This window comes from Rhizobium sp. 18065 (genome assembly GCF_902706095.1).
Taxonomy (GTDB): Bacteria; Pseudomonadota; Alphaproteobacteria; order Rhizobiales; family Rhizobiaceae; genus Allorhizobium.
The window spans coordinates 1-56,237 of record NZ_CACSJP010000005.1 but is presented as its reverse complement, the minus strand read 5'-3'; the positions used below and the strand labels follow the sequence as shown (position 1 = coordinate 56,237).

At 60.5% G+C, this 56,237-nt stretch carries 55 protein-coding genes (1 of these 55 running past the window's edge); 26 read left to right on the top strand and 29 right to left on the bottom strand.

Annotated features, from left to right (window positions below; genetic code table 11):
- Positions 1-949, bottom strand: partial view of a glutathione S-transferase family protein gene (locus GVK95_RS13380; protein ID WP_159950409.1) — the 5' portion only. 35 nt of this gene lie to the left of the window's left edge; only the first 949 of its 984 coding nucleotides appear in the window; its start codon is at positions 947-949; its stop codon lies beyond the left edge, outside the window.
- A gap of 251 nt (positions 950-1,200) precedes the next feature.
- On the opposite strand from GVK95_RS13380, the gene GVK95_RS13375 reads away from it, so the two are divergent.
- Both GVK95_RS13375 and GVK95_RS13370 read left to right on the top strand, forming a co-directional pair.
- Positions 1,201-1,791 (top strand): N-acetyltransferase, encoded by a 591-nt coding sequence (locus tag GVK95_RS13375; protein ID WP_244618762.1) that lies wholly within the window; start codon positions 1,201-1,203, stop codon positions 1,789-1,791.
- 104 nt (positions 1,792-1,895) lie between these two features.
- Positions 1,896-2,780, top strand: a complete 885-nt coding sequence (locus GVK95_RS13370; protein ID WP_159950407.1) for a glycosyltransferase family 8 protein — start codon at positions 1,896-1,898, stop codon at positions 2,778-2,780.
- Positions 2,781-2,788: 8 nt separating this feature from the next.
- Here the strand turns inward: GVK95_RS13370 and GVK95_RS13365 are convergent, their stop codons facing one another.
- The 5 genes from GVK95_RS13365 to GVK95_RS13345 are packed head-to-tail and all read right to left on the bottom strand — an operon-like array spanning position 2,789 to position 10,042.
- A complete protein-coding gene (locus tag GVK95_RS13365; RefSeq protein WP_244618761.1) occupies positions 2,789-3,151 on the bottom strand; it encodes a GNAT family N-acetyltransferase in 363 nt (120 codons plus the stop codon).
- A 57-nt stretch (positions 3,152-3,208) separates the two neighbouring features.
- The gene (locus GVK95_RS13360; RefSeq protein ID WP_159950405.1) at positions 3,209-5,278 is read right to left on the bottom strand and encodes a hypothetical protein; all 2,070 of its coding nucleotides are present in this window, start codon (positions 5,276-5,278) and stop codon (positions 3,209-3,211) included.
- A gap of 1 nt (position 5,279) precedes the next feature.
- On the bottom strand, positions 5,280-8,096 hold the full coding sequence (locus GVK95_RS13355; RefSeq protein ID WP_159950403.1) for a DUF4159 domain-containing protein: 2,817 nt from the start codon (positions 8,094-8,096) through the stop codon (positions 5,280-5,282).
- On the bottom strand, positions 8,093-9,013 hold the full coding sequence (locus GVK95_RS13350) for a DUF58 domain-containing protein (RefSeq protein ID WP_159950401.1): 921 nt from the start codon (positions 9,011-9,013) through the stop codon (positions 8,093-8,095). Before GVK95_RS13350 ends, GVK95_RS13355 begins: the two co-directional genes overlap by 4 nt.
- 15 nt (positions 9,014-9,028) lie before the next feature.
- The gene (locus GVK95_RS13345; protein WP_159950399.1) at positions 9,029-10,042 is read right to left on the bottom strand and encodes a MoxR family ATPase; all 1,014 of its coding nucleotides are present in this window, start codon (positions 10,040-10,042) and stop codon (positions 9,029-9,031) included.
- 158 nt (positions 10,043-10,200) lie between these two features.
- On the opposite strand from GVK95_RS13345, the gene GVK95_RS13340 reads away from it, so the two are divergent.
- From GVK95_RS13340 to GVK95_RS13330, 3 genes are read left to right on the top strand one after another with little or no spacing between them, the layout of a single operon-like run.
- A complete protein-coding gene (locus GVK95_RS13340) occupies positions 10,201-10,824 on the top strand; it encodes a DUF1285 domain-containing protein (protein ID WP_159950397.1) in 624 nt (207 codons plus the stop codon).
- Positions 10,821-11,453 (top strand): CoA pyrophosphatase, encoded by a 633-nt coding sequence (locus GVK95_RS13335; protein ID WP_159950395.1) that lies wholly within the window; start codon positions 10,821-10,823, stop codon positions 11,451-11,453. Before GVK95_RS13340 ends, GVK95_RS13335 begins: the two co-directional genes overlap by 4 nt.
- Positions 11,450-12,706, top strand: coding sequence for a CCA tRNA nucleotidyltransferase (locus GVK95_RS13330; protein ID WP_159950393.1), 1,257 nt, complete (start codon positions 11,450-11,452; stop codon positions 12,704-12,706). Before GVK95_RS13335 ends, GVK95_RS13330 begins: the two co-directional genes overlap by 4 nt.
- Before the next feature lie 41 nt (positions 12,707-12,747).
- On the opposite strand, the gene GVK95_RS13325 is transcribed toward GVK95_RS13330, so the two are convergent.
- The 3 genes from GVK95_RS13325 to hemF all read right to left on the bottom strand — a co-directional run bounded on the left by GVK95_RS13325 (position 12,748) and on the right by hemF (position 14,498).
- Complete coding sequence (locus GVK95_RS13325; protein ID WP_159950391.1) at positions 12,748-12,936, bottom strand: DUF1059 domain-containing protein; 189 nt, start codon at positions 12,934-12,936, stop codon at positions 12,748-12,750.
- Positions 12,937-13,123: 187 nt separating this feature from the next.
- On the bottom strand, positions 13,124-13,399 hold the full coding sequence (locus GVK95_RS13320; RefSeq protein WP_159950389.1) for a hypothetical protein: 276 nt from the start codon (positions 13,397-13,399) through the stop codon (positions 13,124-13,126).
- Between the two features lie 184 nt (positions 13,400-13,583).
- Positions 13,584-14,498: an oxygen-dependent coproporphyrinogen oxidase gene (gene hemF, locus GVK95_RS13315; protein ID WP_159950387.1), complete on the bottom strand. Its 915-nt coding sequence runs from the start codon at positions 14,496-14,498 to the stop codon at positions 13,584-13,586.
- A 137-nt stretch (positions 14,499-14,635) separates the two neighbouring features.
- On the opposite strand from hemF, the gene GVK95_RS13310 reads away from it, so the two are divergent.
- Complete coding sequence (locus GVK95_RS13310) at positions 14,636-14,896, top strand: hypothetical protein (RefSeq protein ID WP_159950385.1); 261 nt, start codon at positions 14,636-14,638, stop codon at positions 14,894-14,896.
- 151 nt (positions 14,897-15,047) lie between these two features.
- A complete protein-coding gene (locus GVK95_RS13305) occupies positions 15,048-16,010 on the top strand; it encodes a flagellin (protein WP_159950383.1) in 963 nt (320 codons plus the stop codon).
- Positions 16,011-16,076: 66 nt separating this feature from the next.
- On the opposite strand, the gene GVK95_RS13300 is transcribed toward GVK95_RS13305, so the two are convergent.
- Complete coding sequence (locus GVK95_RS13300; RefSeq protein WP_159950381.1) at positions 16,077-17,378, bottom strand: cell envelope biogenesis protein OmpA; 1,302 nt, start codon at positions 17,376-17,378, stop codon at positions 16,077-16,079.
- Between the two features lie 149 nt (positions 17,379-17,527).
- On the bottom strand, positions 17,528-17,986 hold the full coding sequence (locus GVK95_RS13295; RefSeq protein WP_159950379.1) for a tRNA (cytidine(34)-2'-O)-methyltransferase: 459 nt from the start codon (positions 17,984-17,986) through the stop codon (positions 17,528-17,530).
- A 378-nt stretch (positions 17,987-18,364) separates the two neighbouring features.
- Here GVK95_RS13295 and GVK95_RS13290 point away from each other — a divergent pair, with 378 nt between their 5' ends.
- From GVK95_RS13290 to GVK95_RS13270, 5 genes are all read left to right on the top strand, one after another.
- The gene (locus GVK95_RS13290) at positions 18,365-20,224 is read left to right on the top strand and encodes an ABC transporter ATP-binding protein (RefSeq protein ID WP_159950377.1); all 1,860 of its coding nucleotides are present in this window, start codon (positions 18,365-18,367) and stop codon (positions 20,222-20,224) included.
- 125 nt (positions 20,225-20,349) lie between these two features.
- The gene (locus GVK95_RS13285; RefSeq protein WP_244618760.1) at positions 20,350-20,850 is read left to right on the top strand and encodes a DMT family transporter; all 501 of its coding nucleotides are present in this window, start codon (positions 20,350-20,352) and stop codon (positions 20,848-20,850) included.
- Positions 20,850-21,272, top strand: coding sequence for a DMT family transporter (locus GVK95_RS13280; RefSeq protein ID WP_159950375.1), 423 nt, complete (start codon positions 20,850-20,852; stop codon positions 21,270-21,272). Before GVK95_RS13285 ends, GVK95_RS13280 begins: the two co-directional genes overlap by 1 nt.
- Before the next feature lie 188 nt (positions 21,273-21,460).
- A complete protein-coding gene (locus GVK95_RS13275; protein ID WP_159950373.1) occupies positions 21,461-23,362 on the top strand; it encodes a methyl-accepting chemotaxis protein in 1,902 nt (633 codons plus the stop codon).
- Between the two features lie 147 nt (positions 23,363-23,509).
- On the top strand, positions 23,510-25,381 hold the full coding sequence (locus GVK95_RS13270) for an ABC transporter ATP-binding protein (RefSeq protein WP_159950371.1): 1,872 nt from the start codon (positions 23,510-23,512) through the stop codon (positions 25,379-25,381).
- A gap of 70 nt (positions 25,382-25,451) precedes the next feature.
- Here the strand turns inward: GVK95_RS13270 and GVK95_RS13265 are convergent, their stop codons facing one another.
- Positions 25,452-26,399: an endonuclease/exonuclease/phosphatase family protein gene (locus GVK95_RS13265; RefSeq protein WP_159950369.1), complete on the bottom strand. Its 948-nt coding sequence runs from the start codon at positions 26,397-26,399 to the stop codon at positions 25,452-25,454.
- A gap of 288 nt (positions 26,400-26,687) precedes the next feature.
- Between GVK95_RS13265 and petA the strand changes: the two genes are divergently transcribed.
- From petA to GVK95_RS13245, 4 genes are all read left to right on the top strand, one after another.
- Positions 26,688-27,266, top strand: a complete 579-nt coding sequence (gene petA, locus GVK95_RS13260) for a ubiquinol-cytochrome c reductase iron-sulfur subunit (RefSeq protein ID WP_159950367.1) — start codon at positions 26,688-26,690, stop codon at positions 27,264-27,266.
- Between the two features lie 14 nt (positions 27,267-27,280).
- On the top strand, positions 27,281-28,549 hold the full coding sequence (locus GVK95_RS13255; RefSeq protein ID WP_159950365.1) for a cytochrome b N-terminal domain-containing protein: 1,269 nt from the start codon (positions 27,281-27,283) through the stop codon (positions 28,547-28,549).
- Positions 28,550-28,575: 26 nt separating this feature from the next.
- Positions 28,576-29,460, top strand: coding sequence for a cytochrome c1 (locus tag GVK95_RS13250; protein WP_159950363.1), 885 nt, complete (start codon positions 28,576-28,578; stop codon positions 29,458-29,460).
- Between the two features lie 188 nt (positions 29,461-29,648).
- Positions 29,649-30,194: an adenine phosphoribosyltransferase gene (locus GVK95_RS13245; protein WP_007608340.1), complete on the top strand. Its 546-nt coding sequence runs from the start codon at positions 29,649-29,651 to the stop codon at positions 30,192-30,194.
- 71 nt (positions 30,195-30,265) lie between these two features.
- Here the strand turns inward: GVK95_RS13245 and GVK95_RS13240 are convergent, their stop codons facing one another.
- The 4 genes from GVK95_RS13240 to ychF all read right to left on the bottom strand — a co-directional run bounded on the left by GVK95_RS13240 (position 30,266) and on the right by ychF (position 32,914).
- Positions 30,266-30,745 carry a glutathione peroxidase gene (locus tag GVK95_RS13240; RefSeq protein ID WP_159950361.1) on the bottom strand — a complete coding sequence of 160 codons (480 nt, stop codon included), beginning with the start codon at positions 30,743-30,745 and terminating at the stop codon, positions 30,266-30,268.
- Positions 30,742-31,224, bottom strand: coding sequence for a MaoC family dehydratase (locus tag GVK95_RS13235; RefSeq protein ID WP_159950986.1), 483 nt, complete (start codon positions 31,222-31,224; stop codon positions 30,742-30,744). The genes GVK95_RS13240 and GVK95_RS13235 overlap by 4 nt, the downstream gene beginning before the upstream one ends.
- Before the next feature lie 2 nt (positions 31,225-31,226).
- Complete coding sequence (locus GVK95_RS13230) at positions 31,227-31,700, bottom strand: MaoC family dehydratase (protein WP_159950359.1); 474 nt, start codon at positions 31,698-31,700, stop codon at positions 31,227-31,229.
- A 110-nt stretch (positions 31,701-31,810) separates the two neighbouring features.
- Complete coding sequence (gene ychF, locus GVK95_RS13225) at positions 31,811-32,914, bottom strand: redox-regulated ATPase YchF (RefSeq protein ID WP_159950357.1); 1,104 nt, start codon at positions 32,912-32,914, stop codon at positions 31,811-31,813.
- 203 nt (positions 32,915-33,117) lie between these two features.
- Here ychF and clpS point away from each other — a divergent pair, with 203 nt between their 5' ends.
- Both clpS and aqpZ read left to right on the top strand, forming a co-directional pair.
- A complete protein-coding gene (gene clpS, locus GVK95_RS13220; protein WP_159950984.1) occupies positions 33,118-33,429 on the top strand; it encodes an ATP-dependent Clp protease adapter ClpS in 312 nt (103 codons plus the stop codon).
- Between the two features lie 250 nt (positions 33,430-33,679).
- Positions 33,680-34,369, top strand: coding sequence for an aquaporin Z (gene aqpZ, locus GVK95_RS13215; protein ID WP_159950355.1), 690 nt, complete (start codon positions 33,680-33,682; stop codon positions 34,367-34,369).
- 12 nt (positions 34,370-34,381) lie between these two features.
- On the opposite strand, the gene pth is transcribed toward aqpZ, so the two are convergent.
- From pth to GVK95_RS13195, 4 genes are all read right to left on the bottom strand, one after another.
- Positions 34,382-35,107 carry an aminoacyl-tRNA hydrolase gene (gene pth, locus GVK95_RS13210; protein WP_159950353.1) on the bottom strand — a complete coding sequence of 242 codons (726 nt, stop codon included), beginning with the start codon at positions 35,105-35,107 and terminating at the stop codon, positions 34,382-34,384.
- An 82-nt stretch (positions 35,108-35,189) separates the two neighbouring features.
- A complete protein-coding gene (locus GVK95_RS13205) occupies positions 35,190-35,966 on the bottom strand; it encodes a transporter substrate-binding domain-containing protein (protein WP_159950351.1) in 777 nt (258 codons plus the stop codon).
- 27 nt (positions 35,967-35,993) lie between these two features.
- Positions 35,994-38,369 (bottom strand): EAL domain-containing protein, encoded by a 2,376-nt coding sequence (locus GVK95_RS13200; protein WP_159950349.1) that lies wholly within the window; start codon positions 38,367-38,369, stop codon positions 35,994-35,996.
- 219 nt (positions 38,370-38,588) lie between these two features.
- Positions 38,589-39,182, bottom strand: coding sequence for a 50S ribosomal protein L25/general stress protein Ctc (locus GVK95_RS13195; RefSeq protein WP_159950346.1), 594 nt, complete (start codon positions 39,180-39,182; stop codon positions 38,589-38,591).
- A gap of 320 nt (positions 39,183-39,502) precedes the next feature.
- Between GVK95_RS13195 and GVK95_RS13190 the strand changes: the two genes are divergently transcribed.
- The 4 genes from GVK95_RS13190 (at position 39,503) to GVK95_RS13175 (ending at position 44,878) form a co-directional block, all read left to right on the top strand.
- Positions 39,503-41,587, top strand: a complete 2,085-nt coding sequence (locus GVK95_RS13190; RefSeq protein WP_159950344.1) for a bifunctional diguanylate cyclase/phosphodiesterase — start codon at positions 39,503-39,505, stop codon at positions 41,585-41,587.
- Positions 41,588-41,733: 146 nt separating this feature from the next.
- On the top strand, positions 41,734-42,690 hold the full coding sequence (locus tag GVK95_RS13185) for a helix-turn-helix domain-containing protein (protein WP_159950342.1): 957 nt from the start codon (positions 41,734-41,736) through the stop codon (positions 42,688-42,690).
- Between the two features lie 142 nt (positions 42,691-42,832).
- On the top strand, positions 42,833-44,341 hold the full coding sequence (gene adh, locus GVK95_RS13180) for an aldehyde dehydrogenase (protein WP_159950982.1): 1,509 nt from the start codon (positions 42,833-42,835) through the stop codon (positions 44,339-44,341).
- A 156-nt stretch (positions 44,342-44,497) separates the two neighbouring features.
- Positions 44,498-44,878 (top strand): DUF779 domain-containing protein, encoded by a 381-nt coding sequence (locus GVK95_RS13175; protein ID WP_159950339.1) that lies wholly within the window; start codon positions 44,498-44,500, stop codon positions 44,876-44,878.
- A gap of 33 nt (positions 44,879-44,911) precedes the next feature.
- Here the strand turns inward: GVK95_RS13175 and GVK95_RS13170 are convergent, their stop codons facing one another.
- The 7 genes from GVK95_RS13170 to lgt form a co-directional block, all read right to left on the bottom strand.
- Positions 44,912-45,766, bottom strand: a complete 855-nt coding sequence (locus tag GVK95_RS13170; RefSeq protein WP_159950336.1) for a hypothetical protein — start codon at positions 45,764-45,766, stop codon at positions 44,912-44,914.
- A gap of 189 nt (positions 45,767-45,955) precedes the next feature.
- Positions 45,956-46,888: a ribose-phosphate pyrophosphokinase gene (locus tag GVK95_RS13165; protein WP_007608394.1), complete on the bottom strand. Its 933-nt coding sequence runs from the start codon at positions 46,886-46,888 to the stop codon at positions 45,956-45,958.
- Positions 46,889-47,048: 160 nt separating this feature from the next.
- Positions 47,049-47,852 (bottom strand): hypothetical protein, encoded by an 804-nt coding sequence (locus tag GVK95_RS13160; protein WP_159950334.1) that lies wholly within the window; start codon positions 47,850-47,852, stop codon positions 47,049-47,051.
- 92 nt (positions 47,853-47,944) lie between these two features.
- Positions 47,945-49,096 (bottom strand): Xaa-Pro peptidase family protein, encoded by a 1,152-nt coding sequence (locus tag GVK95_RS13155; protein ID WP_159950332.1) that lies wholly within the window; start codon positions 49,094-49,096, stop codon positions 47,945-47,947.
- Position 49,097: 1 nt separating this feature from the next.
- Positions 49,098-49,892 carry a peptidoglycan editing factor PgeF gene (gene pgeF, locus GVK95_RS13150; protein ID WP_159950329.1) on the bottom strand — a complete coding sequence of 265 codons (795 nt, stop codon included), beginning with the start codon at positions 49,890-49,892 and terminating at the stop codon, positions 49,098-49,100.
- Positions 49,893-50,026: 134 nt separating this feature from the next.
- Positions 50,027-51,127: a class I SAM-dependent methyltransferase gene (locus tag GVK95_RS13145; protein WP_159950326.1), complete on the bottom strand. Its 1,101-nt coding sequence runs from the start codon at positions 51,125-51,127 to the stop codon at positions 50,027-50,029.
- A gap of 13 nt (positions 51,128-51,140) precedes the next feature.
- Entirely contained in the window at positions 51,141-51,998 is an 858-nt protein-coding gene (gene lgt / locus GVK95_RS13140) for a prolipoprotein diacylglyceryl transferase (RefSeq protein WP_200844283.1), read from the bottom strand.
- A gap of 191 nt (positions 51,999-52,189) precedes the next feature.
- On the opposite strand from lgt, the gene GVK95_RS13135 reads away from it, so the two are divergent.
- From GVK95_RS13135 to GVK95_RS13120, 4 genes are all read left to right on the top strand, one after another.
- Positions 52,190-52,462 (top strand): accessory factor UbiK family protein, encoded by a 273-nt coding sequence (locus GVK95_RS13135; protein WP_159950322.1) that lies wholly within the window; start codon positions 52,190-52,192, stop codon positions 52,460-52,462.
- Positions 52,463-52,891: 429 nt separating this feature from the next.
- Positions 52,892-53,392: a YbjN domain-containing protein gene (locus GVK95_RS13130; protein ID WP_007608410.1), complete on the top strand. Its 501-nt coding sequence runs from the start codon at positions 52,892-52,894 to the stop codon at positions 53,390-53,392.
- 2 nt (positions 53,393-53,394) lie between these two features.
- Positions 53,395-54,213: a pyrroline-5-carboxylate reductase gene (gene proC / locus GVK95_RS13125; protein WP_159950319.1), complete on the top strand. Its 819-nt coding sequence runs from the start codon at positions 53,395-53,397 to the stop codon at positions 54,211-54,213.
- Positions 54,210-54,563 carry a tRNA-binding protein gene (locus GVK95_RS13120; RefSeq protein WP_200844282.1) on the top strand — a complete coding sequence of 118 codons (354 nt, stop codon included), beginning with the start codon at positions 54,210-54,212 and terminating at the stop codon, positions 54,561-54,563. The genes proC and GVK95_RS13120 overlap by 4 nt, the downstream gene beginning before the upstream one ends.
- 27 nt (positions 54,564-54,590) lie before the next feature.
- On the opposite strand, the gene GVK95_RS13115 is transcribed toward GVK95_RS13120, so the two are convergent.
- Together GVK95_RS13115 and GVK95_RS13110 are read right to left on the bottom strand one after the other, a co-directional pair.
- A complete protein-coding gene (locus tag GVK95_RS13115) occupies positions 54,591-55,199 on the bottom strand; it encodes a DUF1349 domain-containing protein (protein ID WP_159950316.1) in 609 nt (202 codons plus the stop codon).
- An 18-nt stretch (positions 55,200-55,217) separates the two neighbouring features.
- Positions 55,218-56,237, bottom strand: a 1,020-nt coding sequence (locus GVK95_RS13110) for an ATP-binding protein (protein WP_159950314.1), incomplete at its 5' end; no start/stop codon positions are given.

Genomic DNA, 56,237 nt, shown 5'->3' with positions numbered 1-56,237 from the left:
CGAGATCAAGCTCCGGACCAACCGGTACGACGCCTGTCGGGTTTATCATCAGGTGACTACGATAGTAGTGATGCTTGATATGGCGCATCTCGACCGTCTCGGAGACACCCGGCGTCTGATAGAGGTCGCGCAGATAGGCATGGAGCGCCGGATAGTCGGCGATGCGGCGGATATTGCATTTGAAATGGCCGACATAGACCGGGTCGAAGCGGACCAGCGTGGTGAACAGGCGCCAGTCTGCCTCGGTCATGCGTTTGCCGAACAGATAGCGCTGGCCGGTCAGGCGCTGCTCCAGCCAGTCCAGCGTTTCGAACAGCGGATTGACGGCGCTTTCGTAAGCTTCCTGTGTTGTGGCAAAGCCCGACTTGTAGACGCCGTTGTTGACGTTGTCGTAGACGCTGGCATTGACGGCATCGATCTCGTCGTGGAGGTCGGCCGGATGCAGGTCGAGCGTCGAGCCGGTCAGGTGGTCGAATGCCGTATTGAACATGCGGATGATGTCGGCGGATTCGTTCGAGACGATGGTGTTGGTCTGCTTGTCCCAGAGGACCGGGACCGTGACGCGGCCGCTGAACTTGGGGTCGGCGCGGGTATAGACCTGCCAAAGGAAGTCGGCGCCAAACAGGTGGTCGGCGGTTGCGCCGTCGCGGTCGTGGAACTCCCAGCCGTTGGACAGCATCAGCGGATCGACAACGGAAACGCTGATCAGGCCTTCGAGCGTCTTCAGCTTGCGGAAGATCAGCGTGCGGTGTGCCCAGGGGCAGGCATAGGAAACGTAGAGGTGGTAGCGGCCGGGTTCAGCCTTGAAGCCGGCGGAGCCCGTCGGGCCTGCCGATCCGTCGGCGGTCACCCAATTGCGGAACGTCGAGGCGCCGCGTTTGAAATGGCCGGAGGTCGCTTTCGTGTCATACCAGACGTCCTGCCAGACGCCGTCTACGAGCATGCCCATGGTGCTATCCTTGTTTGGTCTCAACTTGCCCTGAAAATACGGCGTCTCAGGCAGATTGCGAGGGGTGGATGGTTGAACACTGCGTTTTTCCATTGGACGCAAAATAATTTTGCTGCTATCGGACATTTCGCAAGAAACGAGAAAGCCCCCGATGACCGTAGTACGGACCCTGCGACGACGCTGATGCTCACGAACGCCATGAGGCGTCTGCGCGAACATCATTGCTGTCTATTTGCGGGTTTCGGTCATCCATGAACACTTCTGGGCATATCTACCTCACCGAGGATGCGTCGCACGACGCTGCCATCGAACTCATCAACGAAGAAGCATTCGGCCCGGGCCGGCATACGCGTGCGGCCGCGCGCATTCGCGAGCAGGGTCCGCATGACCTGTCGCTGTCGTTTATCTGCGCGGACAATGGCGAGACGATCGCCTCCGTGCGCATGACCCCGGTGATGGCTGGATCAGTTCAGGGGCATCTGCTCGGCCCCCTCGCTGTCAGGCCGTCGCACAAGAGCATGGGCATTGGCCGGGAACTGGTGCGTATCGCCATCGAGGCTGCGCGGCGCAAGGGTTCGGAAGCGGTGATCCTTGTCGGTGACCCGCCCTATTACATGCCGCTCGGCTTCGAAAAGGTCAGCTACAAGGCGCTGGAATTTCCAGGACCTGTCGACGCCAACCGGGTTCTGGTCGTGCCGATGGCGACCGATGTGCATGACCGGCTGAAGGGTGTCATCGAATGGCGGTCTGCGAAGGTCGGCGGTTCGGTGGAAATCGCTCAACTTGACAGCTCAAATGGGGCATGGGAGACGAGCGAGCGTCTGCTGAAAGTCGGAAACTGATCGCCGACAGCAAACCGAAATTTGGGTGAGGTTCTGGTATGCCTGCTGTCCCGTCGCATGGGGAGACTGCTTCTCATGGTGTCATCACCTGCTCGGACACGCGCATGTTGCCGGCTGCCTGCTGTGCTCTTCTTTCGGCAAAGCGGCATATCGGCCTGACATCGGTACGTTTCTTCCTGCTCGCCATCGATATTGATGGCGATGACCGCGAACAGATCAATATCTTCGCCCAGCGTCACGGCTTTGATATCGAAGTGATTGATTTCGTATCACCTTCCTTCGAGGGGCAGGCGCTGGGGCGGTGGCCGGCCTCGGCGGTCGCGCGGCTCTACATGGACGAGCAACTGCCTTCCGACATCGGCCGTCTGCTGTATCTGGACGCCGACACGCTTGTGGTGTCAGCGCTCGACGGTCTTTTCGATATCGATCTTCACGGCAAGCCGCTGGCGGCCGTCGACGATTTCCTGATGGCCTTTCCGCGCAACATGGACGCGCGCATCGCGCAGATCGGCATGGGGCCAAATAGCCGGTATTTCAATTCAGGTGTGCTGCTGATCGACTGGGTCGGACTTCGCCGGCGCAATTTTCTCCAGGATGCCAGAAACCTGTTCTTCCGTGATTCCAGTCGCTACGACTGCCCAGATCAGGATGCGCTGAACGTCGTCACTGAACATCAGTGGCTTCCGCTCGATCCGAGATGGAACGCGCAGACGGGCATTCTAGCCTTCATCTCGCGTCCGGCCATCCTGCATTTCACCGGCCCAAAAAAGCCATGGCATTCACGGGTGCAATGGATGCATCGCGAAGCCCACCGGTTTTACAAGACGGAACTGGCCGGCACAGCTTGGGTTGGCTTCTGCGCCACGCCATCACTGCTTGCCAAAACCCGCAGCGTTCTGTCGCACCATCTCATCCAGATGACGAAGTGGCGCAAGCACCGGATCACGCAGCGCTATTTCGAGGCTCAACAGGGTTCAGCCCAGGTCTGACCGCAGCCTCAGAACCGCTTGATCATCCAGGTAATATCGAATCCCTTGGTGAAATCGTCGATCCGGCCGAAGACTTCGTAGCCCTGCCGCTCGTAGGCGCGGCGGGCGTCTGGATTGATCGTGTCGATATAGGCGCCGATGCAGCCACGGTCGCGGGCTTCCTGCTCTGCGCATTGCAATAGTTTTCCGGCCATGCCCTGTCGCCGAAGGCGCTCGGGGACGAAGAGCATTTCGACATAGAGCCATCCACGTCCAGTATAACCGACAAGACCGCCGTCGACTTGGCCTTGGCTGTGGGTCAGTGGGATGAACAGGTTCCTGCGGTCCGTCGGGCCGAGCATGACGTCGTTATGCGCCTTGAGGCTCGCCAATATCGTACTCTCGGCCTCCGCCGGGACACTGTCGGATAGCTCCGTTCGGCCATCCGTTCAGCGCCCTTCGCGCCACCACATGGCAGACACGGCCAGCAGCAGGATGCCAAGCCCGGCAAAGCCTGCAAACAGCGGCAGAGTGTTGACGCCCTTCAGCACGGTTTCATCTGTCAGGTGGATCAGGAGGCGGCGGTTGTCGGCGGTGCGGATATCGCCACGCACCGGCAGAATGTCGGGGATACGCAATCCACCCTCACCATCATCGAGGCGGGCGAGCCGGCCACGGCTTTTGCCGGTCACGCCGGCGAGTGTTTCGGTGGTCGAGACCATGGCGCGGAATTCGGGAGAATCGACGGCCCCGACATGCACCAAAGTCGAAAAGTCGCCATTGGTAACGGTGAAAAGGCCGGTTTCGGTCATCCGGCGTTCGCCGCGATAGAGCCCGGGTTGGATTTCGGCCAGATTCAAGCTTTCGGTCTGGCCGGAGGGCGCGGTGATCGTTGCCGGACCGGGGGCGTCGCCGATGGTCTGGCGCGTCACTTCCATGGTGCGGCCGGTGGCGCGGGCCTTCAGCGCCTCTTCCTCGAGTTCCGGCTCCTTCATCAACCAATGGGCGATGCGGCGATAGAGCGAGACATGCGGTCCGCCGCCTTCGAAGCCACGGGCCCAGAGCCAGCCCTGGTCCGACAGCAGCATGGCGACCCGACCTTCATTGGCGCGGTTGAGCACCAGCAGCGGGCGACCGTCATCGGCAGTCATCACGGTTTCGCCGGTGGTCTGATCGACGTCGACACTGCGGAACCAGCGGCCCCATTGCGGCGGCTCGACCGCCGAACCGTCAAGACCGCGGGTGACCGGATGGCGTTTTCCCTGTTCCGACAGCCGCGGATAGAAACCGGCCTGATGCACGTCGCCGGTCGGGGAGGCCGGAAGAACGGTGGCAAGCGGCGTCAGCGCGATCGAATCCTCGCCGGCATGTTCCGGCCCGGCGGCAATCAGCAGCGCGCCGCCATTCTTCACATATTCGGCGATGTAGTCGTAGTAGAGGATCGGCAGCACGCCGCGATGCTGGTAGCGGTCGAAGATGATCAGGTCGAAATCATTGATCTTCTCGACAAAGAGTTCGCGGGTCGGGAAAGCAATCAGCGACAGCTCGTTGATCGGCGTGCCGTCCTGCTTTTCCGGCGGGCGCAGAATGGTGAAGTGGACGAGATCGACCGAGGCGTCGGACTTCAACAGGTTGCGCCAGGCGCGTTCGCCGGCATGCGGTTCGCCGGAAACGAGCAGCACGCGCAGGTTTTCGCGGATACCCTCGATCAGGTGAATGGCACGGTTGTTGACGTCGGTCACTTCGCCCGGCGTTCCGGCGACGGAGAATTCCAGCACATTGTTGCCGCCACGCGGAACCTTGAAGGCGAAGGACGTCTCGGTGCCCGGAACGGCGGTCAACGCGCCGATATCCTCGCCGTTCATCTTGACGGTCACGTCGGCCGGCTGATCGGATGCCTTGCCGTCGTCGAAGACGCGGAAGGTCAGTTCCTGTTCCTCGTTGACGATGCCGAAGCGCGGCGCGCGCAGGATCTCGATCCGGCGGTCGAACTCATCGGCCTTGCCGGTCACCAGTCCATGTACCGGCGCATTGAAGGGCAGGGGCTGGTTGTCTCCAGGGATATCATGCACCTGGCCATCGGTGAGGAAGATCGCACCACCGATGCGGGCCGGCGGTACATCGGTAATAGCGGCGTTCAGGGCTTCGAAAAGTTTCGTCGAGGGGGCGTCGGATGTCGCCGGATCGGTCACTTCGACGATGCGCGGCTCGATATTGCCGAAGCGCGACAGGCGGTCGCGCAGGCCCTCAAGCGCCCGGTCGGTCTGCTCTGCACGGCCGGCGATTTGCTGGCTCTGGCTGCGATCAACGATCACTGGCACGACGGTGCTGAGCGCTTCACGGTCTTCCTGCATCAGCAACGGGTTGGCAAGGGCAGCCAGTACCGCTGCCGAAGCGGCAAAGCGGATCAGCGTACCGCGAACATGGCGGACCATGCCGAGGATCGAAAGCGCAAGCGCCAGAACGGCGAGCACGCCGATGGCAAGCCAGGGGATGAAGGGGGCGAATTCAAGTGTCATGTCATTGCCCCAGCCGTTCGAGCAGGGCCGGCACATGCACCTGGTCGGCCTTGTAGTTGCCGGTCAGCATATACATCATGATGTTGACGCCGGAGCGGAAGGACATTTCGCGTTGCAGCTCGTCGGCCGGGACCATGGGCATGACGCTGGCGCCATTGGTGTCGATCGCCCAGGCACCGAGCATGTCATTGGCGGTGATCATGATCGGGGTCACACCGTCGCCGGAAGAGGCAACGCCGCTGGACGACGACTGTGCTTCCTGGCGTGCCTCGACCCAGAGCGGGCTGCCATTGTAGCGTCCCGGAAAGCCGTTGAGCAGATAGAAGGATCGGGTCAGCACATGATCCGAGGGCACGGGTTCGAGCGGCGGAATGTCGATATTGGCGAGGATCGCCTGCAGCCGTTCACCATTGGCACTGGGGCCGGCGTCGTCGCCGAGCGAGGAGAATTGGTCGCGGGTGTCGAACAGCACGGTACCGCCGGCGCGCATATAGGCGTCGATCCGGCTGATGGCTGCGGTCGACGGCATCGGCGCCGAGGCCGAGATCGGCCAGAAGATGATCGGGTAGAACGACAGTTCATCCTTGGCGATGTCGACACCAACGGGTGGGGCCGGCTCCAGCGTCGTGCGATAGGTGATGAAGTCGGTGAGGCCGGCAAGGCCCTGTTCGGACAGGCGATCGACATCACTCTCGCCGGTGACGACATAGGCGAGATGGGTATTGTCCAGCCGTCCGAGGATCTGCTCGTCGCCGGGCTTGTCGTCTGCGGCTTCTGACTGTCGCAGTGACATGGGGGCAAAGAGCAGCAGAGCGGCAAAGACGGCCATGGTCGCGGATGTCGCCGCGCGGCGCGGTATACGCGAGAAGGCCCCGCCCATGAACAGAACGACAAGACTATCGATCACCAGCAGCAGGAACGCGGTGATCAGCAGACTTGGCTTCAACGGTGTCGCTTGCGTGCCCGCCATCGGCTCGCGCGTCACGGTCAAGCCTGCAGCGCTTGGAATGGGCCTGATCGTCGCTGCCGGGGGCAGCAGATTGAGCGCGACGAAACCATCTTCCGTACCATAGAGGCCGGGCGGGTTGTCGAAGGTTGCAGCGTCTGGTCGCGCCGGGCCAAGATCGAGCGGCTTCGCCTTGCCGGCGTCTGCGGAAAGTGCACCGCGCTCGGTCAGCAGGCGGTATGGCGCGAGTGTCGGGGCGGTTGCCTGGCCAGGTTGGGCTTCGGCCGCGCCGACGCGGGTCAGTTGCACGATACGTCGCAGCATTTCGACGAAGGTGCCGGAGATCGGCAGGTCCGACCAGGTCGCCTCTGCGCTGATATGGAAGAGCACGACGCGGCCGGCGCCGCTTTCCTTGACGGTGACCAGCGGCGTGCCATCGGCAAGGCTCGCCCAGGTGCGCTCGGCAAGGTCGGGGGTCGGCTCGGCCAGGACCTGGCGCTTGACCAAAATGCCATCGGCGCGCGCCATGCCGGCAAAGGGCCCGAAGCCGGGGAAGTCTGCAAGCGGTTGCGGTTCGGCCCAGGACAAGGCGCCGCCAAGGGCTCGCTCGCCCTGGCGCAGGATCACCGGCACCAGCGGGTCGCCGCTCGGGGCCGCGGCGAGGCGTGCGCCGGCAAAGCGGATCAGCGTGCCACCCCGGGCTATCCAGCGCTCGATCGGTTCATAGACATCGGCGGGCAGACGGCCGACATCGGCGAGCACGATGGCAGAAGGGTTCTGCTTGAGAATTTCTGGAATGGAGACCGCAAGGTCGGTCATGCCCGGCTTGACCAGATCGGCATAGGGGCCGAGCGCACGCTCGATATAATAGAGGGGAGACAGAAGCGGCTGGAAACCATCGCCACTGTCGCCGGAGATCAATGCAACCTTGCGGCGGCGGAAGCCGTCATCGAGCAGATGGGTGGCGCCAGCGCTGGCAATGCCTGATATCGACAGGCGAGCGAAGTCATTGCGCAGCTCGAATGGTGCTGCAATATCGCCGCTGGCTTCGGTCGCGCCGGCTGCAAAGTTGACCGGACCTGAGGCGATGACGCGACCCTGGCGGTCCTGTGCGTCGACGATCAGGCTCTGGGCATCGGTGCTCTTCAGGCGTGACAGGGTGACGGCCAGGGCATCTGCACCATTGTTGGCGCCGGTGATGGCGACCGTCGCCAGGCCGGATCCTTCGATCAGTCGAAATTCAGCCGGTGAAAGGGCTGCGAGATCGCCCAAAAACGGATCGTCGTCACGCAGGGCGACGCCGTCTGAAATATAGGCCAGCGTGCCGGCGCGTTCGTCGACCAAGGCCGTGCGCAGGGCGTCAATGGCGCGGGTCCGGTCGGGACGCAGCGGCCTTGGCGCTGCCGCGCCAAGCTTCTCCAAGGCTGCGGCGGATGTACCGGGTACGGCGTCATGTGTCTGGTCGGCGGTGAAAACGATCGACACCGGAATGTTGCGGTCACCAGCGTCGCCGATCAGAGTGGTTGCGGTTTCGACACGGCGATCCCAGTCCGCGGCCGTCGCCCAGCCGTTGTCGACGACAAGCGCCAGCGGGCCATCGGACGACAGCGAGGCATTGCGCGGATTGAGCACGGGATCGGCCAGGGCGAAAATGACTAGAGCTGCGATCATCATGCGCAGCAAAGTCAGCCACCAGGGGCTTTTTGACGGCGTTTCCTCGCGCTTCAATACACCGGCGAGGATCTTCAGCGGCGGAAACACTTCCGCCTTCGGGCGCGGTGGCGTGAGCTTGAGCAGCCACCAGATCAGGGGTAGGGCTGCGAGAGCCATCAGGATAGCGGGCGCGCCGAAGGCAAGCGGGATGGCGTTCATGGGCCGGTACTCCGGGCCACGGCAGGCGTCATGCCCGACAGATGCATGTGAATAGCGACCAGCGCTTCGGAGGCGAGCCGATCGGTGCGGTTGTGCACGAAGCTCCAGCCCATGCGGCGCAACTGGTCGCTGATGCTTTCGCGGCGGGCTATATAGGCGCGGCGATAGTCCTCGCCCAGGCTTTCGGCGCGGCCGGACACCAGCTTTTCCCCGGTTTCCGGATCGGTGAATTCCGTGCGGCCGGTATAGGGAAAGGTTTCCTCGGCCGGATCGGCGATTTCGACGACATGGCCGCGCAGGCCCCGGCGGGCGAGCGGCGTGATGCGTTCCATGACGCGGTCTGCGTCATCGAGGAAGTCGCCGATCAGGACGATGTCGCTGGCGCCGCGGATCATCCGGGTGTCGGGCAAGCCGCTGGTCAGCGGCGCGTGCATGATGGCCGTCGCCAGACGTTCGGCGGCATTGCGGGCGGAAATCGGCTCCATGATGCCCGGACATCCGATGCGCTCGCCGGAGCGCGCCAGGATTTCGGCCAAAGCCAGCATCAGGACGACGGCCCGGCTTTCCTTGGAGACCGAGGCGAAGCTCGACTTGTACATCATCGACGGCGACATGTCGGCCCAGAGCCAGACGGTATGGGCGGCCTCCCATTCACGGTCACGGATATAGGTATGGTCGTCGCGGGCGGAGCGGCGCCAGTCGATACGGGCGAAGCTTTCGCCGTCTGAATAAGGACGGAATTGCCAGAAGTTTTCGCCGATGCCGCGCTTGCGGCGACCATGCCAGCCGGCAATCACGGTGTTGGCGATGCGTTTTGCCTCGACCATGCAATCGGGCACCAGAACAGCACGCTGGCGCGCGCGTTTCAGCACTTCGCTGCTTGAGGTCTGCTCGACGATCTGGCCGATCGATGCCACCTTGGCGATGCCTCCTTATGCCCGAAGGCTTTTGACGAGACCGTCGATCACATCGCGAACGGTCATGCCTTCGGCACGGGCCGCGAAGGTCAGGGCCATGCGGTGTTCGAGCACCGGCTCGGCCAGGGCGTGAACGTCGTCGATGGATGGCGCAAGGCGGCCTTCATACAGGGCTCGGGCGCGGGCGCAGAGCATCAGCGATTGGCCGGCGCGCGGACCCGGACCCCAGGCGACATTCTTGTCGGTCTCGGTATTGCCATGGCCGGGACGGGCGGAGCGCACCAGCGACAGGATGGCATCGACAACGGTATCGGACACCGGCATCTGGCGGATGAGCTTCTGGATTTCCAGGAGGCGATCGCTATCGACGACACTGGTTGCCCGGTTTTCGCTCACACCGGTGGTTTCCAGCAGGATCTGCCGCTCGGCAGCCAGTTCGGGATAGAGAACGTCGACCTGTAGCAGGAAGCGGTCGAGCTGGGCTTCCGGCAGGGGATAGGTGCCTTCCTGTTCCAGCGGGTTCTGGGTCGCCAGCACATGGAAAGGGGCCGGCAGCTGATAGGCCTGTCCGGCGATCGTCACATGATATTCCTGCATGGACTGCAAGAGCGCCGACTGGGTGCGCGGGCTGGCGCGGTTGATCTCGTCGGCCATCAGCAGCTGGGCAAACACCGGCCCCTTGACGAAGCGGAAGGAGCGACGGCCGTTCTCGTCCTGGTCCATCACTTCGGTGCCGAGAATATCGGAGGGCATCAGGTCGGGGGTAAACTGAATGCGGTTGCCGTTGAGGCCGAGAACCGTGCCGAGCGTGCTGACCAGCTTGGTCTTGGCGAGACCGGGCACGCCGACAAGCAGCGCGTGGCCGCCGGACAGAATGGCGAGGAGCGTATTCTCGACGACTTTTTCCTGGCCGAAGATCACCTTGCCAACTTCGGCGCGGATATTGGCGATGTCGGCAAGCGCCTTTTCGGCGGCTTCGATGATCGCCTTGTCGTCCAGTGCAGCATCCGGATTTGGCATCATGCCCATGGTTAGCTCCAATTGGTTCGGCCTATTCCGGCGAATCGGGTGCGAACGCGATCCGCAGCGTCTGAAACTAACTTATTAGCGAACAAGCGGCTGACAAGCACGTTCCGAATGACTATCTCGTGACTGTGATAGGTTAGAGACCAAACCGGGACGCGAATATGGCAAGCGAAACGCTGAAAGCGACAACGGATGCGGCCGGACTGGCGGCGCTGATTTCGCGCGCCGCAGCTCAGACCGAGGGCGGAAAAGCCAGCTTGCCGCCGGTGGATCGTTGGGAACCGCCGTTTTGCGGCGATCTCGATATGGAAATCCGCGCCGACGGCACCTGGTTCTACATGGGCACGCCAATCGGCAGGGCGCCTCTGGTGCGTCTGTTTTCGACGGTTCTGCGCAAGGACGAGGATGGAAAAACCTATCTCGTCACGCCTGTGGAAAAGGTTGGCATTCGCATCCAGGACGCGCATTTCGTCGCCGTCGAGATGAGTGCGACCGAAATTGACGGCGTGCAGGTGCTGACCTTTCGCACGAATGTCGGCGATGTGGTCGAGGCCGGGGTCGAGCATCCGTTGCGGTTCGTGATCCATGGCGAAAACCATGAGTTGAAACCTTACTTGCATGTGCGTGGTCGTCTCGAAGCCCTGGTGTCGCGGGCCGTGATGTATGATCTGGTGGAAATGGGCGAAGTGCGCGAAATCGATGGACGCGCGATGTTTGTTGTCTGCTCCGGCGCGGCTGTCTTTCCGGTGATGCCGGCTGATGACCTCGAACGGCTGTCGCGATGAACGGGTTCGAATTTTCGGCTGCCGATTTCCGCCGCCGGGCGCTGAACCAGGCTGGCGGGCCGGTCGACCAGGCATGGCGCGATCACGGCGATCATGTGCTGAATCTTGCCAGTGTCATCGAGATCGAAAGCCTGAAGCTCAAGGATGCCGCGGTCCTGGTGCCGATCATCGACGATGGCCAGGAGCCGCGACTGATCCTGACCAAGCGTACGACGAAACTGCGCAAACATGCCGGGCAGATCGCTTTTCCGGGCGGCGGTATCGACGAGACCGACGTGTCGCCGGAACAGGCCGCGATCCGCGAAGCGCATGAGGAAATCGGCCTCGATCCGGCCTATGTCGAAACCGTCGGTCGCCTGCCGCAATATCTCGCCGGTACCGGGTTTCGCATCGTGCCCGTGCTTGCCGTGGTGCGAAGCGGCTTTACGATCACCCCCAATCCGGCGGAAGTCGATAGCGTATTCGAAGTGCCGCTGTCCTTCCTGATGGATCCGCAGAACCATCGTCAGGACAGCCGTGTCTGGCAGGGTGCTGTCCGCCATTTTTACGTGATGCCCTATGGCGAACGCCAGATCTGGGGCATTACCGCCGGTATCATCCGGACGCTTTATGAAAGGCTTTATGCATGACCGATCTTTCACAGCAGGACTGGTTCCGCACCCCGGCGCTCGGGCGGCTGTTTGCCTTGCTAAATGCCGATGGCGGCGAGGTTAGGGTCGCCGGCGGTGCGGTGCGCAACGGCCTGCTCGGACTGCCGGTCAGCGATATCGACCTGGCAACGACGCTTCAGCCGGAAGAGGTGGTTGCCCGCGCGAAGGCGGCGGGCATCAAGGCCGTGCCGACCGGCATCGAGCATGGCACGGTCACTCTCGTCATCGACGGCAAGGGCTATGAGGTTACGACCTTGCGGCGGGACTTGGAGACCGACGGACGGCGGGCGCAGGTGGCCTTCGGGGCCAACTGGCAGGAGGATGCAGAACGCCGCGACCTGACGATCAACGGGCTCTATGCCGGTCAGGATGGGCAGGTCATTGACCTGGTCGGTGGGCTTGCCGATATCGAGACGCGCACCGTCCGCTTCATCGGCGACGCGGAGCAGCGGATCGCCGAAGATTATCTGCGGGTGCTGCGCTTCTTCCGCTTCTTCGCCTATTACGGCCATGGCCGTCCGGATGCGGCAGGGCTAAAGGCCTGCGCCAGGGCGCGCGAAAAACTGAAGACGCTGTCGGCCGAGCGGGTGTGGAGCGAGACGAAGAAGCTGCTGTCGGCGCGCGATCCGGGCCGGGCGCTTTTGTGGATGCGTCAGTCGGGTGTGTTGGGGGAGATCCTGCCGGAAACGGAAAAATGGGGCATTGACGCCATTCCGGGACTGATCGCGGCCGAACAGGCTCTGGGCTGGACTGTCGATCCTTTGTTGCGCCTGTCTGCCATCGTGCCGAAGGATGCGGCGCGGGTCGCTGCGATGGCGGAGCGGCTGAAGTTTTCCAATGCGGAGGCGCAGGTTCTCGAGCGTTTTGCCAAGGCGCCGAAGCCGTCCGAGACGACGACCGACGTGGCCTTTGATCGCGACCTTTACCATTTCGGCAAGGAAGGCATGATCGCAATGCTGAAGCTCGAACTGGCATCAGCACGCATGCAAGCCGATGGCGATGCAAAAGCGATGGCGAGAACCGGACGTCTCTCGGCGCTGCTGCAGCGTGCCGAGCGCTTCGAACGACCCATTCTGCCGGTCAAGGGCAGCGACGTACTGGCAGCGCAGGTTTCCCCCGGTCCAGCCGTCGGTGAGATCCTTGCCAAGGTCGAGGCCGGTTGGATCGCGTCCAACTTCACGCTGGACCGTGAAAAACTGCTGGCCCGCATCGCAGACCTGGCGAAAGGCTGATCCTCCCGATCAGCCTTTCGCCAGTTCAGCCTGTCATTCTGTCAGCTGTCGACTTTCTGTTCGGTGCGGATACGCGCCTTGATGTTGTCGACCATGGCCGGACGTATGATGTCCTCGCCATGGGCTGCGCGCAGATGCTCGACAGCACGGCGCACCACTTCAGCGTCTTCCTCTGCCCGGGTATGCCAGTTGCAGCCCGGGACCAGAGTTCCACATTCAAAGCTTTTCATGGTTACCTCCTCAGTTTTCAGCCATTGGGCTCTAGCGGTTTGGGACCAGCCGATTGAGGTTCAACGACCAAGCCGGCCGATTGTTCATGCACGGTGATAAAAAGCCGCCCGTGTTGGGCACGGGCGGATGCAGGCGGTGGTTTGTGGATCGTCCGTTGTTTATCTGTGTGTCAGTTGCGCCTGAGTATCAGTCGGGCATCGCCCAGGCATGAAATACCGATTGCGCCGCGGTCTTCTGCTGCTTGCGACCGGCACCCTCGATATCATTGGCGATCATCTGATCCGCCAGATCCATGCCGCCCAAACCAAGTCGGACCTGCTCGACGAAATAGGAATGTGGAAGATCGACATCGCTTGATGCCCGCAAGCGCTCAGCCAGGCGATCGATCAACTCGGGAGCGTCAATTGCACGGGCGGCGGTTTCACTCACTGCGGGAATGGTTGCAGTACCAGACTGGGCCATCGCATTCTCCTCCTCGAAACTGCGTGAAGCCGCAGAATGAGCAAGGATCCCGTTGAATGCAATGATTTCTGTCAAGCATTCGCGCCGCTGGCGCTAAGCTTCCGTTATTTTAGCGTATTCTTTATCCACTGCGGTACACAGGACCGGTGGATAACTTATATTCGGCCTTGCTATCGCATCTTGCCTACGGCCAGCGGACCACCGGAGGCATTGACGATAGAATCGATTCGACATTGCCGCCGGTTTTCAGACCGAAGATCGTGCCGCGATCGTGGAGCAGGTTGAACTCCACGTAACGTCCCCTGCGGATCAACTGCTCGTCACGCTCCTCTTCCGTCCACGGCATATTGAAATTGCTGCGGACGATCTTGGGGTATACAAGGTTGAAGGCGCGGCCGACATCCTGGACAAACGCGAAATTCGCATCCCATCCACCCTTGTCTTCCTGCGGATAGAGCCAGTCGAAGAAGATGCCGCCAACGCCGCGCGGCTCGTTGCGATGTTTCAGGAAGAAGTATTCATCGCACCAGGCCTTATAGGCGTCATAATCGGCAATATCGGCGTGGCGGTGGCAGGCAATTTCCATCGCCCGGTGGAAGAGGCGGGTGTCCGGGTCTTCCTGGGTGCGCCGACGGTCGAGCACGGGCGTCAGGTCGGCGCCGCCACCGAACCATTGGCTGGAGGTGACGACCATGCGGGTATTCATGTGCACGGCGGGGACATTGGGATTGACCGGGTGAGCGATCAGCGAAATGCCCGATGCCCAGAACCGTGGATCCTCCTCGGCGCCTGGCATCTGCTTGCGGAACTCGGGCGAGAACTCACCATGAACCGTGGACGTATGGACACCGACCTTCTCGAAGACACGGCCCTCCATCATCGACATGCGGCCGCCACCGCCCTCGCCATTTTCACGCAGCCAGTCCTTGGGCGCAAAGCGGCCAGGCTTTCGATCGGATAGGGGACCGGCCAATTCGTCTTCAATCGCTTCGAAGGACGAACAGATCGTATCGCGCAGGCTTTCGAACCAGGCGCGGGCCACAATCTTCTTGTCCTCGATGTCGGCTGGAAGGCCTTTCGGCAGGTCCGGTCGCTCCATGATATTCCCCGTTGCGTGCGTATGCGTCGATTAGCAGTTCCAGATAAGACCGACCACATTGATGCGGAACCGTCCCCGGAAAATCGACTCGCCAATCGTCCTGTGGCGCACTAATGTCATGTCATGCGAGGTATGTCATGACGAGAATACCCGGTCCGCCACCGCTTAACGGCCTGAAAAAACGCATTGCCGACCATCGCTCCGGCGTTTCCGGCGGCAGGAACGGACATTTCGTCCGCGAGACCTTTTGCCTCACCCGCGACGAGGCCCGCGCCAAGGCGCGCGAATGGTTTGATGCCTTCCCCAAGGCTGCATACTGGACCGAGGTGGAAAGCTGGCGCCAGCTCGACGGCGACCAGATCGAGTTCACCATGCGCCGGCTACCATCTGCCGACTAGCAGCGTTCCCTGCGGAATTTGAGAATTCCCTCAAATTCTAATGATTGGCTCAATCGAACGACAAACCCTTGTTGGCATTCTGTGTTGTGAGGACGGCCGCGCATGATGCATGCGGCATTGCTCGACATGATATGCGACACAAGGTTTCTCAATGACTTCGGTATCCTTCAATTCCACATCCGCAAGTGCGCTTGCGATGCTGAATGGTTCCACATCCGCGCTTGAACGCACGCAACGTCAGGCGGCGAACGGGCGGGAGGTCGAGCAGGCGGCGGACAATGCCGCCTATTGGTCGATTGCGACGACGATGAAGTCGAGCAGTCTCTCGATGTCCAGCGTCGAGGACGCGAACGGTCTGGCGGCAGCCCTGACGGATACGGCAGCCGTTGGTATCAGTGAAGCCACAAGTCTGGTCGCGCAGATCCAATCGAAACTGGTGCTCGCCACGGCCGTGGGATCGAACAAGCAGGCGATCAATTCCGAGATCAGCCAGTTGAAGGACCAGTTGAACACGGTTGTCGAAAGCAGTGCCTTCAACGGCCAGAACTGGCTGAAGGTCGAGGCTGGGTCGCAGCCGAAGGTTTCCTCGATGGTGGCATCGGTCACGGGCACCGGCGGGGAGGGCGATCTGTCGATCAACATGATCGATTTCGACACGGCAAAATCGACGCTGGTGTCTGGCGAGAATGCCTCCGATGGAACGCTGACCCGCTCCTATTCCGGCATGACCAGATCTGGCGCGCTTTACGCCTATCATTTGATGGCTGCCAATTCGGTGGTGCCCAATGCTCCGACCTCGAAAGAGATCAGGATCGACAGCCAGACGAGCTATGGCGAACTGGATGGGATGATCTCCGCACTCAACCGGGTGATGGCCGATATGGTCAGCTCTGGCGCCGAGGTCGGCGCAACGCGCAATCGCGTTTCAGCCAATATGGATTTCATGCCGGATCTGCAGGATGTCACGCAGACCGGTATCGGTCGCCTGGTTGATGCGGACCTGAATGAACAGTCTGTCTTGCAGGCGGCCCAGTTGGCGGCGCAGCAACTTCAGGCAACCTCGCTCAACATTGCGAACAATTCGATGGCAAATTCGCTGAAGCTGTTTCTCTGACGGCGCAAGCACACTCTGAAACGACAACAGCCCGCTGCGAAGCGGGCTGTTGATGCGATCACAGTCTCAGCGTTTCGGTGGTGAACGCTTCGATTTTGTCCTGGCAGATGAAATGCTTGCCGGTGCTGCCGGTTTGCCGACCGGCGCCGAACTACTGGCTTTCGCCGGCGGTGCCGGGAGTGGTGTTGCGAATTCCGGTTTGGATTCCAGCTCTATTGGTATGAGCGTGGCTTCGCCGTCAACGGGCGATGGGATCGGCGGTTCGGCGTCGGGCAGCGCTTCCGGCACGAAAGTAATGGTCGGCGCAGGAGCTATCGCAACGGGCTCCAACGGCGCAAATTCGACCGGAGTGGGTTCTTCAGCTGGCATGACAGGTGCCGTCTGTGTCTCAGCGTCGAGCGCCTGCGGTTCTACTGCCGACGGTACAGCCCCGCCCAGGATCTCCTTCAGGACCTTTGTGACCTGCAGGGCGCCGGCAATGTCGGTATTGGTCGAATGGCCGCAGAGCGGAACGCGAATGTCGGTCTTGATCTTCGGTCGTGAATTGATCTCGCCGAACCAATCCAGTTCACCCACCACATCCACCACGTCGGTGAAGATCTCCGGCATCTTGATGCGACCGCCAAAGGTGACGATGCGCGCCTCTTTGGCGAGCGTTTCCAGCCGCGCCGTTGCGGACTCGGTCATGGACTGGAGTGCGTCGGCCAGAACGCGGTTGCCGCGCGAGTGGCCGGCCAGCAGGCTGAAGGAAAGTTCCGGGTCGGCCAGCAGCGTGGCGACCGTGTCGGTGTCCAAACCAGTGCTGCGGACACTTTCCGTGTCTGCATCGCGCTTGCCATAGGCGCCGAGTTTCGGCCGACCGACCAGATCGTCGATCACTTCGAGATTGCTGCGGATATGGCCGAGCCAGCCGAAGAAGAAGGCGCCGCCGATCGCCTCGTTGACGATATCGCCCAGGCCATAGCCCGAGACGACGGCGGCCACCGGGGCGTTGATCGCGTTGGCAACGTTGCGGGCAAAGGCGGCCGCGCCGATTGCGGATCCGCCGATGCCGGCAACGGCAAGCGCGTGAACGTCACGGCCGCCGCGCAGCCGGTATTCATCGACGCTGTCGCAGATCGTCAGCATGCCTTGTCCGGCGGGCGGCACGATCATGATCAGACCTTCGGAGGCGAGCGCATCGCTGATATAGAAGGTTTCCTCGGCGGACAGCGACTTGACGTCGTAGAACAATGAGTCGAGCCCGGTATTGCGCATGCGCCAGGGCTCGAGCGCGGCATTGCGCGCCGGCCGGTGCTGTAGCCGTTCCGGCGTACTGAAGGTTCGGGCGAACTGGGTCAAACTCAGGGCGAATGCTGTTTCGAACATTTCCATCTCCCGTTTTTGCTGCGCCGCAACATAGACCGTTCTGGATGAATTAGCAATTGTGGTTGTATTCGGGCGCGCCAAGGCTTGCATCGGATCGGACGCTAGCGGATCCGGAAGGCGGGTTCCTTGACGATTGCCTTTTCTCGCGCCTAAAGCGCGGTTTGGCGCAATGCTTCGCCGGCAATCATCGCAGCCGACATGGCGACGTTGATCGAGCGCTGGCCCTCGACCATCGGGATGATGATGCGTGCGTCTGCCATGTCATGAACGTGATCCGGCACACCGGCGCTTTCGCGACCGAAGAGCAGGATGTCGTCGGGTTGGTAGGAAAAACCGGTATAGGGTTCTGCGGCCTTGGTCGAGGCGAGCACCAGGCGGTGGTTCTCAGAGCGTCGCCATTGGTCGAACTGCTCCCAGTTGACGTGGCGGGTCATGGCGACGCTGGCGAGATAATCCATGCCGGCGCGCTTCAGGTTCTTGTCGGAGAGGACGAAGCCGGCCGGCTCGATGATATCAACTTTCAGGCCGAGGCAGGCGGCAAGGCGCAGGATGGTGCCGGTATTGCCGGGGATGTCGGGCTGGAAAAGGGCGATGCGGAGCGCTGTCATGACGCGGGTTCTACGCCAGCCCACGACGGCCCTCAAGAGGGACTGGCAGCAAGGTTCAACCTTCCGGTTGTTGTCGGTCTGCAACAGTTGCAGGGAATGGCCGGAAAGGCGCCATTCGCCGCTTTGCAAGGAATGTCGAGATGTTTACAACATCATCATCTGTTAACACGCACGAGGGAGGGCCATCGATGGATTTTTTCGGTTTGAAGCCAGTGCCCCACCTGCTCGCCAGGCCTGCGTGACGGCGACTTCATCGCCTTTGTATTTCCCAAACTGATTCATCTTGCGGCCCTATGTGGCCTCAAACATTGACATTTCGCTCAGTTGCGACACGTCCCGATGACATGTCCACTCGCGCGCTTCTTCATGGAGTTTCTCATGTTCTCGTGGTTTGAAAACCGCTTGAATGCCTATCCTTCGGACGCGCCGTCGCTGCCGCCGAAGGGGCTGTTTGCCTTTTGCTGGCACTACACCAAACCGGCATGGCCGTGGCTGCTCGTGCTCGGGCTTTGTTCGCTGCTGATCGCGGTAGGCGAAGTGTTCCTGTACCAGTTCCTCGGCAATATCGTCGACTGGCTGTCGAATGCCGATCGGACGACGTTCCTGGAAAACGAGGGTTCGCGGTTGATCGCCATGGGCGCACTGGTGCTGGTCGGTCTGCCGATCGTCGGGATCATTCACTCGATCACCATGCATCAGGTTCTGGCGGGCAACTTCCCGATGATTGCGCGCTGGCAGATGCACCGCTTCCTGCTGCGCCACTCGATGACATTCTTTGCCAATGAGTTTGCCGGACGGGTCTCGACCAAGGTGATGCAGACGGCGTTGTCGATCCGGGAATCGACGATGAAGGTCATCGACGTCTTCGTCTATGCCACCAGCTTCTTCGTCTCGATGCTGGCGCTTGTGGCGGCCGTCGACTGGCGTTTGGTTCTGCCGCTTGCCGCATGGATCGCCATCTATGTGCTGATCCTGCGCTTCTTCATCCCGAAGTTGCGCAAGCTGTCCAGCGAACAGGCGGATGCGCGCTCGATGATGACCGGCCGGATTGTCGACAGCTATACCAACATCGCGACGGTGAAGCTGTTTTCCCATGCCGGCCGTGAGGAGAGCTATGCCAAGGAGGGGATGAATGCCTTTCTCGGTACCGTGCATCGCCAGATGCGGCAGATCACCCTGCTCAACATCGCCGTCGACATCAACAATGCCTTCGTGCTGTTTTCGATCTCGGCGCTCAGCATCTGGTTCTGGCTCGACGGCGTTGTGTCGGTCGGTGCCATTGCAATCGCCATTGGCCTCGCCATGCGCATCAACGGCATGTCGCAATGGATCATGTGGGAAGTGGCGGCGCTGTTTGAAAACATCGGTACCGTCTACGACGGCATGGGCATGATGACCACGGCGCATGATATCGTCGATGTGCCGCAGGCAAAGGCACTGAAGGCCCCGAAGGGCGAGATCGTCTATGACGCGGTCGGGTTCCACTACGGTAAGCGCAACGGCGTCATCGAAGACTTCGCCTTGACCATCAAGGCGGGGGAAAAGGTCGGTCTGGTGGGTCGTTCCGGCGCCGGCAAGACGACGCTGGTCAACCTTCTGCTGCGCTTTTATGACCTGGAGAAGGGTCGAATTCTGGTCGACGGGCAGGACATTTCCCAGGTTTCGCAGGACAGTCTGCGATCCCTGGTGGGCGTCGTCACTCAGGATACCTCGCTGCTGCACCGGTCGATCCGCGACAACATTGCCTATGGCCGGCCTGACGCCACGGATGCCGAGGTGATCGAGGCTGCTCGCCGTGCCAATGCTTGGGACTTCATCCAGACGCTGGCCGACCAGCAGGGCAGGGCGGGTCTCGATGCACATGTCGGCGAACGCGGGGTGAAACTGTCCGGCGGCCAGCGTCAGCGCATCGCGATCGCCCGTGTCTTCCTCAAGGATGCGCCAATCCTGGTTCTCGACGAAGCGACGTCGGCGCTCGATTCGGAAGTCGAGGCGGCGATCCAGGAAAGCCTGTTCAAACTGATCGAGGACAAGACGGTGATTGCGATCGCGCACCGCCTGTCGACGCTGACGCAGATGGACCGGCTGATCGTGCTCGACAAGGGCAGGATCATCGAGAGTGGCTCGCATCAGCAACTGGTGGCGCTGGGCGGTGTCTATGCCGACCTGTGGAACCGCCAGTCCGGTGGGTTCCTCGCTGCCGAGGACGGAGACGACACCGAAGAAGCGGCGGAGTAATCCGCCGACGCTCGATCTTGTCGAGACGCGTCGCCGTTCATCCGGCGGCGCGTTTCAGTTTTTCTGCGCGCAGATCAGGAAATGTCGATTGGCATTGCGGGTCCGCATGCATATTCGGGTGCTCAATGCACTCCGACATCAATGAAATGGCGAAACCGATGCGGCACTATCTCGACTGGATCTGGGCTGCTCTGGCAGGCGGCATGCTGGCGGTGATGGTCACACTGAACAGCGGGCTTGCCAGCTATTCCACCCCGTTCATCGCCTCCTGGGTCGTGCATGGTGTCGGGGCTGTCGCAGCGATCATGCTGTTGCAGGCCAACCGGGTCTGGTCTTCGAAATCGGCCGACGTGGCGACCAGTGCAGCCAAGCCGCCGCTCTGGTCCTATTTTGGCGGAGCCCCGGGGGCGCTTGCCGTTGCGCTGGGCTCCATCGCGGTCAATTCCAGTCTTGCCCTGGCCGGCGCACTGTCGCTGATGCTCGTCGGGCAGATCCTGTTCAGCCTCTTGTCCGACCTCTGGGGCTGGTTCGGCACCCCCAAACGCGCGCTCAACCGTTTCGACCTGCTGGCCGCCCTGCTCGTCACCATAGGCAGTGCGCTGGTGATCTATTCGGGAGGCGCGTGATGATCGGTTATGTGCTGATTGCACTTCTGGCCGGTGCCTTCGTTGGTATGTCCCGTTCGATCAATGGCCGTCTCGGCATGGATCGCGGTGCGTTCAAGGCGTCGTTCTGGAACCACTTGAGCGGCTTCCTGCTGCTCACGGTGTTCGTGCTGTTGTTCGAGCGTGGCAATTTCCACACCCTGGGTCTGGCGCCGAACTGGGCCTTTACCGGCGGCGTCCTCGGGGCGGGTTTCGTGGCCGTCAGTGCTTATGTGTTTCCGCGCATCGGCGCTGCCCGCTCGGCGCTGTTGATCATCGGTGGGCAGATGATCGGCGGGCTGTTGATCGACCAGCTGCAGGTCGCGTCGGGTCTGCATCCCGGTCAGCTGCTCGGCGTGCTGCTCATCCTGCTTGGAATCTACCTGACGCGCTTCTCGCGGTAATCCGCTGGTCGGAATAAGCCGCAGGTGGCCACTCGCCATCGATCGGCTCGGTGTTAAGAATATCCTAATTTTACAATGACTTATAGTGGGCGTGTAGTGCTGAACTTCGCCGTCCGAGGTAATTTTTTCTTTATTTTAAGCTGCCAAGACAGGGGACTATCCATCAGGCTCCAATTGCGGTTTTTCAGATGTTCAGCAAAATCAAAATCAAATTTCTCATGCCGGCGCTGTTTGCGCTCGTCGTCGTTCTCCTTCTGTTGCAGGGGGTGCTGGGAATGCGCTCTGTATCCGAACTCAACGCTCAGGCAGAGAAGTTGGGCGATCGCATGGAGCAATCGCTGATGACGGCGAACCTGGACAGGCTGCTGTCGGAAGTGCGTCGGCTTTACCTGATGACGCTGACTGCCAGCAATGCCGCTGACCAGAAGCGCACGCTCGAGCAGTTGCAAATCAAGACCACGGAACGCGCAGACGCTTTCAAGGCGTTCAGCGACGGGATTTCCGACGAGTCGACCAAGGCGAGCATGGACAAGCTGAATGCGGTCCTCGCCACCTACGATGCGCTGGGTGAAAAGTTCGTCGCTGTTGTCAAAGCATCGCGCGTCTATGAAGCAAAGGCAATCATCGCGGAGATGATCCCGATCGGTGGCGAGGCCGGCAGCATCATGCAGGACATGATCAACGAAATCGGCGCCCTTAGCCAGGACGATCAGAAGGCCGCAGCGCTTGCAGCCGAGTTCGCCTATATCACCACCATTGGCGCCATCGTCCTTGCTGCCCTGGTGGCTGCTGGCGCGGCATCGCTCAGCCTCATCCGCGTCACGCGCCCGATCGGCGCCATTACCCATTCGATGAACATGCTTGCGTCCGGCAATAACGCGATTTCGATACCACATACCGATCGCCATGACGAAATTGGCGAAATGGCGGCTGCCGTTTCCGTGTTTCGTGACAATGCGGTCGAACGGGAGCGGCTGGAACAGGAAACCGAAAGCAACCGTTCGATGAGCGAACGCGAGCGCCTTGCCCGGGACGAACAGAATGCACGCGCCGCCTCCGATGTTTCGTTCGCGGTCGAGAGCATTGCCCGTGGCCTGAAGGGCCTGTCGGATGGCGACATGATATCTCGTCTGGATGTTCCATTTGTCGGGCAGCTTGAGCCATTGCGTACCAATTTCAACGAATCGGTGGAGAAGCTGCAATCGGTTCTGCAATCGGTCGGCGAAAACGCCCGGATGATCGATGCCGGCGCCAACGAGATCCGTTCCGCTGCCAATGATCTGTCCCGGCGGACCGAACAGCAGGCCGCCTCGGTCGAGGAAACGGCTGCTGCATTGGAACAGGTCACGACTGCGGTCAAGGATTCAGCGGTTCGGGCCGGAGAGGCGGGCAAGCTGGTCGAACAAACCCGTCACGGCGCCGAGCGCTCGGGCGAGATCGTTCACCAGGCCGTCAGCGCGATGGAAGCGATCGAGAAATCGTCGAGCGAGATCGGCAATATCATCGGCGTGATCGACGATATCGCCTTCCAGACCAACCTCCTGGCGCTGAATGCCGGGGTCGAGGCAGCCCGTGCCGGCGAGGCCGGCAAGGGCTTTGCCGTGGTCGCACAGGAAGTGCGCGAACTGGCCCAGCGCTCCGCCAAGGCTGCGCGGGAGATCAAGGCGCTGATCACCACATCGGGTGAGAAGGTTCGTGATGGCGTTGATCTGGTCGGCCAGACCGGCAAGGCCTTGCAGTCGATCGTGACGGAGGTCCAACAGATCAACAACAATGTCGCGTCCATCGCCGTATCGGCCCGCGAACAGTCGACCGGTCTTTCCGAGATCAATATGTCGGTCAACGAGATGGACCAGGGCACACAGCAGAATGCGGCGATGGTCGAACAGACTACGGCTGCAAGCCACAGTCTTGCAGCACAGGCGGCTGCGCTCAACGCCCTGCTGGCGCAGTTCAGGCTCGGCGATGGCCGGGCGGATCTGCATGTCGCGTCACCGGCCTCGCGTCCGGTTGCTTCGCCGGCGCACGCAATGAGCGACAGACTGGCCTCTGCTTTCGGCGGCGGAGCCACGGCTGCCCGGCGGCGGTAACGGGCGCCTGTTCGGGTTCATCCCTGGCGCATGAAAGTGTGGTTCGGCGGCTTCGGCCGCCGTTGCCGTTTTTGCAAGGTCGGGATTACGCAAATGTAATGACCGACTTGCTTTGCCAGACGGCGGAAACCGCCTATATCGCATTGCATGTTTCAATCTGTTGCGCGTCTCTTCGAAAACTGGCTCGATCCATTTTCCCGCTCGGACAATTTGCGTCCGCCGGAGAAGACCTTGGCCTTTGTCTGGTTCTATGTCAGCCAGGCGAAGCTTGCCTTCCTGCTGATGGCGATATTCGGCGGCTCGATCGCCGTGCTGGAAGCTGGCCTGTTCTGGTTTGTCGGTCGGCTGGTCGATGTGCTCGATACCGTGCCCAAGGATGCCGGATGGGAGGGGCTGATCGCGGCCCATGGGGGGGAGCTTGCCGCCATGGCTCTGGTCATGCTGGCGGGGCGGTTCATCGTGGTGACGGTTGGCGCGCTGGTCGAAGAACAGGTGATCGTCCTCAACTTCTTCAATCTGGTGCGCTGGCAGGCCTATGCGCATATCGCCCGGCAATCCCTGTCCTTCTTCCAGAACGATTTTGCCGGCCGCATCGTCACCAAGGTCTGGTCGGCCGGCCAGTCGACCGGAGATCTGCTGACCTCGCTGCTACAGGTCGTCTGGTTCATGGTGATCTACACGATCTCGACCATGGCGCTGGTCGCGCAGCTCGACTGGCGGCTTTCGGCGGTCATCGGCGTGTGGATCGCGATTTTCCTGGTGCTTGCCCGCCTGTTCGTACCAAAGATCCGCTATCACGCCAGGGAATCAGCCGAAGCGTCGTCGATGTTGAATGGACGTCTGGTGGACAGCTATTCCAATATCCAGACGCTGAAACTGTTCGGCAAGGAGCGGCAGAACGATCACTATATCAAGGCGGGTTTCGACCGTTTCCAAAATACGTTGCGCCCCTTCGCGCGGCTGCTGACGGGTGTTCGGGCCTCGCTTGCCATACTATCCGGCGTGATGATCGTGACGGTTGCCGCGCTCTCGATCGATCTGTGGTTTTCCGGCGCCATCACCGGCGGCGGGGTGGCGTTCACGCTGGGCCTGGTGCTCAGGCTCAACATGCTGCTCGGCCGGATGATGACACAGATGAACAGCATCATGCGCAATATCGGCACGATCCAGAATTCCGCCGAACTGATCGCCAAGCCGATCGATCTGACCGACCGCGCCGACGCTACGGCGCTGAAGGTTGTATCGCCCGAGATCCGCTTCGAGGACGTGAGCTTTCACTACGGCCGCAAGAAAGGCGTGATCGATCATCTGACACTGACCATTGCGCCGGGTGAAAAAGTGGGCATCGTCGGCCGTTCCGGAGCCGGGAAGTCGACCTTGGTCAATCTGCTTTTGCGGTTCTACGATGTCGAGAGCGGCCGTATTGTGATCGACGGCCAGGATATCTCGACGGTGACGCAGGAGAGCCTGCGGTCGCAGATCGGCATGGTGACACAAGACACGGCGCTGCTGCATCGCTCGATCCGCGACAATATCGTATTCGGACGCGAGGACGCATCCGAGGAGCAGTTGCTGAAGGCGACGGACAGGGCCGAAGCGCTCGACTTCATCCAGCGCCTTGAAGACCAGCGTGGACGCAAGGCCTTCGACGCGCATGTCGGCGAGCGCGGGGTCAAGCTTTCGGGTGGGCAGCGCCAGCGGGTGGCGATTGCCCGCGTGATGCTGAAGGATGCGCCGATCCTCGTCCTGGATGAGGCGACCTCGGCGCTCGATTCGGAAGTCGAGGCGGCGATCCAATCCAATCTCGACAAGCTGATGCAGGGCAAGACGGTTCTGGCCATCGCCCACCGCCTGTCGACCATTGCCGCGCTGGATCGTCTCGTCGTTATGGACAAGGGCCGGATCATCGAGCAGGGCACGCATGCCGAACTGGTCGCGCGCGGCGGCCTTTATTCCGAACTCTGGGCGCGGCAGTCCGGCGGCTTCCTCGATACGCAGGATGTTGTCGAACAGGCCTGATGTTTGATTGCGCGCTCGCTGGGCGCTGCGCCTTCCCGCTGTTTCGACTGGGGACAGGGACTACCGGCGATCAGTTGTCACCGATCAGCGCCACGTCGGCGACAAGGCCGAAATGGTTTGATCCATAGCTCTCGTCGAGACGTTTCAGCGACAGCGGTGCGAACTCTTTGCCGATGAAGATGTGATCGATCGCAATGCCGGCCACGCCGGCTTCGACCGGCCATGTCGCGGGTTCGGGGCCGACCTTGCGCAGGCCCGAGCGCTGAAGGAAACGCTGCATGTCCGGTGCGATGCTGTCCGAATTGAAATCGCCGGCCAGGATGACGCTGCCTTTGGCATCGTTCAGTCCGAGGATGAGGTTGTCCAGTTCAATGCTATGATAATCATCGAAATACGGTTTCGACAGGTGGGCCGCGAGAAGGCTGATCTGGCGGCCGGCAACCTCGATCTCGATCTCGGCAAAACGGTCGGCGCGCAGATCGCTGAGTTCATCATAGCGACCAGCCCGGATCGGATGTTTCGACAACATCATCAGATCGCAGGTGGGGGTCTCGATGCCGCAGCCGATACGGTAGGGATAGGTTTCGCCGAGCCGATCGAGTTCGCCAAATAGCGGATTGGCTTCCATGATGTAGACCACATCCGCCTGCGATCCCTGGATCATGTCGGCGATCTTTCCGGCATTCTCGACATTGTCGTTGAGGATGTTGAAGCTGAGAATGCGCAGGCGAGGGGCGTTGGCGATCGCCTCGGCCGACAGGTGGCTGGCGACGAAGTCGCGCTTCATCCACAGGCTGTGGCCGATCAGGACGAGGCAGACGGCCAGCAATATCCAGACATAGGCGCCGCGTTTGACCAGAAGGCAGAGCACGATGCCGGCAAGAACGATCAGGCTGATCTGCAGTTGCAGGCTGAAAAAGAAGGAAAAAATCCAAAGCTCGGTGACGTAGCGCATGCCCAGCGCCGCCAGCGCCAGTGTCAGCAGGACGCAAAAAACGCAATAGATATTGTCTCTCATGCCCGTCCCGACCCCGTCATCCGGGCTCGGCCGGAGGCACCCGACCATGATCGAAAAAAGGCGGGCTTGCAAGAACCGTTCGGTTCATCCAACCTCATGGTGACACGTCACATTTTATTCCGCGACATAGTGGCTCCTTCCCCCTGCGGAGACTGGACAGAATGGAATATCAAGCTTAGAACGCGGCAATCTGGGGGGAATCTATGGCTGGACTGTGTCTGCTTTATGATTCCCGCTACGGGGGCAGAATGCGGTGTGTCGCAGGATTGCGAAGAGGATAATTTGACCGTGAGCGAACACGAGACCAATGCACAACATGCGGCCGAACCTACGCGCCGCGACTTTCTCTACATGGTGACCGGTATGGCCGGCGCGGTTGGTGCAGCCGCCGTCGCATGGCCATTCATTGATCAGATGCGTCCGGACGCCTCCACTCTTGCACTCGCTTCAATCGAGGTCGATGTGGCCGCGCTTGAGCCTGGCATGTCGTTGACGGTGAAATGGCGCGGCAAGCCGGTGTTCATCCGCAACCGCACGGCCAAGGAAGTCGAGGAAGCCAATCAGGTGGCGCTTGCCGACCTCAAGGATCCGGTCGCCCGCAACGCCAATGTCGATGCTGCAGCTGACGCAACCGACCTTGCTCGCTCTGCAGGCGAAGGCAAGGAAAACTGGATCGTCATGATCGGTTCCTGTACCCATCTCGGCTGCGTGCCGCTTGGCCAGGCCGGCGATTTCGGCGGATGGTTCTGTCCCTGCCACGGCTCGCACTACGATACCGCGGGTCGTATCCGGAAAGGTCCGGCACCGATGAATCTGGCAATTCCGACCTTCGGATTTGTGTCTGATTCTGTGATCAAGATCGGTTGAGGGGATAAGAGAATATGAGTGGTCCTTCCAGTTACCAGCCGTCGACCGGCGTCGAAAAATGGATTGATGCGCGCCTTCCATTGCCGCGCATGGTCTATGACAGCTTCGTCGCCTATCCGGTTCCTCGCAACCTGAACTATGCCTATACCTTCGGTGCGATGCTTGCCGTCATGCTGGTGGTGCAGATCCTGACCGGTGTCGTTCTGGCCATGCACTATTCCGCGCATGTCTCGGTGGCATTCGAGTCGGTCGAGAAGATCATGCGCGACGTCAACCATGGTTGGCTGTTGCGCTACATGCACGCCAACGGCGCGTCGTTCTTCTTCATCGCCGTCTACCTGCACATTGCCCGTGGTCTGTATTACGGCTCCTACAAGGCGCCGCGCGAAATCCTCTGGATCCTCGGCGTGGTGATCTTCCTCTTGATGATGGCGACTGCCTTCATGGGCTACGTTCTGCCCTGGGGCCAGATGTCCTTCTGGGGTGCTACCGTAATCACCGGTTTCTTCACCGCGTTTCCGGGCGTCGGCGAATGGATCCAGCAGTTCCTGCTCGGCGGCTTTGCCGTCGACAATCCGACGCTGAACCGCTTCTTCGCCCTGCATTACCTGCTGCCGTTCATGATCGTCGGCGTCGTCATCCTGCACGTGTGGGCGCTGCATGTCACCGGCCAGACCAATCCGACCGGCGTCGAAGTGAAGTCGAAGACGGATACCGTTCCGTTCACGCCTTACGCGACCATGAAAGATGCCTTCGGCGTTTCCGTCTTCCTGATCGCCTATGCCTGGTTCGTCTTCTACATGCCAAACTTCCTCGGCCATCCGGACAACTACATTCCGGCTGACGCGCTGAAGACCCCAGCTCACATCGTTCCGGAATGGTACTTCCTGCCGTTCTACGCGATGCTGCGCGCGATCACCTTCAATGTCGGTCCGATCGACTCCAAGCTCGGCGGCGTTCTGGTGATGTTCGGTGCGATCATCGTGCTGTTCTTCCTGCCCTGGCTCGATACGTCCAAGGTCCGCTCTGCTGTCTACCGTCCCTGGTACAAGCTGTTCTTCTGGGTGTTCGTGGTCAACTCGATCATCCTCGGCTGGCTCGGTGCCATGCCGGCGGAAGGCACCTATGTCGTCATGTCGCAGATCGGTACCGCTTACTACTTCGGCTTCTTCCTGGTCATCATGCCACTGCTCGGCCTGTTCGAAACGCCGCGTCGCATTCCGAACTCGATCACCGAAGACGTGCTCGAAAAGCGCGGCAAATCTGCCGCGGCCAAAGCCTAAGTGCGCGAGAGAGGGAAAGTAGAACAATGAAAAAGCTTTTCACGAGCATCGCGCTGATTGCTGCCATGGCCGGATTTTCCGGCCTGGCTCTCGCAGCCGAAGAAGGCGATCTCGCCCATCTGGTCGAACATGCCGCCAAGACGGGCCACTATCCTATCCTGAAGCCCGAGCAGATCGACTGGTCCTTTGCTGGTCCGTTCGGCAAGTATGACAAGGGCCAGCTTCAGCGTGGCCTCAAGATCTACACCGAAGTCTGTGCCGCCTGTCATTCGATGAACCTCGTTTCCTTCCGCACACTGGAAGGTCTGGGCTATTCGGAAGAACAGGTCAAAGCCTTCGCTGCCAACTACGAAGTGCAGGACGGTCCGAACGCCGACGGCGAAATGTATACCCGCAAGGCCGTGCCTTCGGATCACTTCCCGTCGCCGTTCCCGAACCACGAAGCGGCTGCGGCTGCCAACAACGGTGCGGCGCCTCCGGATTTCTCGCTGATCGCCAAGGCGCGCGGCGTGACGCGTGGTTTCCCTCAGTTCATCTGGGACATGATCCCGGTCGTCGGCGGTTACCAGGAAGGCGGCCCGGATTATATCCACGCGCTGTTGACCGGCTATCAGGAGCCACCTGAGGGTGTTGTGATTGCCGAAGGCACGCACTTCAACCCGCATTTCATCGCCGGTCAGGCGCTCGCCATGGCGCCGCCGATCAGCGACGGTCAGGTGACCTATGACGACGGTGCACCGCAGACGCTAGATCAGTATTCGCAGGACGTGGCTGCATTCCTGATGTGGGCTGCTGAACCGCATCTGGAGGACCGCAAGCGCATGGGCTTCATGGTCATGATCTTCCTGGTCATCTTCTCGGCCCTGATCTACCTAACGAAGAAGTCGATCTACGCGAACAAGGAACACTGATCGTCTGCTGACGGTCATGTGAAAAGGCGGGGCCTCGTGGTCCCGCCTTTTTTTGTTGGGGCCGTTTGCCTGATCGTGTCCCGACGCGCCGCCGGCTTTTCACTTTGCTTTGCCCATCCACGAGAAGGCTGGACAAGCCGGTGTCGAAAGGCCAATTTGCCGCCACCTCCCACAGGCCATGGATACCAATGAGCTCCGAAGTGCAGAATTACCTCGTCGATTCCATCCGTTCGATCCCGGACTATCCGAAGCCGGGCATCATGTTCCGCGACATCACGACACTGCTGGGCAATGCGCGGGCATTTCGCCGGGCCGTCGATGAACTTGTGCAGCCTTATGTCGGGCTGAAGATCGACAAGATTGCCGGCATGGAGGCACGTGGCTTCATCCTCGGCGGCGCCGTTGCGCACCAGCTTTCGGCCGGTTTCGTGCCGATCCGCAAGAAGGGCAAGCTGCCGCACGAGACGGTGAGCATTGCCTATAGCCTGGAATACGGCGTCGACGAGATGGAGATCCACCGTGACGCGATCCAGCCGGGGGAGAAGGTCATTCTCGTGGATGACCTCATCGCCACCGGCGGTACGGCCGTTGGCGCTGTGCAGTTGCTGCGCCAGATCGGTGCGGATGTGGTCTCGGCCTGCTTCGTCATCGATCTTCCGGATCTTGGCGGACGCAAGAAACTTGAGGCTCTTGGCGTGGAAGTGCGTACGCTGGTCGAATTCTCAGGTCACTGAGGTGACTGCACCGGCCGGCTCTGCCAGGTCGGTGCATACCTTGCTCCTGGAGGTCAGCGCCCGGCTCGTTCCTAGCTGGCCAGCGCCCTAACAATATCCGCCTGGATATCTTCCGGTGCAGTGCGCGGCGAGAAGCGGGCGATCGGATTGCCGTCGCGGCCGATCAGGAACTTGGCGAAGTTCCAGCCGATATCTGCGCCCTGTTCCTCGCCGGGGGTCTCCGCTTTCAGATAGGCATAAAGCGGGTCGGTGCCTTCGCCATTGACCTCGATCTTCGAGAAGAGCGGGAATGTGACGGCAAAGCTCGTCTCGCAGAACAGGGCAATTTCCTTTTCTGTGCCGGGCTCCTGGCCGCCAAACTGGTTACATGGGAAGCCGAGCACGACGAGATCGTCCTTGAAGTTCTGCTGCAGCGTTTCCAGGCCGCTGTATTGCGGTGTGAGACCACAGGCGCTTGCGGTATTGACGATCAGGACAAGCTTGCCGGCATAGTCGGACAGATTGCGCTCATGGCCTTCGATGTCGCGGGCAGTGAACTGGTAAATGCTCATGCTGGCAAATCCTCTGGTTCTGGAAATTCAATGATATTGCTGTTGAAGCGCAGGACAGGCTCGCCCTTCTGGTTGAAGCCTTCGCACAGGGCTGAAATGACCATGTAACCCTTTGTCCCGGGCATGCGGCGGGTCTCGATCGGGGTCATGAAATAGGTGACCGTGTCGCCGGCATAGACCGGCTTCAGCCATTGCAGTTCGGAAAACCCGGGCGAGGGGCCGAGCCTTGGAGCATCCGTGCCAGTTGATTTCAACCGCAATGTCGCGGCATCCCAGAAGGCGACGAAGTTCTTCATCCAGCCGGCGCAGGTATGCCAGCCCGAGGCGCAGAGACCGCCGAAGACGTAGGACTTCGCCGCTTCGGCGTCGATATGAAAGGGCTGCGGATCGAATGTGCTGGCGAAACGGATGATGTCTTCGGCGGTGAAGGTCAGCGCACCGAGTTCCAGACGGGTGCCGGCGGGATAGAGGTCGAGCATCTTCACGGCGAAACCTCCTCGACCTGGCGACGGCGCAACATGATTGCGTTCCTGGCAGACAGCACCAGCTGGCCCCGCTGGTTGGTCAATTCGTGCTGAAAGGTCACGATGCCCAGATTGGGCCGCGAGCGCATCAGGCGGGCCGCCTCGACCGTAGAATGGCCGCTGAGCGTGTCTCCGGCCAGTACAGGCTTTCGCCATTGCATCAGATCGATGCCGGGCGCGCCTTCGGAGGCCGAGCGCAGCACATAGCTATCGATCATCATGCGCATGAAGATGCTGCTCGTGTGCCATCCCGACGCTGACAGGCCGCCGAGAATGCTGGCACGGCCCGCTTCTTCCGACAGGTGCATCGGCTGCGGATCGAACTCACGGGCAAAATCGATGATCTCTTCCGCCGATATGGTCTTGGGGGCGAAGCCGAAACGCCGGCCGGGCGTGAAGTCCTCGTAGAGAAGTTTGTCTGTCTCCGTCATCTCACCCTCGCTTTCACCAGCAGTCTGCGCAGGATGCGATTATGTTCAAGTATGAACCTGTTTTCCGCACATAAAAAAAGCGCCTCGTTGAAGGCGCTTTCTTGTTTGCTTCAGGTGTTGAAGCGGAAGTGGATGACGTCGCCGTCATGGACGACATATTCCTTGCCTTCGTCGCGGCCCTTGCCGGCTTCCTTGGCGCCGACTTCACCCTTGAAATTGATGTAGTCGTCATAGGCGATGGTAAAGGCGCGGATGAAGCCGCGCTCGAAGTCGGTGTGGATGACACCGGCGGCGGCCGGGGCCTTGGTGCCGCGGACGATGGTCCAGGCGCGGGTTTCTTTCGGGCCGACGGTGAAATAGGTGATCAGGTCGAGCAGGTGGTAGCCAGCGCGGATCAGGCGGTCGAGGCCTGCTTCTTCCAGACCAAGCGCCGAGAGGAATTCTTTCGATTCCTCGTCCGGCAGCTGGGCGACTTCCGCCTCGATTGCAGCCGAGATGATGACGCATTCGGCGCCCTGGGCCTTGGCCATTTCGGCGACGGCCTTGGTGTGCGCATTGCCGTCGACAGCATCGCTTTCGGCGACGTTGCAGACGTAGAGAACCGGATGCGAGGTCAGGAGGTTCAGGCCCTTGAGGACTTCAATCTCGTCTGCAGCCAGGGTCTTCAACAGGATGCGGGCAGGCTTGCCTTCGTTCAGAAGCTTGATGACCGCTTCCATGACCGGCAGCTGGGCGAGCGATTCCTTGTCCTTGGAAGCCGCGCGCTTGCGGGTCTGTTCGACGCGGCGCTCGAGGCTTTCAAGGTCGGCGAGCATCAGCTCGGTTTCAATCGTGTCGGCGTCGCCCACCGGATTGATCTTGCCCTCGACATGGGTGATGTCGTCATCTTCGAAACAGCGCAGCACGTGCACGACGGCGTCGACTTCGCGGATGTTGGCGAGGAACTTGTTGCCGAGGCCTTCACCCTTCGACGCGCCGCGCACGAGGCCGGCGATGTCGACAAAGGAGATACGGGTCGGGATGAGCTCCTTTGAGCCCGCAATCGCTGCCAGCTTCTGCATGCGTGGATCCGGAACGGCCACTTCGCCGGTATTCGGCTCGATGGTGCAGAACGGATAGTTGGCAGCCTGGGCTGCGGCCGTCCTTGTCAGCGCGTTGAAGAGAGTGGACTTGCCGACATTCGGCAGTCCGACGATACCGCATTTGAAGCCCATGGGTTCATTCCGTCACGTAGTGGGATTTGTTGCCTTGCCTATGGGGGAAGGGGCGCGCCGGGTCAAGGGTTTCGGCTGATATTGCGCCGCGCGCAAAGCTGAGGCAGGATAAGTTGCAGCCGTGGGGGATGAGGAACGTCTGTTGTTGAATGGCCGGACACGGGCCATTCCTGACCAATGCGATCGACGACGGAAAGAGCCTGATGCCGAATAAAGACGTCTCCCTGAAGCCGAAGCTGCAATCCAAGCCGAAGCTGGAGCGGCCGAAGCTCTACAAGGTCATTCTTCTCAATGACGATTACACGCCGCGTGAATTCGTCACGGTCGTGTTGAAAGCGGTGTTCCGCATGAGCGAGGATGCCGGCAATCGTGTGATGATGACGGCACACAAGTTCGGCTCGGCGGTTGTCGTCGTCTGCACCCGCGACATTGCCGAAACGAAGGCCAAGGAAGCGACCGATCTCGCCAAGGAGGCGGGGTTCCCGCTGATGTTCACCACGGAGCCGGAAGAATGAGCCGGCTGCACGGATCTGAGGTCGTTCGAATGCCAATCAGGACCTTTGGTGACATCGAGCATTCGGCAAAATGGCCAAAGATCCGAAGCTGATCAGGCCTCTTTGTCCAGCGGCCAAAACTCGGTTTTCTGTGCCGTTGCGTGAAATTCAAATATTGCTAATGTGAGTTATCTGCGAACAGTTGTGCATGCCGCGAGGGGCGCGCGTTGCAGCACTCTGGTCAGTTTGCTTTCATGCATGGAGGGGGCTCATGCGTTCGAAACTGCTTGCCGAATTTCTTGGGACATTCTGGTTGGTGTTTGGCGGTTGTGGCAGCGCCGTTCTGGCGGCGGCATTTCCCGACGTCGGTATTGGCCTGCTGGGCGTCTCTCTGGCATTTGGGCTTACCGTGTTGACGATGGCCTATGCGGTCGGCGGGATTTCCGGTGGGCATTTCAATCCGGCAGTCTCCGTTGGACTTGCCGTTGCCGGTAGGTTCGGCAAGAGCGATCTCGGGCCCTATGTGGCAGCTCAGGTGCTGGGTGCGGCGGCAGCAGCGCTGGTGCTGTACATCGTCGCAACGGGCAAGGCGGGAGCCGAGATCGGCGGCTTTGCGGCAAACGGCTACGGTGAGCATTCGCCGGGCGGATATTCGCTGCTATCGGCGCTGGTGATCGAGGTTGTGCTGACGGCTTTCTTCCTGGTGATCATCCTCGGCTCAACCAGCGCCAAGGCACCGGCGGGTTTCGCGCCGATTGCCATCGGGCTCGGGTTGACGCTGATCCATCTGATCTCGATCCCGGTGACCAATACCTCGGTCAATCCGGCGCGCTCGACCAGTCAGGCGCTTTTTGTCGGCGGCTGGGCGCTGCAGCAACTCTGGCTGTTCTGGGTGGCGCCCATCGCCGGGGCGGTGATCGGCGCCTTGCTGTGGAAAGGTCTGTCCAGCGAGCGTGACTGAGCAGGACTGTGCTCAGTCTTCCTTCTTGCCGAACATGCGCTTGAGCATGTCTGCCATGGGGCCGGATTCCGGCAGCTTTTTCGGCTGGTTGAAGTTGCGCGCCTGGTGAATGTGCGACTGGCCGGTCTTCGGCAGCTTTTGTGCCTTGGCCGGCTTTTCCTCGTCCGCCTTGCCGCCGGTTGCCAGCGCCAGCTTGTTCATCAGTTGCGAATCCTCGCCCTTGATCAGCATGTCGGCATTGTCGGCCAGCGCTTCGAGCAGCGGTTCGAGCCATTCCGCGTCCGACTTGCCGAAGTCGCCGAGGACATGGCCATGGACACGCGACTTGTCGCCGGGATGGCCGATACCGAGACGCAGGCGACGGTAGTTCAGGCCGCAATGGGTATCGATGGACTTGATGCCGTTGTGGCCGCCGTGGCCGCCGCCGGTCTTGATGCGGGCCTTGCCGGGCATCAGGTCAAGCTCGTCATAGATGGCGATGATGTCCTCGGGTCCGAGCTTGTAGAAGCGCATCGCTTCGCCGACGCTTTCGCCGGAGAGGTTCATGAAGGTCTGCGGCTTGATCAAAAGCACTTTTTCGGTGCCCAGAGTACCTTCCGCGATCAGGCCCTTGAACTTCTTCGTCCAGGGCGAGAAGGAATGGCGCCGATGGATCTGATCCACCGCCATGAAACCGATATTGTGGCGATTGCGCTCATATTGAGAGCCCGGGTTTCCGAGCCCAGCAAGGATCATCATGGCTGCGTCCGTTCCTGCCGTTCTGGTCAATGACCGCGCCGATCGTGGCGCGGCCTTTCACCACCGCGAAACGCGTCGAATGTCAAGGCTTGGCGGCTTGAGCGGTGGCCTGATTGGTGGCGGGCGTTGTCGCAAGCGCACTGACATTCGAATCGAGCAGGCCGTAGTTGCCGAGGATCTTGGCTTGCCGGCCATCGGCAATTATCGTGTCGAGGGCACCCTGCATCCTCGACAGCAGATCATCCGGGAAAGCCGAATTGCAGGCAATCGAGAACTTCTGCTCGGTGAAGACAAACTTGACTTCCAGAGGTTCGCCGTCCTTTACCAGTTGCACATAATGCTGCTCGTCGATCGGCATCAGGTCGAGGCGGCCGCTTTCCAGCTTCTTCAAGGTGAGCTTGAGATCGGTGGCGAGATCGATCTTCTCAAATCCGGCATTTTCAAGCAGTGTCTGGGTGTAGTCATTGCGCTGTGTGCCGACCGTATAGGACTTGGCCTCGTCGGTATTCTTCACATCGAGGCCGGACCCCTTGCGGGCCACCATCAGATTGCGGCCGATCGCCAGAGGCTCAATCCATTTGAACAGCGTGTCGCGTTCGGGGATGTGGGCCGTGGTGAAAACGCAATGCATCGGCTCCGTCTGGGCGAGCGCGATGGCGCGTGCCCATGGCATCATCTCGACGGAGTAGGGGATCTTCAACTCCTCCATGATGACGATCAACTGGTCGTAGCCCGCGCCCTTGATGTCGGTGCCGGCGCGGAAATTGTAAGGCGGGTAGTCTTCGGTGGTAAAGTGGACAGTGTCGGCGGCGGCAACCGGGGCCGCCGCAAGTGAAAGCAAAATTCCAAGCACTTTCATTGCGGTATGCCTCTCTTCCTGGTGTTTCTAGCCCGCTGCACCCTCGCGCAGACGGTTTTTCCTGATGGCGGCGTCGATCAAGGCTGCGACCGGTTGCGGTCGCGCGAAAAGGTATCCCTGGCCGTAGTCCACGCCGAATTCCTGTAGCAGGGCGTTTTGTTCCTCGGTTTCCACGCCTTCCGCCACGACGCTGCATTCCATCTTGTGCGAGATGGCGGTGATGCCTTCGACCAGCATGCGACTCTTGTTGCGCAGTTCCGGCTCGACTTCCGACAGCGAGCGGATGAAGGACTGGTCGATCTTGACGATATCGACGGGGAAGCGGTTGAGATAGCTCAGCGACGAGTAGCCCGTGCCGAAGTCGTCAAGCGCGATCCGGTAGCCGAAGCGGTTGAAGTCATCGAGAATGGTGCGGATCTGCGGGTTGTCGTGCAGCAGGGTCGCTTCCGTGATCTCGATGACGATGCGTTTGGGAGCGATGCCGTGCCTTGTCGTCAGGGCTGCCAGCCGGACCGGCAGCGATGGTTCGAACTGCAGCGGCGAGAAGTTGATCGCCAGATACGCGCTGTCGTCATTCGTGGCCGAGCTGAGGCGCACCAGGTTTTCCAGCGCCTTTTCCAAAATCCTGCCGCCGACCTTGCCGATGGCGCCGATTTCCTCGGCAATCCGGATGATTTTGGTCGGTGGAACGATTCCGCGCTGCGGATGCACGAGCCGCATCAGTGCTTCGTAGCCGATCACCTTGCCGCTATCGATCTGGACGATGGGCTGGAAGAATGCCTCGAACCAGTCGTTGTTCAATCCCTGCTCGATATCGTGTTCGATCTCGGCGCGCTGGCGCGTGTCGTCCTGAATGAGCGGATTGTAGAGCTGTGCACCGTTCTTGCCGTCGCGTTTCTTGCTATACATCGCCATGTCGGATTTTTGCAGCAGTTCCGCCGCATTGGCCGCATGGCGCGGGTAGATGGCGATGCCGACACTGGCGCTGAGGCGGGCGGTGGCTCCATCGATCTTGATTGGCTCGACAAAGATGTTGCACAACTGCCGGCTTAGCTCCATGGCCACGCTCTCGGCATCCGGCGCGCGCAACAGGACGGCAAACTCATCCCCGCCAAGACGGGCCGCAGTCGCGCCGTTCGGCAAATGTGTCTTCATCCGTTCGACGAAATGGCACAGCACTGTGTCCCCGGCCTGGTGGCCGAGATTGTCATTGATCCACTTGAACCGATCAAGGTCGACAAAGATGCACGCAAGTTCGTGTTCCGTTGCGTCGGTCAGCTTGATCTCTTCGTCGAGCGCGTTCTCAAAGCCCTGGCGGTTGTGCAGTCCGGTCAGGTGATCGGTGATCGCCTGGCGGTGGTTGCGCTCCTCTGATTGCTTGAGCGCCGTGACGTCGGTCATGACGCTGAGCGAGAGGCCTTCGTCTCCCTCATGTGCCGCGCGATTTGCCTCGGAGATCAGGACATCCATGACGGTGCCATCGGCGCAGACAAAGCGGGTGGTGGCTTCAAGGACACCGACAATTGCCTTGGTCCGCTTGTGCTCCACATAGTTTTCCCAGGCATCCAAGGGTACGAGTTCGGAAAAGTGCCGTCCGACGATCGTATGGCGCTGATAGCCTGTGGCCAGCAGCCAGTAGTCGCTGACGCCGGTGATGCGGTCCTGCTCGTCGAGCGAAAACAGCATGGCCGGGGTCAGGTTGTAGATTTCGGTGGTTCGCTGGTGGGCAAGCTTCAGTTCGCGTTCTTCCTGCTCGAGCTTGATCTGCATGGCGTTGAAGCTGCGCGCAAGCCGGCCGATTTCGTCATTCGACTGCCAGTCGACATGATGGCGCGACCCCAGCCTGCGGGTTGCCTCGATGGCGGCAGTCAGTTTGAGCAATGGTCTCATCACCATGACGCGGTTGCCGATCACGGCGGCGCCGACGACACCGAGGACCGCCAGCATGAAGATGCCGATCAACAATACCTCTGCCTGACGTAGCGACGAGAACATGTCGATGCGGCTATAATATATGGTTATCGTACCGACGAGCTTCGGTCCCTCGATGGCATGGTAGAAGATTTCGCGGGTGATCGAACTCAAGCCGTTCTTTGGCCATTTCGGCAGCGCAGGCATCGAGACATTGATGCCATTGGACAGATCGCGGACGTGAACCCGGCTGACGGTGCTGTTGGAGATGATCGTCGCGGTAATCTGTTCGACACTCTCACGGTCGAAATCCCACATCGGCTTGGCCAACGCCTGGCCATTGGCGGCGATCAGCACTTCCAGATTCTGCTGCAACTCGCTGGAAGCGCGGTCCGTGGTCAGCGACAGGAAGAGGGCAAAGAGCGGAACGACAAGAATGAAGATCGTTATGGCAACAATCGCCAGGAATCGACTCTCGACCGATCGTGTCATCGGCATTTCGCTCCTTTATGCCGCTGATGATCGGACATGTTTCTCGGGATGCTCCCTTTGTGGCGAGAATACGGCTGTCACGCTTTCATGAAACCGTTAAATCAAGTTAAAGCCGCCATCCGGATTTCTATGAGTTTTATGTCAATAAAGGCCTGAAATACAAAAAAACCCACCTTGTTTCCAAGGCGGGTTCATTTTCCAACCGAAATTTCGGTTTGATCAGGCTTCGGCTTCTTCTTCGACGCCACCGGCCGGTGCAACCAGGGTTGCAATGGTAAAGTCGCGGTCAGCGATGACCGGGGTCACGCCTGCCGGCAGCTTTACGGCCGAGATGTGGATGCTGTCGCCGATCTTGGCGCCGGAAAGATCAACCGTGATAAATTCCGGGATGTTGTCAGCCGGGCAATGCAGTTCAACGTCGTGACGCACGATGTTGAGAACGGCACCGATCTTGACGGCAGACTTGTCTTCGTTGACGAAATGTACAGGAACCTGGACCGAGACCTGGCTGTTGGCCGAGACGCGGAGGAAGTCGATGTGCATGGTGAAATCACGGACCGGATCGAGCTGGTAATCCTTCGGGAGAACCTTGATCTTTTCGCCGTTGATTTCGATAACGGCGATCGTGGTCATGAAACCGCCGGCATGAATGCGCTTGGTGATCTCGTTGGTGTTGATCGAGATCGAAATCGGGGCCTGCTTGTCACCATAGATGACAGCCGGGATGTTACCGTTGCGGCGAAGTTCGCGGGAGGACCCCTTACCTACCCGTTCGCGTGCTACGGCCTTGAGCTCGTAAGAAGCATGGCTCATGGCTTTAACCTTTCAAGTTGTCTGGAGAGCCCTGGTGGCTGCTTTTCAGCGGTGTTCCAGGACTAGAGGCGTTTGACAGCCTCATCCGCGTTGCCTCCAAGGGTGTCTACGCGGACGGGGGCGCTATAAACCAGTCCCCCCCGAATAGCAAGTTTCGTCGTAACAAAACCGCTGGCTGGCCAGGGGTTTTGAGAGTGGTCGTGCGATTTACTGCATTGTCGGCCGGTGGTAGCGATCTCGCTAACCATCTTTGCCAAGCATTTGGAAATTGACGAATGCTATTTCAGTGACACGCTAGATTTTACATACGGTCCATTTTGATGCTGAAATTCGTGAATTGCATTGTCGTCGATCATGATCCCGTCTCATTGGCTGCCGCGGTTGGAATATGCATCTGTGGTGCCTTTCTCACCATGCGGCTGTTCGGGCGGATCCGCGGTACGCGCGGCATTGCTCGGGCAAGTTGGATCTCGCTGACCAGCGTGATTGGCGGTTGTTCGATATGGACCACGCATTTCGTTGCGATGATGGGTTACGAAGCTGGTGTCGTGACCGGATATGAGCCGCAGCGGACGCTTGCGTCGCTCATCCTGGCCGTGAGCATCACGGGCATCGGATTTACCATTGCGGGCATCGCGCAGCGCAGCCTGGCCATCGAGGCAGGCGGCGGCCTTGTCGGTCTCGGCATCGCGGTCATGCATTATGTCGGTATGAGCGGCTATCAGGTGCAGGGCCACCTCGAGTGGGACCGCAGCTATGTGGTATTGTCCCTCGTCTGCGGAGCGTTGTTCGGAGCGATCGCAACAAACCGTGCGTCGCGGCCGCTGACGCGCTTTTGTCGCCTGGGCGGCGGAATGGCCTTGCTTCTTGCTATTGCCTCCACACATTTCCTCGGCATGACAGCGGTAACTGTTGTGCCGAACATGCAGGCGCAATTGCCGTATGACGTTTTGCCGGAAAGCATTCTGACGGTCGTCATCGTCGTGGTCACCCTGATGATCATGACGATTGGCGCAACGTCCTATGCCATTGACAAACAATCATCGAAATCGGCTGTCGAGCGATATCGTCAACTGTCGCTGCACGACGCGCTCACCGGCTTGCCGAACCGCGCTGCCTTTATCGAGCGTCTCACTCATATGATCGATATGCCGTCGACGCGCAGCGAGCGCATCTATGTGTTCTCTTTCGATCTCGACCGCTTCAAGGAAATCAATGATGTGCATGGTCATGCGACCGGGGATCAGGTTCTCAGGGCGATTGGCGAACGCTTGAGCGCCCGGTTACGGGACGGGGAGTTTGTCGCCCGCATCGGCGGGGACGAGTTTGTTGCTGTGTCGTCGCGGCTCTATACCAGAGCGGATGCGCAGCAGTTCGCCGAAAAGGTCATCCAGGATCTGGGTGCTCCGGTCGAGTGGGCGGGCGAGACCCTCTCGATCGGAACCAGCATCGGCATCACCACGTATCCCGATGGGGCCGAGAATATCGACGACCTGATGGCGCAATCCGATATTGCCATGTACCGGGCAAAGGCGATCGGATCGAACAATGCCTGCTTCTACGACCGCTCGATGGATCTGGCGGCGCGCGAGCGCAATGCGCTGGCGATGGACATGCGCAGCGGCTTCCTGCGGGGCGAGTTCGAACTTTACTATCAGCGTCAGAACAACACCGCGACCGGCGAAGTCATCGGTCTGGAAGTGCTACTGCGCTGGAACCATCCGGTGCGCGGCCTCGTGTCGCCGACCGAGTTCATTCCGATTGCGGAGCGCAGCGGCTTCATCCTCGAACTTGGCGACTGGGTGCTGCGCCAGGCCTGTCTGGCGGCGGTGAAGTGGAGCAATCCGCTGAGGATCGCCGTCAATGTCGCGCCGAAGCAACTTGCCGATATCAGGCTGGCAGAGCGGGTGCGCGAAATTCTCCAAGAAAGCGGCTTGCCGGCCGAAAGGCTGGAGCTGGAAATCACCGAATCCGGGATCATCGCCGACCAGCAGCATGCGCTGCAGATCATCCGGCAATTGAAGGCGATCGGCGTGAAGATTGCGATGGACGACTACGGGACCGGGTATTCTTCGCTGTCGACGCTGCAACTGTTTCCGTTCGACAAGATCAAGATCGATCGCGGCTTCATCGATGGCGTGGCCAGCAGCCGGCAATCTGCCGCGATCGTGCGATCGACATTGATCCTGGCCTCCAGTCTCGACATTCCTGTTCTGGCTGAAGGTGTGGAAAGCGAGGCGCATGTGCAGTTCCTAAAGGATGAAGGCTGCGAGCAGGTGCAGGGCTATTTCTATGGCCGGCCGGTGCCGCTGTCTGAACTGAGCGATGTGCTTAATCTGGTGCGGGAGATTGAAGCAGACGCCGGCCTGCCTGCCGCGCCGGGCGAGCCCGAGCTTGCTGCCTGACAACCTGGCGCACAGCGTCACTGTGAATATGTCGCATATCTGCGCCAGTTTGCCGGTTGCACATGACCGGAAGCTTGTATGTCTTTCGTCTCATTGAAACATGCTGAATGCAGAGCCATAACTGCATCATGCTTTGGGAGGAGCCGATGCGACAGGATACCAGCCATTCGGCACTCGTCTATTCGACCATGCAGAAAGCCTCGGCAGCGGTAACGTCGCCGGTTGCCGCATCGTGGAGCCGTTGCCTCAATCTTTATCGCCTTGCGCCGGAAGAGGCGCGCAAGCCTGCTCAGGTGGACGATATTGCCTTCCGGGAGGCGCATCAGCGCATGGAGCGATTGATCGGCAGCTCGACCGACGAGGTTGACAGGCTCTACCAGATGATCGGACGCTCCGGTTGTTGCATCATCCTGGCCGATGCCGACGGGATCGTGGTCGATCGACGTGGTGCGCCGGGCGATGACACCGAATTCCGCTCGCTCGGCCTCTGGCAACAGAATGTCTGGAGCGAGGCAAGCGTCGGGACCAACGGCATCGGCACTGCGCTGGTGGACGAGCGCTCGGTGGTTATCCACCGCGACCAGCATTTCATGAGCGCCAATATCGGACTTTCCTGCGCGACAGCGCCAATCCGCGATCATCTTGGCCGGGTCATGGCAGCGCTTGATGTCTCCACCTGCCGCAATGACGTGACCGATATGACACTGGCCGTGCTGTCGCAGGCGGTGAAGGATGCCGCCGCCCGGGTCGAAACCAATCTCTTCCGGCAGGCATTTCCTGGCGCACGGATCGTCGTCGTGCCGCAGGCCAATTCGATTTCGGCTCTGCTTGCGGTTGATAGTGACGACCTTATTCTCGGTGCAACCAAAGCAGCGCGGATGGCGCTGAAGCTTGATGATCAGCTCATTTCGCAAGGCATGCCGGCGGCCGACGTGCTTCGCGAGGTGCGGGGCGATGGCGGCAGCGATCTCGATGATGCCGAGCGAGCGGCGCTGCGCCGCGTGTTGTCGCGCACCCAGGGCAATGTCTCTCAGGCGGCCCAGATCCTTGGCATCAGCCGGGCCACACTGCACCGGAAGCTGAAGCGCTTCCAGGCGCAATAGAGATTGGCAGCAGTGTCGCATTCCTGAAACAGAGTGCGGTGCGACACGGTCCAGGTGGGCTTCACCCTGCAGGCAATCGCGTCAATCATCTTCCAACCGGCCCGAGGAGGGGCCAGTTCACAGGGAGGATTGAGAGATGAACATTCAGGTCCAGAAAATCGCCGCGTCGCCGTTCAAACTGAAATACGGCAACTTCATCGGCGGTGAATTCCGCGAGCCGGTCAATGGCCGCTACTTCGAAAACACCACGCCGGTCACCGGCGCTAAGCTGTGCGACGTGGCGCGTTCCGACGAAAACGACATCAACCTTGCACTCGATGCGGCTCATGCTGCGAAAGACAAGTGGGGCCGCACCTCGTCGACGGAGCGTTCCAACATCCTGATGAAGATCGCCCAGCGGATGGAGGACAATCTCGAGCTTTTGGCCCGGGCCGAGACCTGGGACAATGGCAAGCCGCTGCGCGAAACCATGGCGGCCGACATTCCGCTCGCCATCGACCATTTCCGCTATTTCGCGTCGTGCATCCGGGCTCAGGAAGGCACGATCGGCGAAGTCGATCACGACACGATCGCCTATCACTTCCATGAACCGCTCGGTGTTGTCGGCCAGATCATTCCGTGGAACTTCCCGATCCTGATGGCGGCTTGGAAGATGGCACCGGCGCTGGCTGCCGGAAACTGTGTCGTGCTGAAGCCGGCCGAACAGACGCCGGCCTCCATCCTGGTCTGGATCGAACTGGTCGGCGATCTGCTGCCGCCGGGTGTGCTCAACATCGTCAACGGCTTTGGTCTGGAAGCCGGCAAGCCGCTCGCCACCAGTCCGCGGATCGCCAAGATTGCCTTTACCGGCGAGACATCGACCGGCCGCCTGATCATGCAATATGCCAGCCAGAACCTGATCCCGGTGACGCTGGAACTCGGCGGCAAGTCGCCGAATATCTTCTTCGAAGACGTCATGCGCGAGGATGACGACTATCTCGACAAGGCGCTCGAAGGTTTTGCCATGTTCGCGCTCAACCAGGGTGAGGTCTGCACATGCCCGAGCCGCGCGCTGGTGCATGAGAAGATCTATGACCGCTTCATGGAAAAGGCACTGAAGCGCGTGGCCGCCATCCGCCAGGGCGATCCGCTCGACATGTCGACAATGATCGGAGCGCAGGCCTCCTCCGAACAGCTGGAAAAGATCCTGTCCTATATGGATATCGGCCGGCAGGAGGGTGCCGAAGTGCTGATCGGCGGCGAGCGCAACAACCTCTCCGGCGAACTGGCCGGTGGCTACTACGTCAAGCCGACGGTGTTCAAGGGCCACAACAAGATGCGGGTCTTCCAGGAGGAGATCTTCGGTCCGGTGGTGTCGGTCACGACCTTCAAGGACGATGCCGAAGCGCTGGAAATCGCCAATGACACGCTCTACGGCTTGGGCTCGGGCGTGTGGAGCCGCGATGCCAATCGCTGCTACAATTTCGGCCGTAACATCCAGGCCGGTCGCGTCTGGACCAATTGCTACCACGCCTATCCGGCCCATGCCGCCTTCGGTGGCTACAAGCAGTCCGGCATCGGGCGTGAGACGCACAAGATGATGCTCGACCACTACCAGCAGACCAAGAACATGCTGGTGTCCTACAGCCCGAAGGCGCTGGGCTTCTTCTGAGGTTTCCACCTCCCCCTTAGACGGGGGAGGTCGCAGCAAAGCTGCGGGTGGGGGTGACTGCTGCCACAAGGGGTTACCCCACCCCGGCACTGCGTGCCGACCCTCCCCTTCAAGGGGAGGGTGTGCCCCCGTTGCAACTCGCTTGGAAGGAACCGCATGACCGACAATCCCAATCCAGGCGAACCCCGCGTCATCGCCACAGAGGCGGCACTCGCATTCCTCGCCGAAATACAGCGGGACCACCCCGACGTCCTATTTCACCAGTCTGGCGGATGTTGCGACGGGTCCTCACCGATGTGTTATCCGGCAAGCGACTACCGGGTCGGCGAGACCGACGTGAAGCTGGGTGAGATTGGCGGGGTGCCGTTCTATATCAGCGGCAGCCAGTACGAGGTCTGGGCGCACACGCAACTGATCATCGATGTCGTGCCGGGGCGAGGGGGCATGTTCTCCCTCGACAATGGCCGTGAGCGCCGGTTCCTGACGCGGTCACGGCTGTTTTCCGGTGGGGAGGCCTGTCCGCTGCCGGTGCGGTGACCGAGTTTGCAAGGGCGGCAACCGATCGCCCCTTCAGCGAATGCCGAAGGTTTCACAAGCTGCGTCGATAATCGCCAGCTTGGCGGATTGCGATTCTGCGTATTCCCGGCGGAATTCCTTCGAGACCCACATGACCGAACGTCCGCGGGTGCCCTCCCAGCCTATGCTGCCGATCGCTTCGGCTTCACGCAGCTTGCGCGTGAGATGCGTGCGCGACAGGCGGAATGTTTCGGCCATCTGCGGCACGGACCTGACCTGCGTGGCGACGCGCTCGACGGACGGGTCCGCCGGTTCGATGCCGGCCAGTAACCAGTCCATCACGATTCCGCCATTGTTCAGCCAGGTGAACAGAGTGAATGTCTGTGGCGGCGTGCGGATTTCCGGCGAGATGAGAAAATTCGCGGTCAATTCCGGGTGCAGGCGATGGATCAGCGTCGGGTCGGCTTCATAGGCCGCCTGGCGGTTGCCGCCATCGAGGCGGTCGAGCGTGGCAAGATGGATCCACATCCATTGGCTGACGGCCGCAGTCGTCTGGGGCGCCGGCCGGACCGGGCGGTTGCGCTTGTCGGCGGTCGCCATCTGTTCCGCGATGCCATAGACCAGCATTTCCTTGATGAAGGCATCGGCGGTATTGACGCTGGATATGTTGTGCGCTTTGACCTGCTCGAAGAAGCGCGCCATGACGATTGCCGGTTCGGGTGCGCCGCGTGCCGCTTCGCTGAAATAGATCGACATGGCGAGATGCGCGAGAAGCCAGCGTTGTTGCGTGCCAAACACCGCCGCAAGCTTGGGTGCCACAGCGTTAATTTCGAGCAGGGCTTTGGACTGATCGCGAATTGCCTCGTGCAGATCGGCATTCTGGAGCAGCAATTCGATTGTCAGGGACATGGGACGGATGGGCCCGATTGAGAGTCGTTCGAAGTCATGAGCTGAGGCGGCAATCACAGGACATGATAGCCGGTCTATTTTAATGTAATTGCGTCGTGAAATGACGTTTTGTTGTATAACTAGAAAAATAAGCTAAATATTCCAGTGCAATGCGTCCAAATGCGACACATTGCACTGCATTGCCGAATATCAGTCGAAGAGGCTGGAAACCGACTCTTCCGCGCTTGTGCGGTTGATGGCTTCGCCGAGCAGGCTGGCGGTCGAGAGCACACGAATATTGTGCGCTGACTGAACGGCCGTGGTTGGCTGGATAGAATCGGTGATTACCAGTTCGCGCAGTTTCGATGACGCGACACGTGTCACTGCGCCGCCGGAAAGCACGCCGTGGGTGATATAGGCCGTGACGCTGGTGGCGCCATGCTTCAGCAAGGCTTCAGCCGCATTGCAAAGCGTGCCGCCGCTGTCGACGATGTCGTCGATCAGGATGCAGTCCTTGCCTGCAACGTCGCCGATGACGTTCATGACTTCGGATTCGCCCGGACGATCACGGCGCTTGTCGACGATGGCAAGCAGACAGTCGAGGCGCTTGGCCAATGAGCGGGCGCGAACCACGCCGCCGACGTCTGGCGATACGACCATGACGTTGTTCTGGTCGTAATGCTCCTTGATGTCGCGCGCCAGAAGCGGCACAGCATAAAGATTGTCCGTCGGAATATCGAAGAAGCCCTGGATCTGGCCGGCATGCAGATCAAGCGTCAGAACGCGGTCAGCGCCAGCCTCGGTGATCAGGTTTGCGACGAGCTTGGCCGAAATCGGCGTACGGGGTCCCGGCTTGCGATCCTGGCGGGCATAGCCGAAATACGGAAGCACCGCCGTGATGCGCCGAGCAGACGAGCGCCGCATGGCGTCGATCATGATCAGCAATTCCATCAGGTGGTCGTTCGTCGGAAACGACGTCGATTGCACGACGAAAACGTCCTCGCCACGCACGTTTTCCTGGATTTCGACGAAGATTTCCTGGTCTGCGAAACGGCGGACGCTGGCCTTGCCGAGTGGAACATTGATATAGGAGCAGATCGCTTCGGCCAGCTGCCGGTTCGAATTACCTGCGAAAACCTTCATCGTGGCCCGCCTGTTACATGCCTTGAGATGGGCGCTTTTTACCGTCCTTGCCCCTGAATGCAATAGGCTAGGCGGCGTTCACCCGCTTTTTCGTCAATTCGGGGTGAGTTAACTCCGGATAGGGTGAATAAGGCAACTTTGACGCGTTGAAATCCAGGCTCTAACCGGTCTGCGCGTTTTTCCATGCCACGTATTGCGCGACGCTCTTGGTGGCGATCTGCTGCATGACGGAGGCGGGAACGGAAGCCCACGGATCTTTTGCACCGGATGGCAGGCTTTCCTGCCCCTGAATTCGGTGAAGCCGACCGCCGCTGGCGTCCAGAATATCCCAGACATAGACGATCGTTACATTGCTGCCGTCGGCAAAGGCGGAGAAATAGCCTTTCAGGATATGTTCGCTGGCCGGATCATTGGCGCTCTTGATGGTCAGGCCATGCGCCCGCGCTTCTGCACCCAGTTGGCGCGACAGAGGCGTCACGGCCTGAACCGGAGCACCGATGATGGGCAGGAAGCGGATCGTGCCGCGCGCGGTCGAGGCGCCGGCCGGTGCGAGAGCGGCTTGTTGCGTTTGCTGGGCGACCTGCGCCGGCTGCGTCTGCTGCCGGGTCGCCTGCGGCTGCGGTTGTTGTGGGAAGGCCTGGTTCGTCCCGTCGCTGTCGTATCCGGCTCCGTCGAGCGGGGCGGATGCGGTCGGATTGTTTCCCTGGCTCAGCGCTGCCGCCTGCGCTTCCAGCGTGTTCTGCGGAGTGGTGTGATATTGATAGCCGGGCTGGCCGAGAGGAGCGCTCTGTACGCCCTGGGTTGCGACCGCTCCCAGCGGTGCGGCGGATGTCTGGCCCATGTCGCTGGCGCCCTGGCTGCCATCGCCGACATCGACGGGGGGCGTCAGGACTTCGGTACTGTTACAGGCGCCAAGCTGCAGGAGCAGGACGAGTATCGATGCCAGCCGTACGGAACGTCTCATCTATCGCCGATCCTTCCCTGTCACTCCCGTGTGTATGCTTGTAGCAGCAATTTCCTGTCAATTTTCTGAACAGATGGTGATCGGTTCTCGCCTCAGCGGATGATCAGCTCGAGCGGATGGCGGGAGAGTGCGCGCGGCGCATCCTCGGTGGTCAGATAGGTATGACCGAGCGTCATCGCGGTCTCGCGCTCGCTGTCCATGATGATCATGTGCACGAAGAGCGTCATGTCCGGCAGGATCGGCTGCGCATTGCCGGCGTGGAACATCTGATGCTCCATCCAGGACGGTGAAAAACGGGCGCCCAGCGAATAGCCGCAGGCATTCAGGCGGTGCCGGGTCAGGCTGCGCTCGTCCAGAATGCGGGCGTGGGTGTCGAAGACATCGCCGAACGTATTGCCCGGACGCAGCACGCCCTCGATCGCCTTGATGGTCTCATGGCAGGCAGCATACAGTTCGCGGTGCCGCGTGCTGGGTTCGCCGACAATCACCGTGCGCATCATTGCGGCGTGGTAATGCGCGGCGGCCCCCGCCCATTCCAGTGTCAACTGGTCGGTCTCGGACAACTTGCGGCGCCCGGACTTGTAGCGGCACAGAAGCGCATCGGCACCCGACCCGATGATGAATTCATTGGCCGGATAATCGCCGCCGCCGCTGAAGACGGCGCCTTGCATCGCCGCCAATATGTCTGCCTCATCCGCACCGGCGCCGATCAGCGGCAGAGCGGCATCGAGTGCATCATCGGCCAGTTCTGCAGCACGGACCGCGAAGGCAATCTCGGCCGGGCTCTTGATCAGCCGCAATTCGCTGACGAGATAGGAGATGTCGGCGATCTCGCAGAAATTGGTCATCTGGTTGTCAAGCAGCCGGGCAACGCGCCCGGTCATGCCATGCGTGTCATATTCAATGCCGATGCGTGTGCCGAGCAGATCCATGTCGCTGAGCAGTCCACGCAGGTCTGCGGTCGGATCGGCGTTGACGCGATCGACCCAGATGACGATGTTCTGGATTGTCGATGTGTGCTTCGCCTGACGCAGGTCGGCTGACCGCGTGAGCAGGGTCATGCTGCCATCGGCCTTGACCACGAGGCATTGGAAGAAGCAGTAGCCGAAGGTGTCGTAGCCGGTCAGCCAGTACATGCTTTCCTGGGCAAAGAGCAGAACCGCATCGAGCTTCTGTTCCGCCATGCGGGCTGTCAGGCGGGACAGGCGTGTCGCATATTCGCTCTCGGTGAAGTGCAGTGCCATATCAGTCCTCCAGTATCGCGATTGCGGAAATCTGTCGCCCGTAGTCAGGTTCGCCGGCATGCGTGGTGCGGCGGTAGGAATAAAATGTGTCAGGATCGGCATAGGTGCATAGGCCCAGCGCGTCGACCTCGATCCCGGCCTTGGCGAGCCGCATCAACGTCAGGCCCGGCAGGTCGAACATGGCGTGGCCCGGTTTTGTCGAAGGTGTGAAGAATGCAGTGAAGGCAGGATCTTCGTTTGCGAAGCGGTCGACGAATTCCGGCCCCACCTCGTAATTGGCAACGCTGATCGACGGGCCGAGCGTGGCGTGGATGGACTGGCGGCGGGCGCCGAGCGCAATCATCGCCTCGATCGTGTTTTCGAGCACGCCTGTCAGGGCGCCTTTCCAGCCGGCATGGGCCGCGCCAATGACGCGGTTTTCGGGATCGGCAAACAGGATCGGGCCGCAATCGGCCGTCAGCACGCCAAGCACGATGCCGGGCGTTGCCGTCACCTGGGCGTCTGCTTTCGGACGACTGCCGTCATAATCGACACCGACAGCAACGACGTCCGGCGAATGAACCTGGTGGGCCGTGGCCAGGCGATCAAGCGGTTGGCCGAACCAGGCACTGACGCGGCGGCGGTTCTCCTCGACATTTTGCGGCTCGTCATTCGAGCCGAGGCCGACGTTCAGTCCGCGATATATGCCATCCGACACGCCGCCGGAACGGGTGAAGAAACCGTGGCGGATACCGGAGGCTGCTGCCTGTTGAAGCCGCGCGCCGGTGATCGGCTGCGGCGACGAGGTGTCGCTCATGTTTTTGTCTCCGGCATCGATGCGCCTTCCGACGCCTGATTCGCTATTGCGTGAAAACAGCTGAATTTATTGGTCTTTCAGGCGTTTTTCGGACACTATTTTCGGCGCGATGGTGGCAATGGAGGCCGGTCAAGTCAATGCTTGACCTTGAACGGGGCAACATGCACGGCGGGACTGGACACCGCCATGACCTTGAACAGTTCACCCATATAGCCGTTGCCGGAGCCTGCCAGGCGCCTTACGGCATCGACGATATCGGTCTGGGTCTTTTCATCCTTGCCGCGTCCAAGAGCGGCGGCGCGCTCCTCGATGCCGAGCGCGACCAGAAAGTCGCCCTGGTGCATGCAGCCGTTCAGATGGACCCCAGCGGACAGGGAGGTCCGGGCGAGATTTTCGAAATCGACGTGGCTGGTCAGGTCGGCGAGACCGGGATGGGCGAGCGGCGGATCGTATTCATGAGCACGCACGGCCTGCAGTGTGTCACCGAAATTGCTGACCATGTGGCCATAGTCGATGACCAGCGCCGTTCCATGATACTGCCGGAGGCGTTCGCAGATGGTGAGCATCACGGATTGGCGTGCCGGGGCCACTTCATAGATTGCCCCGCCCTCGGGGACCGTCATTTGTTGGGGCAGCAGTGCAGCGTCGAGTGTCGCCACTCCGGTCGTGAAGCAGAGGTCGTCATGTTCGTCGAGGCCAACCATTCGCTCGCGAAAACCGGTTTGTGTCTTGACGAACTGCCGGATCGGGATCGCGTCGAACAGTTCGTTGGCGGCAAGCAACGTGAAACCTGCGGGCACGCCCTCGAAGCTTTCGTGCCAGGACACCTTGTCGCCGTGTGAGGAGAGGGTTTCCATCTGCGTCAGCTTGAGCAACGCGCTGGTTTCAATCAGATGCACGGTTGCGGTTTCATAAAGGCCGGGTGCGACGCGGGCGATGACGCGCAGCATGTCGGCCATCATCGTGCCGCGGCCAGGGCCGACTTCGACCAGCCGAACATCCTGAGGCTCGCCGTGGTGCTGCCAAGTGCTGATCATGAAGATGCCGAGCATCTCGCCGAAGAGCTGGCTGATTTCCGGTGCCGTGACGAAGTCCCCGGCGCGGCCGAAAGGATGGCGGGTGCGATAGTAGCCATGCTCGGGATCGGCAAGGCAGAGGGCGAAATAGTCGGTGATGCTGATCGGGCCATTGGCCAGGATCAGGGCCTTGATCTTTTCGGCGAGCGGCGTGGGCATTCGCATGACCTCCTCAGCCTCGATCCATCCGAATGGCGCGATCGGCGCGACCAGACCACACGATGACCCAGATGCCGATGGCAACCATCGGCAGGGACAGGACCATGCCCATGGTCAGCCAGCCGCCGAACAGGTAGCCGATCTGCACGTCGGGCTCACGGAAGAACTCGACGAAGATCCGGGCCGCTGCATAGAGAACGACAAAGACGCCGGTAATGCGGCCAGGATTCCGCAAGGACTTGAAGACGCGTGCCAGAACCTGCAGCACAACGAACAGCAGAAGCCCTTCAAGGGCTGCTTCATACAACTGGCTTGGGTGACGCGGGAAAGGGCCGCCTGTCGGAAATGCCATGGCCCAGGCGATATCGGCTGGCCGACCCCAGAGTTCGCCATTGATGAAATTTGCGATCCGACCGAAAAACAGGCCGAGCGGGGCGACGCTGGCGACCAGATCGAACAGGCTCCAGAGCGGGATTGCGTGCTTGCGGGCGAAGAGGACCATGGCGAGCGTGGCACCCAGGAAGCCGCCATGGAAGGACATTCCGCCATTCCAGACTTCGATCGCACGCATCGGATTGGCGGCAACGGAAGCGAAATCGTAAAACAGGATGTAGCCGAGCCGTCCGCCGGCAACGATACCGATGGCGGCCCAGAGGATGAAGTCGTCAACCTGCTGGATCGTGACCGGCGGCTGGCCGTTCGGCCAGAGCTGCGGCCGGCGCAAAAGATCGCGGGCGACGAGCCAGCCGAGAAGAATGCCGACGACATAGGCCAGTCCATACCAGTGGACCGCCAAAGGGCCGACCGAGAAGGCGATCGGATCGATCGCGGGGAAGGTCACGACGGCGAAAAGTTCCAGGACTGACAACAATGGCGTTCTTTCGTTTATGCAGGGCGAAAATGGCGTTGCTAAATGAGCCGGTCAAGATGGAATCGCGTCCGCTTGCGATACCGTCAACCACCTTTATCAGTTCGAAACTTCTTGCAAGCTCCCGGCCGAATGCCTACCTCATCTTCAACGGGGTGATCCCGAACGGATCTTGATTGAAGAGGAGCCATGCCATGTCGACCGGGCCGAACCGTATCATGGACGATTTTGCCAAACTGATGACGGACGCTGCCGGTGCTGCGCAAGGTGTACGCCGGGAAGTCGAAACTGCGTTTCATGCCCAGGCCGAGCGCTGGATGAACAGCATGGATCTGGTCAAGCGCGAGGAATTCGACGTCGTACGCGAGATGGCGTTGAAAGCGCGCGAGGAAAACGATCTGCTGCAGAAGCGGATCGAGGCGCTCGAAGCGCAGATCGCGGACAAGGCGAGCAAGCCGGCAAGCTAAGTTTCCGGCAAAACGTTCAATCACTTGAATTCTGGGAAGGCCCGTAACCTGTTGGTTGTGGGCCTTTTGTCTTTTCAGGCTCTTGACCACGGGTCGGCCAAGGCCAATCCCCGGTTATTTTACTGCTTGTGGACAGGTGGCAAAAAGCCAATGGCCAGAGTCGCTTATGCCCCGTTGCGCAGGCGATTCCCGAAGGTTCATCCACAGGCCTGATCGTCAATTGTGGCATTGAGGGCTGGTGCTGCGTTCTAGCGATTATACACTGATTTTAAATGATGATTCGAAACGGGCCTACGTAAGTTTCGGACAGGGTGCGTGTTTTATCCTGGGGTCCTTCGGAATCGTTCCAGTGTAGTTTCCGGTTCTGGTGTTTGAGTTGTTCGGCATGTCGCCGAAAGCATACATTCATTCCGGTCAAGAAGGTGATGCATGAGCCTCATGGAAATGGAAGTCGAACGCCAGTCCAACCCGGTCGACATGATCGAGTTTGTCGCGGCGACCAATGATTGGTCGTTCGAGCGTTCCGGCGAAGACGAGATCGCAATGACGGTCGAAGGGCGCTGGACCGATTACCATGTGTCGTTCTCCTGGATGGAAGAGTTCGAGGCGCTGCATCTGGCATCGGCCTTCGACCTGAAAATCCCGGAAAATCGCCTCAACGAGGTGATCAAGCTTCTCTCCTATATCAACGGACAGGTGCTCATGGGGCATTTCGACCTGTGGCGTAATGAGGACGTGGTCATTTTCCGCCAGTCGCTGCTGCTCGCCGGTGGCGCGGAGCCGACCAACCGTCAGGTTGAAGTGCTTCTGTCGTCGGCCGTCGAAGCCTGCGAAGCCTATTACCAGGCCTTCCAGTTCGTCGTCTGGTCGGGCGTCGATGCCAAGACTGCCATGGACGCTGTCCTGTTCGAGACCGTCGGAGAGGCCTGAACATGAGCCAGTCAGCGTTCGGGCAGATCGTGCTCGTCGGCGCCGGCAATATGGGCGGCGCCATGCTGTCCGGCTGGCTTAAGAATGGCGTTCCCGGCTCGGCGGTGACGGTCATCGATCCGTCGCCGTCAGAGGCGATGCAGAAGATCATCGGCGATGCCGGTGCTTCGCATTCGGTGACGGCGCCAGTCGGCATGGTCGCCGATATCCTGTTCCTCGCGGTCAAGCCGCAAGTGATGGATGCGGTGCTGCCGAACCTGACCTCGCTGATGGGCGAAAAGACCACCGTGGTCTCCGTTGCTGCCGGCAAGACGATCTCCTCGATGGAAAATCATCTGGGTGCTTCCGCCATGGTGCGGGCAATGCCGAATACGCCGGCGATGATCGGTCGCGGTGTGACGGGCGCCTATGCCAATGCGGCTGTCAGCGAAGAGCAGCGGGATATTGTGCACCGTTTGCTGAAGGTTTCTGGCCCGGTCGAATGGGTCGATAGCGAAGATGCGATCAATGCCGTGACTGCGCTTTCGGGCAGTGGGCCGGCCTATGTGTTTTATCTCGTCGAGTGCATGGCAGAGGCAGGCCGTAAAGCCGGACTGCCGGCGGACCTTGCCATGCGTCTCGCGCGGGAAACGGTCGCGGGGGCTGGTGAACTTCTTCATCAGTCTCCCGACCCCGCTTCCAAACTGCGTCAGAACGTGACGTCGCCGGGCGGCACGACAGCCGCCGCCTTGTCCGTCCTGATGGCGGACGAGGGCATGCAGCCATTGTTCGACCAGGCGATCGAGGCTGCGCGCAAGCGGGCCGAGGAACTGGCCCAGTGAGTGAAAACAGCGTGAGCGAGATTACCTTTGCCGATTTCGAGAAGGTCGATATCCGTGTCGGCACGATCATCGATGTCGAAGGCTTCCCCGAAGCGCGCAAGCCGGCCTTCAAGCTGAAGATCGATTTCGGGCCGGAGATCGGGATCAAGAAATCATCGGCGCAGATCACCGTGCATTATACGCCGGAAAGCCTGCTCGGTCGTCTGGTGCTGGGTGTGGTCAATTTCCCACCGCGCCAGATCGGACCATTCCGGTCCGAGGTGCTGATGCTTGGCTTTGAGGACGATGCAGGTGCGATCGTTCTGGCGGCCGTCGAGCAACGGGTTGCGAATGGCCGCAAACTGATGTGAACAAAGGCCCGTGAGGGCCTTTTCCTTTCAGTGGATGTCCCGACTGACGGGATCGGTGAGCGAGAAGCCGTGAAAGCGGACTTTGAAGCCTCCACGCTTGGGTGAGCATGCTGTTATGCCGACGGACAGTTCGTCAATCTCGGGCGGGAAGTAGGCAAGCCTCGCCATCTGCCAGCCACTGTCTTCATGCAACCGATACTGGACAAAGAGCGCGTCACCCAGACGGGTGGCTCGGGCGCCGATGGTCGTCGTCGACGGGGGCAGTGCGAAGGCTGACCAGTCGGAGCGTCCACGCGTCGTCACGACGGTGCTGAAATGGCACAGGCCATCGGTGAATTCGATGCCGCATTTCATCCAGTTGTCCGCGTCGTGGCGGATCATCAGGCCAGCCTGATCATAGAGTTCCTCATAGGCGCCGGTGAAGCGGGCCTCCGCAGTGAAGTCACCGTGCCTGGATTGATGCAGGACGTGGCCATTGTCATGCCGGAAGCCGTAATAGGTCGTCTGCCAGAAATCGCCTTCACGGCCGGTCTCGATCAGCAGATCCTTCCCTTCGAGATGAGCAACGGCTGGAGGATTGAGCCATGTCATGGCGTTCCATGGCGCGCTCGATGGCGAACTTGGGGACGAGGTCATGTCGGTTTCCTTTTCGGATCACACGGGAATGCGGATCACGGCCCGAAGGCCACCGAGGGGACTGTCCTCCAGCGTGACATTGCCGCCATGGCTGCGGGCGATATCGCGGGCGATCGCTAACCCGAGACCTGTGCCGGAGGCGTCGAGATTGCGCGCTTCATCGAGCCGGAAGAACGGCTTGAACACATCGTCGCGTGCAGCCTGCGGAATGCCTGGACCGTCGTCGTCGAAGATCACCACGAGCCATTTGGCGGTGTGGCGTGCCTCGATATTCAGCTTTGTCGCATAGCGTCGTGCATTCGAGGCAAGGTTGGAGACAAGCCGTGTGAAGGCGTTCGGCCTGACGGCAATCGCTTCATCGCCTTCGATCGTATATGTCAGTGTCTTCTTGTGGAGGGCGAAATCCGTGGCGAGTTTCTCGAACAGCTCGCCGAGCCTGATCTGGCCGACGTCTTCCTCCGCCTCGCCCTTGGCAAAATCGAGATACCCTTCCAGCATGGTCTGCATGTCGTCGACATCCTGATTGAGGTTGTCGAGTTCCGGATCGTCGCCGGCGAGCGCCAGTTGCAGCTTGAATCGGGTCAGGATCGTTCGCAGATCGTGGCTGACGCCTGACAGCATGGCGGTACGCTGTTCCATCTGCCGCTCGATGCGTTCGCGCATCAGGATAAATGCGAGACCGGCGCGGCGGACTTCATCGGCGCCGCGGGGACTGAAATCGTCCGGCGGTCGCTGCCCCTTGCCAAAACTCTCGGCGGCATTAGCCAGCGCCAGGATCGGTCGGATCTGGCCTCTCAGGAAGAGGATGGAGATGATGATCAGCACCAGCGACGTGCCGACCATCCAGACGAGGAAGATATGGGTGTTGGAGGCATAGGCCTCGTTGCGCCGGGCAAAGATCTGCAGGATGCCCTGATCCAGTACGATCCGGATTTCGACGAGGCCGGAATCGCCGACGGTGTCGATCCAGAAGGGTCGCCGGATCTGGCTCTCGATCTGGTCGGACAGGATCTGGTCGAGGATGGAAAAGAACGGGCG

Excerpts from the sequence above, each read along its gene's own strand:
- GVK95_RS13375 (WP_244618762.1), top strand. The coding sequence starts at position 1,201 with ATGAACACTTCTGGGCATATCTACCTCACCGAGGATGCGTCGCACGAC.
- GVK95_RS13370 (WP_159950407.1), top strand. The coding sequence starts at position 1,896 with ATGTTGCCGGCTGCCTGCTGTGCTCTTCTTTCGGCAAAGCGGCATATC.
- GVK95_RS13360 (WP_159950405.1), bottom strand. The coding sequence starts at position 5,278 with ATGACACTTGAATTCGCCCCCTTCATCCCCTGGCTTGCCATCGGCGTG.
- GVK95_RS13355 (WP_159950403.1), bottom strand. The coding sequence starts at position 8,096 with ATGAACGCCATCCCGCTTGCCTTCGGCGCGCCCGCTATCCTGATGGCT.
- GVK95_RS13345 (WP_159950399.1), bottom strand. The coding sequence starts at position 10,042 with ATGGGCATGATGCCAAATCCGGATGCTGCACTGGACGACAAGGCGATC.
- GVK95_RS13340 (WP_159950397.1), top strand. The coding sequence starts at position 10,201 with ATGGCAAGCGAAACGCTGAAAGCGACAACGGATGCGGCCGGACTGGCG.
- GVK95_RS13335 (WP_159950395.1), top strand. The coding sequence starts at position 10,821 with ATGAACGGGTTCGAATTTTCGGCTGCCGATTTCCGCCGCCGGGCGCTG.
- GVK95_RS13330 (WP_159950393.1), top strand. The coding sequence starts at position 11,450 with ATGACCGATCTTTCACAGCAGGACTGGTTCCGCACCCCGGCGCTCGGG.
- GVK95_RS13325 (WP_159950391.1), bottom strand. The coding sequence starts at position 12,936 with ATGAAAAGCTTTGAATGTGGAACTCTGGTCCCGGGCTGCAACTGGCAT.
- GVK95_RS13320 (WP_159950389.1), bottom strand. The coding sequence starts at position 13,399 with ATGGCCCAGTCTGGTACTGCAACCATTCCCGCAGTGAGTGAAACCGCC.
- hemF (WP_159950387.1), bottom strand. The coding sequence starts at position 14,498 with ATGGAGCGACCGGACCTGCCGAAAGGCCTTCCAGCCGACATCGAGGAC.
- GVK95_RS13310 (WP_159950385.1), top strand. The coding sequence starts at position 14,636 with ATGACGAGAATACCCGGTCCGCCACCGCTTAACGGCCTGAAAAAACGC.
- GVK95_RS13305 (WP_159950383.1), top strand. The coding sequence starts at position 15,048 with ATGACTTCGGTATCCTTCAATTCCACATCCGCAAGTGCGCTTGCGATG.
- GVK95_RS13300 (WP_159950381.1), bottom strand. The coding sequence starts at position 17,378 with ATGTTCGAAACAGCATTCGCCCTGAGTTTGACCCAGTTCGCCCGAACC.
- GVK95_RS13295 (WP_159950379.1), bottom strand. The coding sequence starts at position 17,986 with ATGACAGCGCTCCGCATCGCCCTTTTCCAGCCCGACATCCCCGGCAAT.
- GVK95_RS13290 (WP_159950377.1), top strand. The coding sequence starts at position 18,365 with ATGTTCTCGTGGTTTGAAAACCGCTTGAATGCCTATCCTTCGGACGCG.
- GVK95_RS13285 (WP_244618760.1), top strand. The coding sequence starts at position 20,350 with ATGCACTCCGACATCAATGAAATGGCGAAACCGATGCGGCACTATCTC.
- GVK95_RS13280 (WP_159950375.1), top strand. The coding sequence starts at position 20,850 with ATGATCGGTTATGTGCTGATTGCACTTCTGGCCGGTGCCTTCGTTGGT.
- GVK95_RS13275 (WP_159950373.1), top strand. The coding sequence starts at position 21,461 with ATGTTCAGCAAAATCAAAATCAAATTTCTCATGCCGGCGCTGTTTGCG.
- GVK95_RS13270 (WP_159950371.1), top strand. The coding sequence starts at position 23,510 with ATGTTTCAATCTGTTGCGCGTCTCTTCGAAAACTGGCTCGATCCATTT.
- GVK95_RS13265 (WP_159950369.1), bottom strand. The coding sequence starts at position 26,399 with ATGAGAGACAATATCTATTGCGTTTTTTGCGTCCTGCTGACACTGGCG.
- GVK95_RS13255 (WP_159950365.1), top strand. The coding sequence starts at position 27,281 with ATGAGTGGTCCTTCCAGTTACCAGCCGTCGACCGGCGTCGAAAAATGG.
- GVK95_RS13250 (WP_159950363.1), top strand. The coding sequence starts at position 28,576 with ATGAAAAAGCTTTTCACGAGCATCGCGCTGATTGCTGCCATGGCCGGA.
- GVK95_RS13245 (WP_007608340.1), top strand. The coding sequence starts at position 29,649 with ATGAGCTCCGAAGTGCAGAATTACCTCGTCGATTCCATCCGTTCGATC.
- GVK95_RS13240 (WP_159950361.1), bottom strand. The coding sequence starts at position 30,745 with ATGAGCATTTACCAGTTCACTGCCCGCGACATCGAAGGCCATGAGCGC.
- GVK95_RS13235 (WP_159950986.1), bottom strand. The coding sequence starts at position 31,224 with ATGCTCGACCTCTATCCCGCCGGCACCCGTCTGGAACTCGGTGCGCTG.
- GVK95_RS13230 (WP_159950359.1), bottom strand. The coding sequence starts at position 31,700 with ATGACGGAGACAGACAAACTTCTCTACGAGGACTTCACGCCCGGCCGG.
- ychF (WP_159950357.1), bottom strand. The coding sequence starts at position 32,914 with ATGGGCTTCAAATGCGGTATCGTCGGACTGCCGAATGTCGGCAAGTCC.
- clpS (WP_159950984.1), top strand. The coding sequence starts at position 33,118 with ATGCCGAATAAAGACGTCTCCCTGAAGCCGAAGCTGCAATCCAAGCCG.
- aqpZ (WP_159950355.1), top strand. The coding sequence starts at position 33,680 with ATGCGTTCGAAACTGCTTGCCGAATTTCTTGGGACATTCTGGTTGGTG.
- pth (WP_159950353.1), bottom strand. The coding sequence starts at position 35,107 with ATGATGATCCTTGCTGGGCTCGGAAACCCGGGCTCTCAATATGAGCGC.
- GVK95_RS13205 (WP_159950351.1), bottom strand. The coding sequence starts at position 35,966 with ATGAAAGTGCTTGGAATTTTGCTTTCACTTGCGGCGGCCCCGGTTGCC.
- GVK95_RS13200 (WP_159950349.1), bottom strand. The coding sequence starts at position 38,369 with ATGACACGATCGGTCGAGAGTCGATTCCTGGCGATTGTTGCCATAACG.
- GVK95_RS13195 (WP_159950346.1), bottom strand. The coding sequence starts at position 39,182 with ATGAGCCATGCTTCTTACGAGCTCAAGGCCGTAGCACGCGAACGGGTA.
- GVK95_RS13190 (WP_159950344.1), top strand. The coding sequence starts at position 39,503 with ATGCTGAAATTCGTGAATTGCATTGTCGTCGATCATGATCCCGTCTCA.
- GVK95_RS13185 (WP_159950342.1), top strand. The coding sequence starts at position 41,734 with ATGCGACAGGATACCAGCCATTCGGCACTCGTCTATTCGACCATGCAG.
- GVK95_RS13175 (WP_159950339.1), top strand. The coding sequence starts at position 44,498 with ATGACCGACAATCCCAATCCAGGCGAACCCCGCGTCATCGCCACAGAG.
- GVK95_RS13170 (WP_159950336.1), bottom strand. The coding sequence starts at position 45,766 with ATGTCCCTGACAATCGAATTGCTGCTCCAGAATGCCGATCTGCACGAG.
- GVK95_RS13165 (WP_007608394.1), bottom strand. The coding sequence starts at position 46,888 with ATGAAGGTTTTCGCAGGTAATTCGAACCGGCAGCTGGCCGAAGCGATC.
- GVK95_RS13160 (WP_159950334.1), bottom strand. The coding sequence starts at position 47,852 with ATGAGACGTTCCGTACGGCTGGCATCGATACTCGTCCTGCTCCTGCAG.
- GVK95_RS13155 (WP_159950332.1), bottom strand. The coding sequence starts at position 49,096 with ATGGCACTGCACTTCACCGAGAGCGAATATGCGACACGCCTGTCCCGC.
- pgeF (WP_159950329.1), bottom strand. The coding sequence starts at position 49,892 with ATGAGCGACACCTCGTCGCCGCAGCCGATCACCGGCGCGCGGCTTCAA.
- GVK95_RS13145 (WP_159950326.1), bottom strand. The coding sequence starts at position 51,127 with ATGCCCACGCCGCTCGCCGAAAAGATCAAGGCCCTGATCCTGGCCAAT.
- GVK95_RS13135 (WP_159950322.1), top strand. The coding sequence starts at position 52,190 with ATGTCGACCGGGCCGAACCGTATCATGGACGATTTTGCCAAACTGATG.
- GVK95_RS13130 (WP_007608410.1), top strand. The coding sequence starts at position 52,892 with ATGAGCCTCATGGAAATGGAAGTCGAACGCCAGTCCAACCCGGTCGAC.
- proC (WP_159950319.1), top strand. The coding sequence starts at position 53,395 with ATGAGCCAGTCAGCGTTCGGGCAGATCGTGCTCGTCGGCGCCGGCAAT.
- GVK95_RS13115 (WP_159950316.1), bottom strand. The coding sequence starts at position 55,199 with ATGACCTCGTCCCCAAGTTCGCCATCGAGCGCGCCATGGAACGCCATG.